Annotated in this window: 52 protein-coding genes, 1 tRNA gene and 2 pseudogenes (1 of these 55 running past the window's edge); 32 read left to right on the top strand and 23 right to left on the bottom strand. The window is 35.5% G+C overall.

Going from position 1 to position 57,671, the window contains the following annotated elements:
- A protein-coding gene (locus AC3WJF_RS06940) for a dynamin family protein (RefSeq protein WP_492450632.1) crosses the window boundary here: on the top strand, positions 1-2,005 show its 3' portion. It extends 737 nt beyond the left edge of the window; the window shows 2,005 of its 2,742 coding nt (coding positions 738-2,742); its start codon lies beyond the left edge, outside the window; the stop codon is at positions 2,003-2,005.
- 567 nt (positions 2,006-2,572) lie between these two features.
- Here the strand turns inward: AC3WJF_RS06940 and AC3WJF_RS06935 are convergent.
- A complete protein-coding gene (locus AC3WJF_RS06935) occupies positions 2,573-3,631 on the bottom strand; it encodes a lactonase family protein (RefSeq protein WP_492450630.1) in 1,059 nt (352 codons plus the stop codon).
- A gap of 198 nt (positions 3,632-3,829) precedes the next feature.
- Between AC3WJF_RS06935 and AC3WJF_RS06930 the strand changes: the two genes are divergently transcribed.
- The 4 genes from AC3WJF_RS06930 (at position 3,830) to AC3WJF_RS06915 (ending at position 8,124) form a co-directional block, all read left to right on the top strand.
- Positions 3,830-4,516: an IspD/TarI family cytidylyltransferase gene (locus tag AC3WJF_RS06930; protein WP_492450628.1), complete on the top strand. Its 687-nt coding sequence runs from the start codon at positions 3,830-3,832 to the stop codon at positions 4,514-4,516.
- A 4-nt stretch (positions 4,517-4,520) separates the two neighbouring features.
- The gene (locus tag AC3WJF_RS06925; RefSeq protein WP_492450627.1) at positions 4,521-5,279 is read left to right on the top strand and encodes an SDR family NAD(P)-dependent oxidoreductase; all 759 of its coding nucleotides are present in this window, start codon (positions 4,521-4,523) and stop codon (positions 5,277-5,279) included.
- 25 nt (positions 5,280-5,304) lie between these two features.
- Complete coding sequence (locus AC3WJF_RS06920; protein WP_492450625.1) at positions 5,305-6,621, top strand: CDP-glycerol glycerophosphotransferase family protein; 1,317 nt, start codon at positions 5,305-5,307, stop codon at positions 6,619-6,621.
- A gap of 285 nt (positions 6,622-6,906) precedes the next feature.
- A complete protein-coding gene (locus AC3WJF_RS06915) occupies positions 6,907-8,124 on the top strand; it encodes a CDP-glycerol glycerophosphotransferase family protein (protein WP_492450623.1) in 1,218 nt (405 codons plus the stop codon).
- A gap of 45 nt (positions 8,125-8,169) precedes the next feature.
- Here AC3WJF_RS06915 and AC3WJF_RS06910 read toward each other — a convergent pair whose 3' ends face one another.
- The 5 genes and pseudogenes from AC3WJF_RS06910 to AC3WJF_RS06890 all read right to left on the bottom strand — a co-directional run bounded on the left by AC3WJF_RS06910 (position 8,170) and on the right by AC3WJF_RS06890 (position 10,625).
- On the bottom strand, positions 8,170-8,937 hold the full coding sequence (locus AC3WJF_RS06910; RefSeq protein WP_492450621.1) for a DUF817 domain-containing protein: 768 nt from the start codon (positions 8,935-8,937) through the stop codon (positions 8,170-8,172).
- Between the two features lie 108 nt (positions 8,938-9,045).
- Positions 9,046-9,231 (bottom strand): aspartyl-phosphate phosphatase Spo0E family protein, encoded by a 186-nt coding sequence (locus tag AC3WJF_RS06905; RefSeq protein WP_492450619.1) that lies wholly within the window; start codon positions 9,229-9,231, stop codon positions 9,046-9,048.
- Positions 9,232-9,573: 342 nt separating this feature from the next.
- Positions 9,574-9,657: pseudogene (locus AC3WJF_RS06900) on the bottom strand (YjcZ family sporulation protein); the annotation flags it as partial.
- 106 nt (positions 9,658-9,763) lie between these two features.
- Positions 9,764-9,853 (bottom strand): YjcZ family sporulation protein, encoded by a 90-nt coding sequence (locus AC3WJF_RS06895; protein WP_083489537.1) that lies wholly within the window; start codon positions 9,851-9,853, stop codon positions 9,764-9,766.
- A gap of 154 nt (positions 9,854-10,007) precedes the next feature.
- Complete coding sequence (locus AC3WJF_RS06890; protein ID WP_492450729.1) at positions 10,008-10,625, bottom strand: nucleotidyltransferase family protein; 618 nt, start codon at positions 10,623-10,625, stop codon at positions 10,008-10,010.
- 449 nt (positions 10,626-11,074) lie between these two features.
- On the opposite strand from AC3WJF_RS06890, the gene pepV reads away from it, so the two are divergent.
- Positions 11,075-12,484, top strand: coding sequence for a dipeptidase PepV (gene pepV / locus AC3WJF_RS06885; protein ID WP_492450617.1), 1,410 nt, complete (start codon positions 11,075-11,077; stop codon positions 12,482-12,484).
- Positions 12,485-12,746: 262 nt separating this feature from the next.
- On the opposite strand, the gene AC3WJF_RS06880 is transcribed toward pepV, so the two are convergent.
- The 5 genes and pseudogenes from AC3WJF_RS06880 to AC3WJF_RS06860 form a co-directional block, all read right to left on the bottom strand.
- The gene (locus AC3WJF_RS06880; RefSeq protein ID WP_492450615.1) at positions 12,747-13,709 is read right to left on the bottom strand and encodes a D-2-hydroxyacid dehydrogenase; all 963 of its coding nucleotides are present in this window, start codon (positions 13,707-13,709) and stop codon (positions 12,747-12,749) included.
- A gap of 120 nt (positions 13,710-13,829) precedes the next feature.
- Positions 13,830-14,381: a 3D domain-containing protein gene (locus tag AC3WJF_RS06875; protein WP_492450613.1), complete on the bottom strand. Its 552-nt coding sequence runs from the start codon at positions 14,379-14,381 to the stop codon at positions 13,830-13,832.
- Between the two features lie 534 nt (positions 14,382-14,915).
- A complete protein-coding gene (locus AC3WJF_RS06870) occupies positions 14,916-15,110 on the bottom strand; it encodes a hypothetical protein (RefSeq protein WP_492450733.1) in 195 nt (64 codons plus the stop codon).
- 37 nt (positions 15,111-15,147) lie between these two features.
- Positions 15,148-15,222: pseudogene (locus tag AC3WJF_RS06865) on the bottom strand (hypothetical protein); the annotation flags it as partial.
- A gap of 305 nt (positions 15,223-15,527) precedes the next feature.
- Entirely contained in the window at positions 15,528-15,728 is a 201-nt protein-coding gene (locus AC3WJF_RS06860) for a cold-shock protein (protein WP_492450611.1), read from the bottom strand.
- Between the two features lie 360 nt (positions 15,729-16,088).
- On the opposite strand from AC3WJF_RS06860, the gene helD reads away from it, so the two are divergent.
- The 6 genes from helD (at position 16,089) to AC3WJF_RS06830 (ending at position 25,889) form a co-directional block, all read left to right on the top strand.
- Positions 16,089-18,389, top strand: a complete 2,301-nt coding sequence (helD, locus tag AC3WJF_RS06855; RefSeq protein ID WP_492450609.1) for an RNA polymerase recycling motor HelD — start codon at positions 16,089-16,091, stop codon at positions 18,387-18,389.
- A 247-nt stretch (positions 18,390-18,636) separates the two neighbouring features.
- Positions 18,637-19,884 (top strand): ATP-binding protein, encoded by a 1,248-nt coding sequence (locus tag AC3WJF_RS06850; RefSeq protein ID WP_492450607.1) that lies wholly within the window; start codon positions 18,637-18,639, stop codon positions 19,882-19,884.
- Between the two features lie 896 nt (positions 19,885-20,780).
- Complete coding sequence (locus AC3WJF_RS06845) at positions 20,781-21,872, top strand: CotH kinase family protein (RefSeq protein ID WP_492450605.1); 1,092 nt, start codon at positions 20,781-20,783, stop codon at positions 21,870-21,872.
- 182 nt (positions 21,873-22,054) lie between these two features.
- Entirely contained in the window at positions 22,055-23,347 is a 1,293-nt protein-coding gene (locus AC3WJF_RS06840) for a hypothetical protein (RefSeq protein ID WP_492450603.1), read from the top strand.
- Positions 23,348-23,598: 251 nt separating this feature from the next.
- Positions 23,599-24,264 (top strand): DUF2642 domain-containing protein, encoded by a 666-nt coding sequence (locus tag AC3WJF_RS06835; RefSeq protein ID WP_492450601.1) that lies wholly within the window; start codon positions 23,599-23,601, stop codon positions 24,262-24,264.
- A 134-nt stretch (positions 24,265-24,398) separates the two neighbouring features.
- Positions 24,399-25,889 (top strand): amidase family protein, encoded by a 1,491-nt coding sequence (locus AC3WJF_RS06830; RefSeq protein ID WP_492450600.1) that lies wholly within the window; start codon positions 24,399-24,401, stop codon positions 25,887-25,889.
- A gap of 359 nt (positions 25,890-26,248) precedes the next feature.
- On the opposite strand, the gene AC3WJF_RS06825 is transcribed toward AC3WJF_RS06830, so the two are convergent.
- Positions 26,249-27,526, bottom strand: coding sequence for an ABC transporter permease (locus tag AC3WJF_RS06825; protein ID WP_492450598.1), 1,278 nt, complete (start codon positions 27,524-27,526; stop codon positions 26,249-26,251).
- 331 nt (positions 27,527-27,857) lie between these two features.
- Here AC3WJF_RS06825 and AC3WJF_RS06820 point away from each other — a divergent pair, with 331 nt between their 5' ends.
- The 4 genes from AC3WJF_RS06820 to AC3WJF_RS06805 all read left to right on the top strand — a co-directional run bounded on the left by AC3WJF_RS06820 (position 27,858) and on the right by AC3WJF_RS06805 (position 31,020).
- Entirely contained in the window at positions 27,858-28,991 is a 1,134-nt protein-coding gene (locus tag AC3WJF_RS06820) for a DEAD/DEAH box helicase (RefSeq protein WP_492450596.1), read from the top strand.
- A 264-nt stretch (positions 28,992-29,255) separates the two neighbouring features.
- Complete coding sequence (locus AC3WJF_RS06815) at positions 29,256-29,585, top strand: PadR family transcriptional regulator (protein WP_492450594.1); 330 nt, start codon at positions 29,256-29,258, stop codon at positions 29,583-29,585.
- Positions 29,572-30,120: an HAAS signaling domain-containing protein gene (locus tag AC3WJF_RS06810; RefSeq protein WP_492450592.1), complete on the top strand. Its 549-nt coding sequence runs from the start codon at positions 29,572-29,574 to the stop codon at positions 30,118-30,120. The genes AC3WJF_RS06815 and AC3WJF_RS06810 overlap by 14 nt, the downstream gene beginning before the upstream one ends.
- Positions 30,121-30,126: 6 nt before the next feature.
- The gene (locus AC3WJF_RS06805; RefSeq protein ID WP_492450590.1) at positions 30,127-31,020 is read left to right on the top strand and encodes a DUF4097 family beta strand repeat-containing protein; all 894 of its coding nucleotides are present in this window, start codon (positions 30,127-30,129) and stop codon (positions 31,018-31,020) included.
- A 221-nt stretch (positions 31,021-31,241) separates the two neighbouring features.
- On the opposite strand, the gene AC3WJF_RS06800 is transcribed toward AC3WJF_RS06805, so the two are convergent.
- From AC3WJF_RS06800 to AC3WJF_RS06790, 3 genes are all read right to left on the bottom strand, one after another.
- Positions 31,242-31,766, bottom strand: coding sequence for a hypothetical protein (locus AC3WJF_RS06800; protein WP_492450588.1), 525 nt, complete (start codon positions 31,764-31,766; stop codon positions 31,242-31,244).
- A 329-nt stretch (positions 31,767-32,095) separates the two neighbouring features.
- Entirely contained in the window at positions 32,096-32,548 is a 453-nt protein-coding gene (locus AC3WJF_RS06795) for a DUF2269 family protein (protein ID WP_492450586.1), read from the bottom strand.
- A 105-nt stretch (positions 32,549-32,653) separates the two neighbouring features.
- Positions 32,654-34,210, bottom strand: coding sequence for an ABC-F family ATP-binding cassette domain-containing protein (locus tag AC3WJF_RS06790; RefSeq protein ID WP_492450585.1), 1,557 nt, complete (start codon positions 34,208-34,210; stop codon positions 32,654-32,656).
- A gap of 44 nt (positions 34,211-34,254) precedes the next feature.
- On the opposite strand from AC3WJF_RS06790, the gene AC3WJF_RS06785 reads away from it, so the two are divergent.
- The 5 genes from AC3WJF_RS06785 (at position 34,255) to abc-f (ending at position 38,624) form a co-directional block, all read left to right on the top strand.
- Positions 34,255-34,386 carry a hypothetical protein gene (locus AC3WJF_RS06785; RefSeq protein WP_492450583.1) on the top strand — a complete coding sequence of 44 codons (132 nt, stop codon included), beginning with the start codon at positions 34,255-34,257 and terminating at the stop codon, positions 34,384-34,386.
- 362 nt (positions 34,387-34,748) lie between these two features.
- Entirely contained in the window at positions 34,749-35,279 is a 531-nt protein-coding gene (locus tag AC3WJF_RS06780) for an RNA polymerase sigma factor (protein ID WP_492450581.1), read from the top strand.
- A gap of 53 nt (positions 35,280-35,332) precedes the next feature.
- Positions 35,333-36,301 (top strand): Gfo/Idh/MocA family protein, encoded by a 969-nt coding sequence (locus AC3WJF_RS06775; RefSeq protein ID WP_492450579.1) that lies wholly within the window; start codon positions 35,333-35,335, stop codon positions 36,299-36,301.
- Positions 36,302-36,370: 69 nt separating this feature from the next.
- Positions 36,371-36,505, top strand: a complete 135-nt coding sequence (locus AC3WJF_RS06770; protein ID WP_492450577.1) for an RAxF-45 family protein — start codon at positions 36,371-36,373, stop codon at positions 36,503-36,505.
- 223 nt (positions 36,506-36,728) lie between these two features.
- Positions 36,729-38,624, top strand: a complete 1,896-nt coding sequence (abc-f, locus tag AC3WJF_RS06765; RefSeq protein ID WP_492450575.1) for a ribosomal protection-like ABC-F family protein — start codon at positions 36,729-36,731, stop codon at positions 38,622-38,624.
- 76 nt (positions 38,625-38,700) lie between these two features.
- Here the strand turns inward: abc-f and AC3WJF_RS06760 are convergent, their stop codons facing one another.
- Positions 38,701-39,138 carry a C40 family peptidase gene (locus AC3WJF_RS06760; protein WP_492450573.1) on the bottom strand — a complete coding sequence of 146 codons (438 nt, stop codon included), beginning with the start codon at positions 39,136-39,138 and terminating at the stop codon, positions 38,701-38,703.
- Positions 39,139-39,445: 307 nt separating this feature from the next.
- Between AC3WJF_RS06760 and map the strand changes: the two genes are divergently transcribed.
- Positions 39,446-40,189, top strand: coding sequence for a type I methionyl aminopeptidase (map, locus tag AC3WJF_RS06755; protein WP_492450571.1), 744 nt, complete (start codon positions 39,446-39,448; stop codon positions 40,187-40,189).
- Positions 40,190-40,254: 65 nt separating this feature from the next.
- Here map and AC3WJF_RS06750 read toward each other — a convergent pair whose 3' ends face one another.
- On the bottom strand, positions 40,255-40,845 hold the full coding sequence (locus AC3WJF_RS06750; RefSeq protein ID WP_492450569.1) for a biotin transporter BioY: 591 nt from the start codon (positions 40,843-40,845) through the stop codon (positions 40,255-40,257).
- 395 nt (positions 40,846-41,240) lie between these two features.
- Here AC3WJF_RS06750 and AC3WJF_RS06745 point away from each other — a divergent pair, with 395 nt between their 5' ends.
- The 7 genes from AC3WJF_RS06745 (at position 41,241) to AC3WJF_RS06715 (ending at position 49,759) form a co-directional block, all read left to right on the top strand.
- Complete coding sequence (locus AC3WJF_RS06745; protein ID WP_492450567.1) at positions 41,241-42,569, top strand: polysaccharide biosynthesis protein; 1,329 nt, start codon at positions 41,241-41,243, stop codon at positions 42,567-42,569.
- 65 nt (positions 42,570-42,634) lie between these two features.
- Positions 42,635-42,928, top strand: coding sequence for a MafI2 family immunity protein (locus tag AC3WJF_RS06740; RefSeq protein WP_492450565.1), 294 nt, complete (start codon positions 42,635-42,637; stop codon positions 42,926-42,928).
- Positions 42,929-43,052: 124 nt separating this feature from the next.
- Complete coding sequence (locus AC3WJF_RS06735) at positions 43,053-44,243, top strand: LL-diaminopimelate aminotransferase (protein WP_492450564.1); 1,191 nt, start codon at positions 43,053-43,055, stop codon at positions 44,241-44,243.
- Positions 44,227-45,891 (top strand): thiamine pyrophosphate-dependent enzyme, encoded by a 1,665-nt coding sequence (locus AC3WJF_RS06730; RefSeq protein WP_492450562.1) that lies wholly within the window; start codon positions 44,227-44,229, stop codon positions 45,889-45,891. Before AC3WJF_RS06735 ends, AC3WJF_RS06730 begins: the two co-directional genes overlap by 17 nt.
- 50 nt (positions 45,892-45,941) lie before the next feature.
- Complete coding sequence (locus AC3WJF_RS06725; RefSeq protein WP_492450560.1) at positions 45,942-47,444, top strand: aldehyde dehydrogenase family protein; 1,503 nt, start codon at positions 45,942-45,944, stop codon at positions 47,442-47,444.
- A gap of 119 nt (positions 47,445-47,563) precedes the next feature.
- Positions 47,564-48,718, top strand: coding sequence for a saccharopine dehydrogenase family protein (locus tag AC3WJF_RS06720; protein WP_492450558.1), 1,155 nt, complete (start codon positions 47,564-47,566; stop codon positions 48,716-48,718).
- A gap of 270 nt (positions 48,719-48,988) precedes the next feature.
- Entirely contained in the window at positions 48,989-49,759 is a 771-nt protein-coding gene (locus tag AC3WJF_RS06715; RefSeq protein WP_492450556.1) for an IclR family transcriptional regulator, read from the top strand.
- A 69-nt stretch (positions 49,760-49,828) separates the two neighbouring features.
- Here AC3WJF_RS06715 and AC3WJF_RS06710 read toward each other — a convergent pair whose 3' ends face one another.
- From AC3WJF_RS06710 to AC3WJF_RS06695, 4 genes are all read right to left on the bottom strand, one after another.
- Positions 49,829-51,154, bottom strand: a complete 1,326-nt coding sequence (locus tag AC3WJF_RS06710; RefSeq protein ID WP_492450554.1) for a bifunctional folylpolyglutamate synthase/dihydrofolate synthase — start codon at positions 51,152-51,154, stop codon at positions 49,829-49,831.
- Positions 51,155-51,156: 2 nt separating this feature from the next.
- On the bottom strand, positions 51,157-52,476 hold the full coding sequence (locus AC3WJF_RS06705) for a bifunctional folylpolyglutamate synthase/dihydrofolate synthase (protein WP_492450552.1): 1,320 nt from the start codon (positions 52,474-52,476) through the stop codon (positions 51,157-51,159).
- A gap of 247 nt (positions 52,477-52,723) precedes the next feature.
- Complete coding sequence (locus tag AC3WJF_RS06700) at positions 52,724-52,879, bottom strand: hypothetical protein (protein ID WP_492450551.1); 156 nt, start codon at positions 52,877-52,879, stop codon at positions 52,724-52,726.
- A gap of 108 nt (positions 52,880-52,987) precedes the next feature.
- Positions 52,988-53,536 (bottom strand): GNAT family N-acetyltransferase, encoded by a 549-nt coding sequence (locus tag AC3WJF_RS06695; protein ID WP_492450549.1) that lies wholly within the window; start codon positions 53,534-53,536, stop codon positions 52,988-52,990.
- 358 nt (positions 53,537-53,894) lie between these two features.
- On the opposite strand from AC3WJF_RS06695, the gene AC3WJF_RS06690 reads away from it, so the two are divergent.
- Positions 53,895-53,967, top strand: a tRNA-Arg gene (locus AC3WJF_RS06690).
- 158 nt (positions 53,968-54,125) lie between these two features.
- Positions 54,126-55,205 (top strand): nitric oxide synthase oxygenase, encoded by a 1,080-nt coding sequence (locus tag AC3WJF_RS06685; protein WP_492450547.1) that lies wholly within the window; start codon positions 54,126-54,128, stop codon positions 55,203-55,205.
- A gap of 205 nt (positions 55,206-55,410) precedes the next feature.
- Here AC3WJF_RS06685 and AC3WJF_RS06680 read toward each other — a convergent pair whose 3' ends face one another.
- Positions 55,411-55,617, bottom strand: coding sequence for a hypothetical protein (locus AC3WJF_RS06680; RefSeq protein ID WP_492450545.1), 207 nt, complete (start codon positions 55,615-55,617; stop codon positions 55,411-55,413).
- 261 nt (positions 55,618-55,878) lie between these two features.
- Between AC3WJF_RS06680 and AC3WJF_RS06675 the strand changes: the two genes are divergently transcribed.
- A complete protein-coding gene (locus AC3WJF_RS06675) occupies positions 55,879-56,709 on the top strand; it encodes a glucosaminidase domain-containing protein (protein ID WP_492450543.1) in 831 nt (276 codons plus the stop codon).
- A 266-nt stretch (positions 56,710-56,975) separates the two neighbouring features.
- Here AC3WJF_RS06675 and AC3WJF_RS06670 read toward each other — a convergent pair whose 3' ends face one another.
- Positions 56,976-57,092: a YjcZ family sporulation protein gene (locus AC3WJF_RS06670; RefSeq protein ID WP_492450728.1), complete on the bottom strand. Its 117-nt coding sequence runs from the start codon at positions 57,090-57,092 to the stop codon at positions 56,976-56,978.
- Positions 57,093-57,671 lie beyond the last annotated feature (579 nt).

Below are 57,671 nucleotides of genomic sequence, written 5' to 3'. Positions count from 1 at the left end.
GTCAGAAATGGAAATCAAAGAAAATGATCGTATCTCTTCTCTATATAAGGAAGCATATTTTGATTTGCTTGAAAGTCACTATTATGTAAAGGATATAGCAACTATCCTTCCTGCACTATTAACGAATTGGATAAAAGTAGCGGGTGTTTCTGATCGCATTTTTGCTGCATCTGCAATATTAGCATGGAATGAAATGTTTCCTTCCAGTTTGGATTTAAGTGTGGTTAATGATGCGGAATACAGTATTTGCCACACAGACAAACTTGATGATGTTTTATCGCATTGTTTAAATCTTTATGAAGTTATTTCTAGGTGGGCGAGTGAACATAAGCTTGGGGTAGGAAAAAGATTGAAATGGATGGTTCAACTATTGATGGATAACGATCTTTACAATCTGATGGTAGCAGGACCAACAGGTAATGGAAAATCATCTTTCATTAATTCTATTCTTGGAGAGAATGTACTAAAAGCCTCTACATCATCTATTGTTGTGTTTAAGGATACCGAAGTGGTAGACATCCATGAGATTACTAATTCTAAGATAAGAGAAGTCGCAGATCTTTCTGATTTCTATACGATTACTGCATCCCAACTTCAAACAAAGGTTATCGATTTCGGATTACCAAGTGACTTCTTAAATAAAAATGGCTTAGCCCTTATCGACTCGCCTAGCTTCCAAGGAAATGCAAAGAGTAGAAATGACTTTTTCCATTATTTGCAGCTAGCAGATAGTCTTGTTTTCGTGTTGAATGCGAACGTACCTTTTACAGATAAAGAATGTGATATCTTATTACAAATACAACGGTTTGCCCCAAGTCTCCCTATTTATTTTGTGTTAAATAAAATTGATACGATTTATAGTGAGCAGGAAGCTTTAACAATAATCGAAGAAACCGAGTCACGTTTATCTGAGTACTTCCCAAGTGCGAAAGTATTCCCATATTCCTCTGTATATGAAAATGGGGATCAGTTAAATCAATTAGCGGAATTTTTCAATGCAACTAATGATAAAGAAATCCTTAAGCAAGGACGTACAGAAAAACTATTATATTTGATTCGCCAATTGATAACAGAACTGTTGGAAAGTCGAGTGAAAATGGAAAATGATATCGTTGAGTCAATTAATTGGAATGAGGATATTGTTGGCAGACTTAACGGCGTCCTCCATCAGCTTCAAGATCTGGAAAGTGAGAAGGTTCGACATATCCAAACAGAGTATCAAATAATGGAAGAAGAAATAAGAAATGAATTAATTAACGCCATTCCATCAATCTTGAAAGGATGCACTGATTTTATTAAAGAGGACAGTGATTTCCGTAAGCTTCATAGTGAACTAAACGATGAAATGAATAATAGAGTACGAGACTATCTTCAAAACGATATTCTCCCTAAATACTACGGCCTTTTGAAAAAATGGATTGCGAGTTCAAACGGGGAATTCAGTCAATGTAAAGAGTATTTAGATGAAATGTGTGAAACCTTAAATCACTTATATGAAGAAGAGCGCCTGAAATTGGAATTTGATTTTCGGATCATTGACGATTGGAGTCGCGATGCCGACAGAATGACAAATGCGGTTAGAATCGAAAAGGTAAATATTTTATCACGACATACTCCGACTCAGCTATTATTAAAGGGAGCTGGAAAACTGTTTGGTGGAATATCACAAAACAAATCTATGCTTTATAACAAGTACAAAAACCTAGTGGAAAATGAAAACTATTATGAAGTTGCAGTCATTATTGCAAATAAATTCTTGCAACAATTTGATTTGTTTGAAAAAGGACTAGATCGGGATATTTCTATGTTCTTCCATTACCCGCTAGTAAGCATGGAGCAATTAATAGAGGAAACGAATGAAAAGATACAAACTAAAAAAGACACTTTACAAACTTTAAGAGCGAATCCTGAAAAATACAAAGATCCAATAACATTATTCGAGGTTCGACTAAGACAATATGAGTGGATTAAGGATGTTGGGAAGGAAATCCAGCCTATTTATTGATTTGACGGGAATATTACTGGAATTGGCGGAATTACGGGTAAGTTCGGCGGGAATATCCCCAAGATTGGCGGGATTACTCCCCGGATCTGCGGGACTATCCCCAAGATCGGCGGAATTACTCCCAGATCGGCGGAATTACTCCCCAGATCGGCGGGAATATCCCCAAGATCAGTGGAATTACTCCCCAGATCGGCAGGATTATCCCCAAGATAAGTAGAATTACTCCCCAGATCGGCAGGATTATCCCCAAGATAGTTGGAATTACTCCCAGATCGGCGGGATATCCTCAAGTTTAAAAGTGGAATTAAATCAAAGTTTCAAGGGGATCACTACTAATTTCAACTAAACTAAGGATGAAATTAGCGGGATATCGGTAAAAAGTGTATAAATTAAAGGCAGCCATTTCAAAGTGGCTGCCTTTTTTGGTTATTGTCTAGCTTCAGCGCATATAGGATAGCGGGTTTCTACGATAAGTCAACATCGACTCGTCCCCTCGCTGTATTCCTTTATCTAAGTCGAAGACTACGAAACCCATACGCCAGGTCTGCTGCGCCTTCGCTTTTATATTTAATAATGTAAAAACTTCACACAAACCGGATAAGGAACAGACACATCCGACTGCAGCAATGTTAATTTCCCAGTTTCTGCATCACGCAAAAAGAGAACAAGATTGCCTGATTCTTGATTAGAAGCAACTAAAAACTTCTCAGATGGATCCAGCATAAAATCTCGTGGCCAAGAGCCTTCCGTTGACGTATGTTCGACAAATGAGAGCTCACCAGACTCTTGATTCACACTAAAAATCGCTATCGAGTCATGCCCACGATTAGCGGCGTAGACAAATCGTCCATCTGAAGAAACATGTATGGCGCTTCCTTGACTATTTTCAGTAAAATCTTCAGGAATAGCAGAAATAGATTGTAGCTCTTTAAAACTTCCATCCTCTACATTGTACTTAAGTGCAATAACCTCTGAACTTAATTCAGTCATCAAATAAGCGAAAGTACCATTTGGATGAAATTCCAGATGTCTCGGACCGCTGCCAGGCTTAACAGATAAGCTGCTAACTTCTGTTAGCGATTCTTCACTCAATTTGTATGTAATCAGTTTATCTATTCCTAAATCAACCACTACCACGTATTTTTCATCAGGTGTAAAACCTGCATAATGTGTATGGGCTTTTTCTTGTCTCGCTTGATTAGGACCGAAACCTTGATGTTCAATTACAGAAAAAGCTGGCTTAATACTACCTTCTTTATTTATTTGATATGCTTCTACAGTTCCTTTATGATAGTTCGCCGATACAACAAAATGGTTCTGACAGTCCACACTAACATGGCATGGAGAGGATCCTGAAAGCAATTCATTATTTTTCCGTTCAATTGTCCCTAATTCATCAAGAATGGTATAAGCAGCGACACCACCATCCTCGCCAGCTTTCACAACAGAATAAAGATACTGATTATCTTTACTAACCGTCAGATATGTAGGATTATCAAGCTCTGCAGCAAGTTTCACATCACTGATTTTTTTACTTTCGATATCCAAGCTGAAAGAATAGATCCCCTTACTTTCACCCTTCGTATAGGTACCAACAAAGCCGGTAAACTTATTTTGACTACTCATTCATATACACTCCTATCGGGTAAAAAATCCACTTATTAAAATATTATAACATAATGATTTTTATATAAATAATGAGAAAAGAGCAAAAACATTTTAATGATTTTATTTACCAAACATTCACTTTGGTAGTATAATATTTTTCATAAGTTATTTGAATTTACGCCATATTAGGAATTTACTGAAGATGAGGTGAAATTCTTGAAAGAGCATAGTTTTATACTTTTGTCAGGCGGCGTTGGAAAAAGGATGCAGCTCGATATACCAAAGCAGTTTCTATTAATCGGCGGAAAGCCTATCCTAGTCCATGCCTTAGAAAAAATTGATGTAATCGAGGAGATAAAAGAAATTATTATCCCATCTCCGAAGGAATTTATCGAGAAAACAGAAGAGATTATTTTTCATTACGGCTTTTCAACACCTATTTATTGTATAGAAGGTGGGGAAACGAGACAGGAATCAGTTTATAAAGGTCTTCTCCAGACAAAATCTGAAAACGTTATTATTCACGAGGCTGTGCGACCATTTGTTACCGTAGAGGAATTCAGGAAATTAATGTATTCTGATGCCGAAAATGCCATCTATGGGCAGGACATTCCATTTACTGTGTTAGAGGGTAAAGAGTATATCGAAAACAATTTACAGAGAGAAAAACTCATCAATGTCCAACTACCACAAAAATTTAATAAGTCTAAATTACTGTATGCACATGAGTGTGCAAAAGAAGAAGGAGCGAGCTTTACGGAGGATGCCAGTCTGTTCTTCCATTATTTCCACGCAAACATCAAAGTCCTTAATGGAAGTGATTATAATATTAAAATTACAAAACCAATCGATCGGAAAATTGCTGAAATTATTTATAGAGAATATATTTTAATGGAGGGCTAATAAAATGACGAAAACATGTGTCATTACTGGTGCTAGCCGTGGAATTGGAAGAGCTATAGCAATAATACTTAGCCAAAGAACAGATATTACAAACATTATTCTCTTTTCAAGGACAAAGGATGGACTAGAAGAAACAGCTAGGAAAATGAACAAAGAAAAGAACATAGAATGCTATGCAATGGACTTAACAAATTTTCAAGAAGTAGAAAAAGTGATTTCATCCGTTGGAAGAAGATTTGGCACCATTGACTATTTGTTAAATGTTGCCGGATACGCTGAGCCTAAATCACTACTGGAAACATCTATTGAAAACTGGGAAACTACTTATAAGGTTAACGTACATTCTATCTTTTATATAACAAAAGAAGTAGTAAAGTTTATGAAAAGAACAGGTGGGAAAATCCTAAACGTTGCTTCTACAGCAGGGAGTTCAGCCCGACCTGGTTGGCTTGCTTATGCATCCTCAAAAGCAGCAATTATTAGTATGTCACAAACCTTATCCGAAGAATTATCAGAGTATGGGATATTAGTATATTGTATTTCACCTGGAAGATGTGCAACCGAGCTTAGAAGAGTATTGGCACCTGATGAGGATCAAAGTACTATTATGCAGCCGGAGCATGTAGGGGAAGTAGTCGATCATTTACTTTCAGAGAACGGAATTTGTTTAGATGGGCAAAATATTGTTGTTCGCAAACAAGTTACGAAACCAATGAGCGAAATCATCCCTGACAAACAGGAACTTTCGGAACATACCATCTAATCATCATCTTAAAGAGGCGGTTACAATGCATTTTAATCAACAATTTTTGAACATCATTCAAATCATATTACTAGTTTTGATATTTTTCTCTATTAATAAAAACTATAGCAAGTTTAAGTTGCTATTAAAACGGACTGTCGTTGTCATGATTTATTACGCATCCAAGTTATTTCCAAGATCATGGAAAATCATTGTTTTTGGTGCGGAAAATGGAATGGGGTATCGAGGGAACCCAAAATATCTTTTTCAAGAAATGACGAAAAATCCCGATTATCAATGTATCTGGATATCAAAAAGCCAAGAGGTAGTAAATAATCTTACAGCTAAAGGGTATACAGCTTATAAGCATAATACGTTAAAAGGAACCTATTATCAGCTAAGAGCAAAACTGGTGATTCATTCCCATTCCATTAATGATGACTTTTATAAAGTCCTTTTAGGCGGTGCCACCTCTTATCTTACATGGCATGGTGTTGGACTAAAGAAAGTATGGGGCGCACATAGCAAAACCTTTTCTTATAAAATTCTTTATAACAGCAATTTTATAAGACGTTTCTTTGGGAAATTCGTATTAAAAACCAATTCTGGAAAAGTGAACTATGTCGTATCGACAAGCCCAAGCGTTACATCCTATTATCCTGAAACGTTTTTAGTGGAAAAGAAGAATGTCATCGAGCTAGGGCAGGTTAGGAATGATATTTTTTTTCAAATGTCAGAAGAGGACAATCAAATTCCTGATTTTATTAAAAAAAATAAAGTAATACTGTATATGCCTACCCATCGAAACTTTGGGAAACTGGATACCCCTATTAATCTTGTTTTTGATTTCGAAAAGCTAGATGAATTTTGTGAAAAGATGGGGTATATCTTTCTCGTCAAGAGACATATGTACAGTAGTGGAAGTATTTCAAAAAAGTATAAGCATATTATCGATGTCAGCAACAAACCGTATGATCCTCAGTTCTTACTAAAATATACGGATCTCTTATTAACAGACTATTCTAGCTGTTATACAGACTATTTATTACTAGACAGACCAGTTGTCTTTTATTGCTATGACTTAGAAATGTATTTGCAAAAATCTAATGAGATGTATTTTGACTATTTCGATGTAACTCCAGGACCGAAACCAATTGAGTTTCATGAGCTCCTTCAGTCATTGCAGGACATGATGGAAAACCCTAATAAATATCGGGATGAAAGAGAACGGGTTTTGAATATTTTTTATTCAAAGGATAATCAAGAAAAGGTATTGGAAAAGCAAGTGAATTATATTAACAACCATATTTTGAGAGTAAGTAAACAAAATACTCATGTCACCGGCGCAGATACTTCTTTCTAGAAAGGCTCTTTACTTAACCTTTGTTGCTTTTTATACAAAAACACTTGGTTACAACCTTATTTGAGTTAAAAATGAATAAACTTTATAAGAAAAGATGCCCCGATGACAAGCTAGCTTAGGATTATAAACAAATTACGAAAAGCACAATTAATACGAAAACGGCGTTCTAGAATAAATATATTGCTATTTTAGTAATCGAGGTCTATAGAAACGGCTAACTTAGTCGATTTCATCTAAATAAATATCTAACCTCTAACTTCTAATCTCTAGAAAGGCTGGTCCCATATGTCATCTTTAAGATTATTGCCTACTATTTTCGTAAAATATACGATGAAATGTGTTTACTTTATTCTTTGTCTATTTTTTAGGGTGAATTCGCGGAAAATTTCGTTTGCATCCTATCGATCAGATCAGCTTAAGGATAATTTATATTTTGTATGGGAGGAATTACAAAAACAGTATCCTGATTATCACTATCACTTTGTATTCAAAAAATTTCATAGTTCATTAAGAGGCAAATTGGATTATTTTTTTCATTTAACAAAGGCCATTTATGAGTTGGCGACCTCTCGGTTTATTATTATTGATGATTATTATTTTCCTGTGTACGTGATTAAGCCAAGAAAAGGTACGGAAGTGATTCAGCTTTGGCATGGTTCTGGTGCTCTAAAAAAGTTCGGCCTGAGTACGATTGGAATGCCTTTTGGTCCAAGTGAAAAATACTTAAAGCATGTAAAAATTCATTCGAATTATGAAAGGGTGTATGTTAGCTCTTCTGAGGTAGTGCCTTATTATAGTGAAGCCTTTGGGATGTCAGCTAGACAAATCTATCCACTGGGGGTGCCTAGAACAGATTACTTTTTCTCTGTTGAAAAAAGGGAACAACTAAAGAAGCAGTTTTATCAAGTTTTTCCTGAATTGATTGGAAAAAAGCTTCTTTTATATGCGCCTACGTATCGTGGGAAAAGTCACTACCAAGAGGCATTTAACTCTCCGCTCAATATTCAGATGATGAAGAAAATGTTGGAGCCCAATTATGTCTTACTCATCCACCTTCATCCATATATGCAGAATGGGGTTACAATTGAGGAATCCGAACAGGACTTTGCCTATCATATTAGGGACACTTTTACCATCCAAGAATTACTGTCACTTTCCGATATCCTTATCACCGATTATTCAACGGTCTTTTTTGATTACAGTTTGCTTAGCCGTCCAATTGCCTTCTTTGCAGATGATTTGGAGCAATATATTAGTGAACGGGATTTTTATTATGATTATTTAGATATAATACCGGGGCCATTCTTTACTAATACAGAGCAACTTAACAGTTGGATTATAGAAGGGGAATTTGATTTAAAAAAGGTTACAGCCTTTCGAAACCGCTTTTTTGACCATATTGATGGGAAGGCGACGAAAAGAATTGTACGGCATATGATGAGCGAAAATGCTATTCAGTCAAAAGGATACCAAAAAGATGATAGGGAAGCGGGAGCAATTTAATATATTTATTAAAAGACCAAATCACAACGATTTGGTCTTTTAGATTCATTTGTTCAATTGAGCCTTCACATGCTTCAGTTGTGCAACTGCGATAAAACTGACAATCACAAGCAGGAGCCACGAACTGATCTTTCCAATGTCAACAAAGTGCCAACCATCTCGCTGATTTGGATATTGCCACGCACCGTAAAAAGTAGTGATGTTTTCCGCAATCCAGATGAAAAAGCCAATCAAAATAAAGGAAAGAACGAGGGGCATTTTAAACGCCTTATTCATTAATGTAAAGGTAACAAAAGATTTAAAAAATATCAGGACAATCAAACCCATCAATATCCAACGGAAATCCATGATGTAATGATCGGTAAAAAAGTTTACATAAATGGATAACCCTAGAATAGACACTAGTGAAAAGGATGGCCAATGATATAACTGTAAGTCGAGTCTGCGCCATGCTTGGCACATATAACTTGCCACACTCGCGTACATGAAACCACTATAAAGAGGAACATCAAAAATTTTCGTCCACGCTTTTTCAGGATATGCCCATGAACCTGTATGTACTTTAAAAAGCTCAAGAAGCAGCCCTATAATATGAAAAACGCAAATGACCTTTAGTTCGTCTATCGTTTCAATTTTTGTAACAAGTAAAAGAATTTGCGTTAAAATACAAATCAATAATATGAAATCATAACGATGGAGAAACGCAATAGGGATTACCTTTGAAATGGCTAGTGTAATAAAAATGATAAGTGGAAAAATACACGATAATGCTTGTTGATATGCGAATGTAAGTAAGGTTTTAAAAAAAATCATAAAAACTCCCATGTAAAAACGAAGTAATATAAATACTAAATTACCATACTAGGTAATTTCTTTCTACATCATTTTTGGGGATTATTCTTCTAATTTCCTTCATTAGTCTTAAAAAGGCTCTCGAAACCGATTCACCAAAGTTTTTTGATAAGTGTAAATAAGCTTGTCTAATTCTTGACTATGGAGAAGGGTTTCAGGGCTCTTAAGTCCATTTTCCTCACCACTTGCCACCATTTGCTTTCGTAATAGATCAATTTGAACCATTAAATCTAGCAGGGTGAAGTAGTTTTTCATTGTACCAACTCCTACTATTTAGAAATTATCGCACCGATTAGAAGGGTATTTATCCGACTAAAATGTCACCTTGATATCTTGAATATTGCTACTTCCATTTTCTATTTAAGGAAGGAACAAAGATAGTGATAGTGCAAAAGTAATAGGTCGTATGAAATATTATGATAGATTATAGTGAAAAATGGAACCCTTTCGACAATGGTTCTATGGTTTTGACAATTTTCGATTACTAGAATTCTAGAAAAAAATAAAATGTAACACAAAGAGGCAAACTAATAAATCATTAGTTTGCCTCTCATGTCTTTGTTAAATGGATCTGATTAGCTTAATAGTGGGATATTGTTAATTCCAGCAAACAGCACCAATAATAATTAGAAGGATAAACAATACGACGAGTAGCGCAAAGCCGCTGCCAAAACCGTATCCTCCATATCCATATCCGCCGCAGCCACCATATCCACCGTAGCCACCGTATCCGTAACCCCCAGGACCAAACATAAAGATTCTCCTTTCAAAAAGGTTTACTTACTGATTAATAAACGTAAGCTGCTCCTACGATAATCAGAAGGATAAATAATACGACGATTAGTGCAAAACCTGCACCGTAACCTGCACCATCCACAATATCACCCCCACGGCTTATTCCTTAATACATTATGTATGGTTCGCGACTATGGTTTGGACTTCTAACATAATTATTTTTTGCAAAAAGCAAATTAGTACTTATAACTAAAAGGAAAAATCTTGGACTGCCAGCGGGGGCTAAACAGATACAATTAAACAACATCACCATCTATTAGTTGTTTATAATCATCCGGTGTATCGATGTCTTTAGGATATACATTTTCACTATTACAGTAATATAGAAAATCTCGATTTTTTTGAATGATGCCTTTCCCACCTATATCACCAGTAATAGCCTTTAATTCACTAAAAAAATGTGAGGTAAAAAGAACTGGATGACCAACAAAACCGTCGCGATATTTCATTTGGATGATGCATTTTTTACAAATATCGATAGAGAAACTCAATTGCTGAAATAATTCACTTATTTTCTGTATATCTTCAGTATTTAATCTTGGTTGATCACCAAGTAAAATGAGGACTGCTCTTGCACGAGAAGGAAGAGAGCGGACCGCCAATGATAAGCTTTGCCCGATTCCTAGCTGCGGGAAACTATTGTAGATTGGGTCAAAAGGATACGCAGAAATAATATTTTGTAATGGCTCACTGCCTTCAGGAATGACGACTTTAACTCCTTCAAATGGAAATGAAGCCGCCTTTGTTAGAATATGTTCTATTAATGTTGCCCCTCGCCAAGGTAATAAAAGCTTTGGTTCTCCCATTCTGGTGGACTGTCCACTTGCTAAGATAATTGCAAACACTCCTGACATTTCGTTCAAATCCAACCCTCCTAAAACAATCATGATTAGTTGAATGAAAAAACTGATTATATAAATATATCCATTAGAGCAGACCTATATCACTTACATATTCTCCTACAAAGTGATTGAATGCCTTTCCTCTGAACATAAAAAAAATTCCTATCCAATGTAGTATTAAATCTCAGTAACAGTATTAAAAAAGTAACTCGATTCCATAGACTATGATAAAATAATCAAGAATATATAAAATTCAGACACTTATAAAGGCTCTATTCTTAAACATTGTTGTTTTTTAATCGAAAATTTAAGGGATTTTTCCTGCAGTGTTAGATTTGGAGTACCTTATAAGTAAAGATGCCCCGAAACTAAACCTTGTTGAGAATATAAACAAAGTACGATAAGAAACATTTAATACGAAAACAGCCTTTATAAGAACATCATTCAAGGAGTGAAACGAAATGGTGAACTGGTTTCAAGAGGTAGAGAGTCGCAAGGATAACTTAATTCACGATTTATTCGGATTGTTACAAATTGAGAGTGTAAAAGATTTAAATTCAAAAACTCCAGAATATCCAATGGGTGAAAAAGTAGGAAAGGCATTGGAGTATATTTTACATTTAACTGAAGAAGCTGGATTCAAAACGAAAAATTTGGAGGGATTTGCTGGTTTTGCGGAGCATGGGGATCTCGAAACCGACGATTATGTAGGGGTTTTATGTCATGTGGATGTAGTGCCTGCTACGGGAGATTGGACGAGTCCACCATTTGAGCCAACCATTCGTAACGGAAAAATATTTGCGCGTGGCTCAATAGATGATAAGGGACCAACTATTGCCGCATTATATGGATTGAAAATAGTGAAAGAACTTGGACTTCCCATGAAACGTAATGTGCGTTTAATAGTTGGCACGGATGAAGAAAGCGGTATGAGCTGTATGCGACATTATCAAAAGGTTGAAAAAATGCCATCCATTGGCTTTGCACCTGATTCTGACTTTCCGATCATCAATGCTGAAAAAGGGCAAATGACTATAAAGCTAGCTTTAAATAAAACAGAAAATGATAGTAAAGGTAAAATAAATCTAATTTCGTTTTCTGCGGGTAGTAGAGTCAATATGGTACCTGAACAGGCAACTGCTGTTTTAAATGGTGAGAATCACGAAGTCATTCAAATGTTTCAGGAATATTGTAAAGATAATCTGTATCATTACAATGTTCAAGTTGAGGAAAATTCGGTGCAGCTTATTCTTTACGGTATATCAGCACATGCAATGGAGCCGTTTGCAGGTAGAAACGCTGCCACAGCTCTTGCTCAATTTTTACATGCTTTCCATTTCCAATCCGCTGCACAAACATTCTTATCATTACTTTCTAATATACATAATGATTATTATGGTGAGAAATTCGGCATTGATTTTTCAGATGAAGTGACAGGTTCTCTTACGGTTAATCCTGGAATTATTCAATATGATGAAGAAGGGGAAGGCTCGATTTATCTGAATCTCCGTTGCCCGGTAGCCTTAGATTATGCGCAAACGAAGGAAAAAACCGTTAAAGTAGTTGAAGAAAAAGGTTTTAAAGTGGATGATTACAGAGAATCACACCCACATTTTGTTGATGCTGAGCATCCTATGATTCAAGCGTTGCAAAAAGTATATCAAGAGGAAACGAATTCAGAACCAACCCTGCTTTCTACAGGCGGCGCAACTTATGCACGCTTCATCGAAAAAGGTGTAGCGTTTGGAGCATGCTTTCCGGGAAAAGAATACAGAGCACATCAACAAGATGAATATATTGAAGTAGAAGATTTGTTAAAAGCAACGGCCATTTATGCAAGGGCGATATATGAATTGGCAAATTTAGATTAATAAATGGAATGGGGCCGACCAGAAAAAACGCAAAAAATAATATGGATATAATCATAAGCGGACACAGAATCCATTATTTTTATAAAATGACCATAATTTTAGAGTTAAAAGGACAGAGAATCCGTTATTAACGAAAAAAGACAAGGAAATCATTGTTTTTTAGTAGAAATAACGGAACCTCTGTCCACGAACATAAGTATTTACCTTATTTTGTCACAATTAGCGGAACTGGTGTCCTCTAAATGACATCTCGATAAAACTTTTAATAACCTTTCTCATAATCAACAACATTAATAGTCGGCATACCTTCGGCTACAAATTTCTTTAAATTTGGAAGAAATATATTTTCTATTACTCTTTTATCATAATTCTCGGTCGATCCCGAGGTATGTGGTGTAATGATAACATTTTCAAACTCCCAAAGCAGGCTGTTCGTAGATAACGGTTCTTTATCAAAAACATCTAATCCTGCACCGGCAATTTTTTTCTCCCTTAAAGCATCTACTAACTCCTGCTCGACCACTGTATCCCCGCGGCCAATATTGATAAAAAAGGAAGAAGGCTTCATCAAAGAGAATTGCTTTTCACCAAACATGTGATATGTTTCCTTTGTGGAGGGCAATGTCACCACAACATAATCACATTGTGGAAGTATATCATTCAACCCGGAAGAGCTATACATTTCATCAACATATTCCTCTGGTCTCCCAGAAAAACGCACGCCAATAACCTTCATTCCAAATGCTTTCGCTAGTTTTGCTGTTTCTTTTCCAATGGCGCCGACACCGATAATTCCTACTGTTTTCTCATGCATTTCAAGACTCATATTTGCATGATGCCAAACTTTTTTCACTTGATTCCTTACATATGTATTTACTTTTCGAGTTAACCCAAGCATCAATGCAAAAATCGTTTCTGAAATTGGGTAAGCATGCACCCCGCTAGCGGAAGTGATAATCATTTGTTTAGCAGCCATTCTTTTTAAAGGAAAGCTATTAACGCCAGCGCTCCAGCTTTGCAACCAACGAAGTCTGGAATCTTTGTCAATACAATACTCATTGATTTCTTTTTTCCAGCCTGCAATAATCTCTGCATCTTGGAGATGGTCTAACCAAATAGAAGAATCCTTCCCGATAATAATGTCCCAATCTGGGATAATCTTCTTGATTTTGTCCAAATACAGCTCGTCAATATTTTGCGTAATAATAAGCTTCCTTTTATCCATTAGAACACCTCTTTTTTGAAATTTAAAATAATTTAGGTTATTGATATTTTATCAAAGAATTAAAGCGAAATAATATTGAATTATATAAGAAAAAACAAAGCAGTCAAGAGACGCTTTGTTTTATTTGATAATCCTTATTTTTACTTTTTTAGTTCCCCATTTATAACATTGTTTAAGTGTTGGATAAAACACGTCAATTTTATTGCCTTTTACAGAGCTTCCTTTATCAGCAGCAATAGCATATCCATAACCTTCTACATAAACTTTTGTTCCAAGTGGGATAACCTTTGGGTCAACGGATATGACTTTTGATTCCGGATGTTTCTTTAAATTGATTCCAGTTGCGGTAAGTCCTTTGCAACCTTTACAGCTAACCGTGTAAGCTGTAGCAGTTACAGTTAGTTCTTTTACTGTAGAGGTTTTTTTATTTCCGGCAACAGATTTTGCTTTTTTGGGTGTTGATATGTTTAATTTTTGATTAATATTTATTGTGTTAGAAGAAAGATGATTCCATTGTTTTAATTGCGCAATGGAAACCTTATATTTTTTGCTTATTTTATATAAACTATCGCCTTTTTTAACTGTATATGTATTGGAGGCAGCAAATGCACCGCTTGATATTCCAAACGTTATGATAAGCAACGTACTAAAAGTAAGTATAAATTTCTTCAAGTTCTTTGCTCCTTTGTTTTTATCTTAAGAAAATAATACCATCCAAATATGACAATTATATTTCAACGGTGTAGTAATTGTGTTACAGGATATTAAAAATTATGGACAAAAAACCCGTCAAGCTAAAGACGGGTTTTTTATCCTATACCGAGAAACTAGGACGTTAGCACACTATTTTATAACGATGCATATAATTTTATAATCATAGTCTCTTGAGTATCATGGAGTTTTGCATAAATTAATTACATTAGGTGCGTGGACCTGAACTACGTCTTGAAGTTCTTCTAGTAGTACGTCTTGAAGTATGCCTAGGGCTGCGTCTTGAACGACGGCTCGAACGTCGACTTGAACTTGAGCTTGAACGACGATTTGAACTTGAGCTTGAACGACGGTGTGAACTTGAACTTGAACGATGATGCGAGCTTGAGCTTGAACGGTGGCGTGAACGATGTCTTGAATGACGACTCCTAGAACGGTGACTTGAACTTTGACTTGAGCGTCGTCTAGACTTACTTCTCAATGATCTAAATACGATCAATAGACGTGAACGATGTCTCGAACGTCTTTGTGAACGACGGCGCGAACGGCTACTTGCGCTACGGCTTGAACTACTGCTTGAACTGCTACTTGAACTGCTACTTGATCTACTGCTTGAACTGCTACTTGATCTACTTCTTGAGCTACTACTTGAGCTATGTCTTGACATACTCCTCGAATGACTTCTTGCACTGCGACTACTGGAGCCTTGAGATCTTGGTTCTTGATACATAAAAAAGCTTAATCCTGATTCTTTCCCTTTTTGGACTGCTTCTTGGAGATCTAATGCTGAGTATCTATTCAAAAAAAATCAACTCCTTATTATTAAATAAATATGAAAGTTTATTAAACTTATCATTTGCTATAGGGTATGTGGGTAGAAGTTATTATGTACAGGACATACGTTGAAGTTTAAAAATTTCACTGTGTTATTTATGCCACCTTTGAAAAAAACTTACAGGGCATTAAAACGACAGTTTGTACTAAATTGAGGATAGAACTTTTCCTGGGGGCTCCTTTTTAGTGTGTAAAAAAACGAGATCATACTCCGTTTCTTATTCCTTTAAAGCAAAAAAGACTCCGAATATGGAGTCTTTTGAGGGGGTGTCATTATTGCTTTTGAATATTTGTCGCTTGCGGTCCACGGGCGCCTTGCTCAATCTCAAATGTGACTGTTTGCCCTTCTTCAAGTGTTTTGAAGCCATCACCTTGAATCGCAGAAAAATGAACAAATACATCGTCCTGTCCTTCGACTTCAATGAAACCAAAGCCTTTTTCTGCATTGAACCACTTAACTTTACCTGTTACCATTTAAATACCTCCAACACGGATATTTCCATTATGTATTTCCATTCAATTTTAGATAGAACTTGTTTTTATACAGCCTTTCTGAAAATTTTTAGAGGAACAATATGGATAATATCCATTTTAAATAAACTTTCACCATTTAATTTTCCCCGAATAATACGAAACTATACAACGATACATAAATTTTTAAAAATAATCCTTCTAATAAAGTGAATTATACAAAATATTAGACTTTTATTTAGGAATATACTATAATAAATTTTACGTTTTTCTAAAGTGCAAAACAAAAATAGTCATGAATTTTCTACTGAATTCATGGCCTTTTTGTGTCTATACCTACCATTAGAGAGGGGGCAATTACCTGTGCCAATTTTGCAGCATCCTGATTACGGAGAAGAGTATGAACGTTTGGAGTTTACGAAAAAATATATGGATATTGTGATCAAAGCATCCGAATCCACGGAAGAAAACTTTAGGGAAAATCTCAAGAGTTCTCTGGAAGGAATAGATTTAAAGGACAGCAGTTTAAGTTATATGAGTATGCTGACTAACTCTAACCTTTTAAGAAGAACGGAAGAGGAAGTGAAACGATTAAAAAAGTTTGAGAGCAAACCTTATTTTGCTAAGATTAATTTCTTACGTGAAGAAACGAAACAAGAAGAAATTCTTTATATTGGAAAGGTTTCTCTATTTGATAAAGAAACGCAAATGCCGATCATTGTAGACTGGCGATCACCAGTTGCTAACCTTTATTATGACGGACGTTTAGGAGATGTTTCGTATGAGGCAGAAGGGGAAGAATATGAGGGATATTTATCACAAAAGCGCCAATTTATCATTGAAAATGGTGAGTTAGAAGACATTCGCGATATTGATTTAACAACAAATGATGAACTCCTACAAATGTCACTTGCTAACAGTTCAAGCAACAGGCTGACAGAAATTGTTTCGACTATCCAAGAAGAGCAAAATAATGTCATTCGCGCTGATCTGAATAAGCCCATCATTGTTCAAGGTGCTGCAGGAAGTGGGAAAACAACTATTGCATTGCATCGATTATCCTATTTTATTTACACATATGCTGAACATTTTACTCCGAATCAATTAATGATATTAGCCCCAAACCGATTATTTATCGATTATATTTCTGAAGTACTTCCAGAGTTGGGAGTCGAAAATATTCATCAAACCACCTTCGTAGATTATGTAATAAAATGCATCGGAAAAAAGATAAAATTAAAACACCCAGATGAAAAACTACTGAAGTTTATGAACCGTGAAATCGAAAATCCTGAATTAATGAGATGGATTTCCGCCTTTAAAGGATCCTTGCAATTCCGGGATATTATCGATCGCTACTTACAGGATATATTAAAAACCTTACTCCCTAAAGAAGACTTTTATGTATCAAAGTTTCGGATTTATAGTGCAAACAAATTGAAAAAGTTAATTGCCTATGAATACGAGTATCTCCCATATTATCAACGAGTGGAGAAAATAAAACGAGTCCTGCAAAACCACGTAAGAACAGAAAAAAAGACAATGATTGAAAAAATCACTAATTTTTACGATGATAAACTAGAAAAAGCCTTGTATAGTAGGACCGATCCTGAAAATAGACGAAGATATGTATCAAAAGCATTAGATAAAAAAGATGAAGCATTAAAAGAAATTAATAAAGAAGTTCGAACCGCAGTTAATTCCTACATAAAACAAATACCTAAACACGACTTATTTCATTATTATAAAGAACTGGTCACCAATCAGGAACTCTTTGCAAAATATGCACACGACTTCCTAACCGAAGAAGAAATTGAGTTCTTTTGCAACTATCAGTTTTCCCTTTATGCAGACAGAAGTTATGAAATAGAAGATTTAGCAGCACTTCTTTATTTACAAGGAAAATTATTTGGAATTGATAAAATGCTACGTGTGAAAAATGTTGTTATTGATGAGGCACAGGATTATAGCTATTTTCAATTATTTGCTTTAAAGAGCGTCCTCGAAACAGATATGTTTACCATAGTAGGGGACCTTGCACAAGGAATTCACTCTTACCGGGGAATCAATGATTGGAGTATCGTGTATAAAGAGATCTTTCCTCGAGCTAGCTATAAAACATTGCAAAAAAGTTATCGAACAACGATCGAAATCATGAATGCTGCAAATGAACTTTTAAAGCTATTGGAACTAGATCTCCCAACTGTAGAGCCGGTTGTTCGCCACAGTCACAAACCAGTATATATAGAAACAACAACGGAAAAAACAACAATCGAAAAGATTTGCAATGAAATTGAAAGAATGTATCATGATGGGATAAAGACAGTAGCGGTTATAGGAAAGACCAATAGTGAGTGTAAGAAATTGGCGAAGCTATTCGGTCAATACTCCACGCTTCCTATTCAGCATTTAAAAGAAAACGAAGAAATTAATAAGGATCAAATAGTGATTGTCAGTTCACATTTGTCAAAAGGGCTAGAATTTGACGCAGTCATAGTATGTACGCTCGATGAAACTTTTGAAGCCAATGAAATTGATATAAAGCTCCTCTATGTTTCGATGACAAGGCCATTACACCGATTATTGTTATTTGGAAAAGACAAATCATGTTTTTTGCTTAATCAAATAGAAGATACATCACTTTTTTGTGAGGGTATCTCGTAAAATATAGAAAAGAAGAGTGAACCTAATATGGACACTCTTTTTCTATGGCGTTTTACTTGAATAAAGCCTAAATGTGCTAAATAACAGCGAATTGAAAGCAGATCTGTGAACATTTACTTATCGGAATGCAAGAGATTGCGGATAATGGTTTTGTTTATATCAGTTCCAATATATTGTAAAGAATGCAGGAGAAAGCACCTGTTTTGTCGTAATTTATCGTAAAGCTATTCACGAGGATGGATAAAATATGATGCTTGAAAAAATAATTTTACATATGTTAATTATCCTAATACCCATCCATATATATACGATGTTGTTTGAAAAAAGAAAAATCGGTAACTCTCCTTATATATTTGGGTTAATAAATGGGGTAACTGCATTTTTAACGATGTCATTTTCTTTTACAGCATTTGATATGCATTGGGATTTAAGGTATGTTCCATTAGTGTTTGCCATTTTATACGAAGGACCAATTTCAGGTCTAATCGTTTTTATTTTCATTTTCATTAAAAGAACATTGATAGGTGGAGACGGGTTAATCATAGCTTATTTATCATTAATCTTTTCTGTAATTCTTCCCTTGTACTTAAACAAAAATTACTGGAATATAACTAAAACTAAAAGAGTGAAGCAAGCAATTATTGCCGGAATATGGATCGCTACTGGTCAATTAATCATAACCTTTGGATATTTTTTACTAAGTGGGTATACGCAGAGGACGATTACTGAATTGTTTCTTTTTGCTGTCATATATGGAGTCGTGCAATTAGTAGGTATCGTTAGTTCATCTATTCTTCATGAAAGAATGATTGAGAAGCAAATGATGCAGGGGGAAATTACGAAGGCTGAGAAATTAAATACGATGGGTGAGCTAGCTGCCTCCATCGCACATGAGATCCGAAACCCTTTAACAGTGGTAAAAGGTTTTTTACAACTTATGAAAAAGGAGGAAAAAGGGACAAATCTTCAATATGTATCATTAGTTTTAAGTGAATTAGATAGAGCTGAATTCATTATTAGTGACTATTTAAATTTTGCGAAGCCTCAATTACATAAAACGGAGAAAATGGAGCTTGGTGATTTTACTTCCGGTATTATCATGTTAATTCAATCTTTAGCTGTTGCAAAAGGTGTCGTCCTAGCCGATCAAGTTGTTGAAAATCCAACCATTGTCACAGATAAAAATCTCCTAAAACAAGCGATGGTCAATTTCATAAAAAATGCAATAGAAGCGACACCTCAAGGCGGAACAGTTACAGTAGCATTGAAGCTTTCCAATAATTATGTTTATATCGAGATATCGGACACAGGTAGAGGGATGTCAAAAGAACAGCTAACTAGAATAGGTACGCTATTCTATACAACTAAAGAAAAGGGCACAGGTTTAGGTACTGCTGTATCTATAAGAATAATAGAAGCAATGAATGGAAAAGTAACATATGAAAGTGAGTTGAATGTAGGAACAAAGGTTACTATTCAATTGCCAATTATTTAACGAGGCTCTTTTCTTAAAATTTGTTGCTTTTGTATACGATAACTAGGGAACAACCTTATTTGAGTAAAAAAATTGAATAAACATAATAAGAAAAGATGCCTCGAAATCCAGCTTGATTAGGGGCTATAACAAATGGCGAAAAGCAATAGGTTAAAATCGGCATTTGGCTTTTAACAAAGAAAAAGAGAGGAATTGCTTGCCTCTCTTTTTTTTGCGTTTTATTCTTTTTTTACTAATGTAAGGGACCACATATTTCCGTCACGGAATACTCTGTTGGTTGTTCTATAACGAGAAGTGCTCCGAGAAGTTCGGCGAGAAGTACGTCGTGAAGTTCGGCGACGTGTCCGACTGGAAGTGCTGCTAGATGTCCAACGCGAACTACTGCTGGAGGTACTCCGTGATGAGCTCCGAGAAGTTCGACGCCTTGATCTTTTATGATGAGATGATCTAGAGCTAATCCATGACTCTGGATCTTGGCGCAAAAAATCACCTAAACCTAAGTCGATGGCGTCTTCAATAGCTTTTATAATATCTTTAGATTTGTAATTACTCATGTGAAACCTCCTTTAACATTGAAAAGATACGAATTCCTTCCTAGTTTGAAAGATTTCTTTAATATCTTTCATTGCTATATGGTACGTGTATCCTAAAAAAATGTATGAGACAAACGTTTATATTTATAAAAAAAAATGATACATGTGTCAGTGCCTGCTTTTTTTTCATACCAATAAATAAAACATCATGTGAGCAAGTATGTAAATGTTAGCGACTTGGCTTTTACTTCGCTATTTTTCGGCACATCTAAAGCTTATAGAAATTTGAGGAGCTAATTTCACTTATTCAAGCAGATCGCCAACAATCTATTTTTCACACAGAAAAAAGGCAGGTGTTTCTCTATGTCAAAAAATGCTTCATTACTTACTTATCAGTTATACATTCATCCTTTAGATTTAAGGGAGTTGAAGAAGGATATTTGGAATGAAGATCCTGTTCCGGGACAATTGACCATTAATCATAAAAAATTTGACGTGGATATTGTTTTTCGTGGCTCTCATATTCGGAAATTCCCGAAAAAATCTTATAATATCACATTTTATAAACCTAGTAACTTTCGAGGGAAAAAGGAAATTCATTTGAATGCAGAGTTTAAAGATCCATCTATGATAAGAAATAAGCTCTCTCTCGATTTCTTTTCTGATATAGGTATTCTTTCTCCAGAGTCACAATTCATATTTCTTCAATTAAATGGTCGTAAGGAAGGTGTTTATCTTGAATTAGAATCCGTAGATGAAAACTTTTTGAAAAGAAGAGGTCTTCCAAATGGCTCGATATTTTATGCGGTGGACGGAGATGCAAACTTTTCGCTGATAAGTGAATTAGATGATGATACAAAGAAGTCGTTATTATTAGGGTATGAAATGAAATATGGTCAGAAAAGTGATGAGATTCAGCTCCAGCAGTTTATTTTTGTCACGAACACATTATTAAAGAACGAGTTTGAAAAAGAAATTGTCCATCATTTGGATGTTGAAAAATATTTAAGATGGTTAGCAGGGGTAGTTCTGACACAAAATTATGACGGCTTTGTTCATAACTATGCATTGTATCGGAATGGGGAAACAGGATTATTTGAAATCATTCCATGGGATTATGATGCAACATGGGGAAGAGATGTAAATGGCAGGTATATGGAGGAAGATTATGTTCGAATCGAAGGGTTTAATACATTATCAGCTCGCCTGCTAGATGTGGATTCCTTTAGAAAGAGATATCAAAGCATCTTGAAGGAAATATTATCGAATCAGTTTACCGTTGATTATATGAAGCCGAAAATTGGGGATTTATTTAGCTTACTTCAACCTTATATTTTATTGGACCCCTATAAAAAGGAACATATAGAAAAATTCTATGAAGAGCCGAATTTGATCCTAGAATTTATTAGCTTAAGAAACAACTATATTACATCAAAAATATCTAAACTTGACTAATCCATTGTCAATCTACACCAACAATCATCATTACACCTTCCAAAATAAAATAATGACTCTGCTACAGTTAGGCAAATGCTGAAATTAGCATAAATAGTTATTTACCCCGTTTCAAGTAATCAATAGACACGTATATATACAATATGTTTAACCCTTATGGATAAATGACAAGGAGGATAAAAATGGAGAGCAGCAGTAATGATTATTCGATTCAGTCTCAACCCACCTTAAAAATTCCCAACTCATTATTAGGAAAAAATATAACCGTATATCGAGGCGGACCCGAGTCTAAAACAGGAAATCTTTTAGATGTGCAATATGATTATCTAGTACTCTATTCCGAAAATAAAGTTATATACTATCAGGCAGAACATATTAAAAGCATAAGTGAGGATTCAAAAAATAATTCAATTCCAATGAATGTTGAAGAGATAGAAGAACCTATATTCCATCAAGAAAATGATTTCATAAGTTTGTTAGAACGTTTTATGAGAAGATCGATTCAAGTCAATCAAGGTGGTCCAGATGCAAAACAAGGTATGCTTTTAGATGTCGGAAGTGATTACTTAGTTCTTAATACGGATGATGATGGTGTCATTTATTATTACTTACCGCACATTAAAAGTATTGTGGAACTCCAAATGAATGGAGAAAACAATGATGAATCGTCTGAATCGATGGAAATGATCAATGATGAAATGATGCCCAATTTCCTTAAGGGGTCAGATTTTAATCAACTTTGCCAGCAAATGTTGCATAAATGGGTGTCCATAAATCGAAATGGTCCAGAAGCTTTAGAGGGGATACTATTTGATAGTTCTGGAGGATTTTATACACTAGCTAATAATCATGAAATATATCGAATTCAACCATTTCATGTAAGAAACATAAGCTTCGGGCCAAAAGGAGCAATGAAACAACAGCAACAAGCAGCTAAAACCAAAGAAACTAAAACCAAAGATACTAAAACCAAAGAAACTAAAGCCAAAGAAACTAAAGCCAAAGAAACTAAAACCTATGAAACTAAAAATGAGAATTTCCTAGACGAATCGAGTAGTTTGTATATTGCTGCGTCGTCAACAACTGGACAGAGAAATACGAGTGGAATAAGGGATAGTAGCGATAATATTGACATAAGTAGAGAAAGGTACACTAGTAGAAGAAGTACAAGTAGCAGACGAACCAGCAGCAGACGGACCAGCAGCAGAAGGACCAGAAGCAGAAGAACAAGTAGCAGACGGACCAGCAGCAGACGAACAAGCAGCAGACGAACCAGCAGCAGACGAACCAGCAGTAGACGGACCAGCAGCAGATGGACCAGTAGCAGAAGAACAAGTAGATATCGAAGTTCTAGTAGCTATTATCATAGTAGAGGACGTAGGAATCGTAGAACAAGCAGTAGTTCATATAGATCTTCAAGAAGAAATCTAGGAAATATCATTAAAGCCATTAATTATGGCTGGAAACCAATGTAATCATTGTGGTTTTTGTTAGAATCAAGTTTTCTATTTAATATAAATTTTGGTGCACAAATATTATTTTCTTAGGTGGGATAAAAACACAGTTAACTCTTGTGGGAGTTGGGGATTCTCTCAGGTGTTCAGTTGAAATATTACCTGCGACAAAAGGAGGATCACCAACTCACATTGTACCACTTATTCTCTTTCCAGTTTTAAAAAAATGCACCCATTTTATATGACCACATGTATTGAAAGGAGGTCTAGTATTGAATGGGATAAAAAGCTTACTTGGACAACAAGTCGAAATTGAAATTTCAGGAAAAAAATTCATTTCAGGGATATTAATTGATGTAGGTTTAGATATTATCGTCATTTATGATGGAAAGAGATTCTTATATATACCTTTAATTCATGTACATTGCATCAAAGAAAAATTAGAAAAAGAAATTACCGAAGATCCTCCAGATACCCAGATGATTTTTAGTGAGTCAGAATCAATTTCATATCGAAAAACGTTAAATCATTCAAAAGGTCAATTTCTTGAGCTTTATATTACAGGGAACAAATCCATCCATGGTTACATTACTAGTGTTCTAAATGACTATATTGTATTTTATTCACCTGTCTACAAAACGGTATTTATTTCCATGCAGCATTTAAAATGGTTCACACCATATTCCCATCAATTAACTCCATATACGTTAGAGAATAAAGATCTGCCTGTAGTTCCTACCAATATTCCTTTAGCACGTTCATTTGAGGAACAGTTAAAAAAATATGAAGACAAATTACTCGTATTCGATTTAGGGGATAATCCAGATAAAGTAGGGTTAGTGAAACAAGTATCCAATAATATAATTGAACTAAGGACTGCAAATGGACAAAAAGTTTTTTGGAAATTCATGCATATAAAAACAGTGCATATACCTTAGTCAATAAAGAAATAAAGGAACCTTAGTTTTTATAAACTAAGGTTATTTTGCTTTTAAAGAGCAATAATAAAAAGGTTTTTTTGCTATTTCTCTAGAATCCTATACAGCAATGAAATTAAAAGGGGACAAAAATAATGGAAAATCCAAAATTAGAAACATTTCAACATGATTGGCTAGTAGAAGCGACATTTGACGAAATGCAGGAAAAAATGCAAAAAGGTGAGCTATCGTCAAAAGAGCTTGTCATAATGTACATGAATCGAATTGCAAATTATGATAAAAATGGTCCGAAAATAAACTCAGTTTTAGAGATCAATCCAGATGCATTGCATATTGCTGCTGCCTTAGATGCAGAGAGAAAGCAAAAAGGTCCTAGAGGCCCACTTCATGGAATTCCAATTCTTATTAAGGATAATATTGATACTCATGATAAAATGCATACAAGTGCAGGGTCTTTAGCGTTAGCTGACTCTGTTGCCAGCCAAGATTCCTTTGTCGCAAAGCAGCTAAGAGATGCTGGTGCGGTTATTCTTGGTAAAACAAATATGACAGAATGGGCCAATTTTATGGCAGATAATATGCCAAGCGGCTACAGTTCTAGAGGTGGACAAGTTTTAAATCCATATGGTCCAGGGATATTTGACGTTGGTGGGTCCAGTTCCGGGTCAGGTGCTGCAATTGCTGCCAATTTTGCCGCTGCAGCTATCGGCACGGAAACATCGGGATCCATTTTGAATCCAGCAACTCAAAACTCCCTAGTTGGGATTAAGCCAACAGTGGGACTTATAAGTAGGAGCGGTATTATTCCTATCGCACATAGTCAGGATACTGCTGGGCCTATGACTCGATCGGTGAAGGATGCTGCTATACTTTTATCTGCTTTAACGAAACAAGATGCAAATGACCCTGCTACTTTCACGAATACAGAATTAACTGATGTTGATTTTACTTCCTTTTTGAAAAAGGATGGTTTGAAGGGTGTTAATCTAGGAATAGCAAGGGAAGGATATTTTGAACTTTTGACTGAGGAAAAGTTAGCCATTATCAACCAATCGATGCAACAATTGGAGGAATGTGGTGCTAGATTATCAGATATATCAATCCCATCAGCCGATACTAAATGGAGCTATGATGTGTTAACCTATGAATTTAAAGCTGATTTAAATGCCTATCTTCGTCAAGTAGATCCAAGTCTGCCAGTTCATTCATTAAAAGAACTTATTGAATTTAATCAAAAGAATCCAGAAAAAATGCTAAAGTATGGCCAAATGGTATTAAAAATGTCTGAGGCAACAAGTGGAACATTAACAGAGTTAGAATACATTCAGGCATTAGAACAGGATATTTATTTATCAACAGAGCAAGGAATTGATTATGTGTTAAGAGAACAAGAAGTGGAAGCCATTATTTTTCCTAGGTTTTTTGGGGCAAGCATCGCTGCAAAAGCGGGTTATCCATCTATAACCGTTCCAGCTGGCTATACAAAAGCTGGTGAGCCTGTAAGCATTACCTTTACAGGAACTGCTTACAGTGAGCCAACACTATTAAAATTAGCATATGCGTTTGAACAAGCAACACAAGTGAGAAGAACACCTGTGTTAAACTCGTTTGCGGGAACAAAATAAAATATTTTGTTTTCACGAGAATGAAAATCCCTCTAATTATGACGGTTAGGAAATTTGCTATAGTTTGTATTAGAGGGTATTTTATTCGATGTATATAAATGGTTCAACTTCCCTTTTTTTGTAGCTTTGAAATAAAGTTGAACTGTTTTGAAAAAGTTTAACACTTGTAAAAAAGATGGACTGAAGTTTCCTATCTCTCTATATATAAAGAAGTGATTTCATGTTATATACTCGGTGGAATTATTCCTGTAATCGCAGGATTAACTAGATATAATATTGCGTACGAAAAATAAGCATTTATATTAATGATTGTTCGTTTGTGAGGTGATTTTAATAAAACTGTGTTACAATGCAACATTTTATGATTCCTCTCTCTTATGGGCAGAAGATTTATGAGGAAATTCATTCCCAACTTCTACTCCCATTTTCTTTCCGCTTTCATCGACTACCGCTACTTCATATTTCCTAGTAAGTTTAATAAAGGTAATTAGAATTGCTAATGTCAAGATAAAATATATGGACAGTGCTCCTAAGGCATCCCCAAGTCCTGCTTCTAATCTTCCGTCATAATAAAGCAATGCCCTAATTCCGTCTACAATATATCTCGTAGGTAAAATAAAACTGAACAATCGATGAACGATCGGTAAAGTTGATAGTGGAAATGCACCACCACTTGAAAAAATCCCCATAAAGTTCACCGGGAACATTACTAACATTCCCCATCCACCTAAAAATACCGCAATCGTTTTAAATAACAAAAACATTGTAGTTATGCTGAAAAAAGTGAATAAAAATATCATTAAAATGCTCGAAGAATGTGCACTCCCAAAAAGTCCAAATACACCAAGTTGCATCACAATAGAGACACAAAAAGTTAAAATCACACCAAAAATAATTTCTAATCGAAGGAATTCAGATTCATTTAATGCAGAGCCCTTTTTCTTCAAGGTTCCATTTCCCCGCAAAAGATAACCGTGTATCATATTCGCACCTAACATCCCTGTGATGGATGATATAAGTGCCATAACAAACGGTGTCATGCCTTTATTAAGATTAACTGGAAGCCCAAGCACATTTTTGGATACTACTTGAACGGGGTTATCTAATAAGGAGGCATTTTCCGGTGCTAATGTGATTCCATTTAGAGATAGTTCTTTTTTAAAATCATTGCTAATTCCTTTAGAAGTGGATAAAGCGACGGTTTGAAGAGTATTGCTCGCAATCATGGAAGCAGTTTGTCCAATCCCTTCATTCAATAAAATTTCTAATTTAGCGGCTTTGCCTTTCCTAATACCAGTGATAAGTGTGTCGTGTACATGGCCAAGACTTTTTGAATAGTTGGGAGGAATAATCAATGCTCCATATGCTTTATTATTTCTTAAATCCGTTAATGCTTGTTTCCTGTTTTTATCGACAACCCATTTGAAGGAATTTCCATTTTTATTTTCGATAAGATTTAATAATATAGTATCGCCAACTTTCCCCTTGTCTTCATTCACGATAATGAGAGGAACATCAGACATATTTAGTTTTGCACCTTTGAAAATAGGGAGGTAAACACATACCATGATTAGCATCAATAATGAAATTAACCAAATAGGAAACCAAGAGGAGCTTAATTTAAACAATTGCTTCACAATCCCATTCCCCTAACACCGGATATTTTTTCATTTTAATTATGTCCATATTAATACCAATTATGAGGTTGAATAAAAGGATAGGAATTGTTAGAGGTTTGTCTTGGATTGGAACATTAGTGTATGATTAAGCATATCAAGTTATTAAGGCTCTTTTCTTATAGTTTGTTCCTGTTGTAAATGAAAGTTTTAAAAACTTCTTTATTCAACTTAAGAATGGGTAGCCCATTTAAGAAAAGATGCCCTGAAACTAAGGCAATTTAGAAGTTAAAATAAATTACGAAAAGTAAATAATTGGTACGATTACCGTATTATGATAAAAGGAGTCGACATGTTGAACGGAAATTCAAGTTTAGAATCATTTCAAGCTTTTATAAAAGAAAATTGGGAAAAGGCAGGGTTTGAAAACCCAACAGCAGTTCAATCAGAAGCCATGCCATTCATTTTAGAAGGCAAGGATATTATTGCTAGCTCTCCAACAGGAACCGGAAAAACGGTTGCTTACTTGCTACCTCTTCTGCAACGAATGAATCAAGAGAACAAAGGGGTACAAGCAGTTATTCTTGCACCTTCAAGAGAATTAGTGATGCAGATCCTCGCGGAAATCCAAAAATGGACGGAAGGGACAGAAATATTAGCAGCTTCCTTTATAGGGGGAGCCAATGTAAAACGGCAGCTGGAGAAGTTAAAAAAACGGCCACAAATCGTTGTTGGTACCCCAGGGCGTATCAATGAACTTATTATGCAGAAAAAGTTAAAAATGCATGAAGTGAAAATGATCGTGTTGGATGAAGGGGACCAATTATTGTTGCCTGAATATAAACAACCAATCTCTAATATTGTGAAATCTACGTTAGGTGATCGCCAGCTCATTCTGTTTTCTGCGACATTAACACCAGAAGCAATTCAGAGAGCAAGTGCAATGATGAAGAACCCTGAACTTATTAATATCACTGTAAAGGAATCTCCTAAAGTGGAATATCAGTATTTTTTATGTGACGCTAGAGAGAAAATGGATGTTCTTCGAAAACTTAGCGCAGCGGGCAAATTTCAAGCACTTGTCTTTGTAAGAGATATTGGAAATCTTTCTGTATTAGCAGAAAAACTTCAGTTTAAAGGAGTATCTGTTGGAGAGCTTCACAGTGATTTGAAAAAAGAAGAGCGTGCAAAGGCAATAAAGTTGTTTGGGCAAGGGGAAACACAGTATCTGTTAGTAACAGAGGTTGCTGCAAGAGGTTTAGACTTATCGGGATTAACTCATGTTATTCACTATGATTTTCCGGAAAGCCTATCGCAATTTATCCATCGTTCAGGAAGAACGGGCAGATTAGGCTCGACATCGGGAACCGTAATATCGATTGTAACAGAACGAGAAGAAAGAAAGCTAAAACAAATTTGCCGAGAGTTAAATGTTGAGCCGCATAAAAAGGATGTAGTGGCGGGGAAAATTGTTGATGGGAAATAAAAATCGGATACAACTGTATCTGATTTTTTTCTTTTGTGGCATAAATAACTCTAGTCGCACTAGTTGTGGGTAGGTGTTTTTTCTGGAGAAGTCTTTTTATGGTTGTAATATAGCGAGGGAAAAGCACCTACCCACACTTTGCAATTAATTTTGTATTATTTTTTATTTAGTACCTTGCATTAATCAGTAGTATCGATTATTATATAGTTACAAATTACTATTGAACATTAATTAATAGTGGATAATGTTCAGGAGGTGGAAAGTTTGAATGTTCAATTTAAAAAAGGCGTACTTGAATTATGTGTATTAATTATAATCTCAAATAAAGACCAATACGGATATGAATTAGCACAAAGTATATCTAATAAGATAGAAGTGGCAGAAGGCACATTATATCCATTACTGCGAAGATTAACGAAAGAGGATTTTTTAACAACCTATCTTTCCGAATCGTCTGAGGGCCCTCCGCGTAAATATTATTCGCTTACAGATAGCGGGAGAGTCTATATGAATGAGCTTATAAGAGAATGGCACCAATTTTCTACAGCGGTTAATCAATTTATTGAAGAGGGGACAAATCATGGGGAAAAATGAATTTTTCAAAAAACTTGATGCTGCTCTAACCAATATTCCGGAACCGGACCGGAAGGATATGATGTATGACTTTGAGGAGCATTTTACTATTGGCCTAGAGAATGGAAAGAGCGAGCAAGAAATTATTGAGGAACTTGGTGATCCTAACGATATTGCGAAAGATTTACTAGCGGATTATAAAATTTCAAAAGCTGATCACACTGGAAAAGCACCTAACATTACTCGTACAATACTTTCCGCTATTGGCATAGGATTTTTTAACCTAGTCTTCATCGTAGGACCTGTAATGGGGATTATTGGAGTATATATTGGGTTATGGGTAATTTCTATTTCCTTTACACTTTCGCCTTTGTTGTTTGTTTACTCAGTACTTATAGGTGAATACGAAGGGATTAGCTTTGAAATCTTTAATACTTTAGTATTATGCGGCATCGGTTTAATACTAGGCGTATGTTCATTTTATATAGGAAAGTTCCTTTACAAGGTTATTTCGAAATATATTCAATTTAATATACGAGTTATAACAGGGAGGTAATCGGGGATGAAAAAAATTATATATAGCGGATGCATACTCATTTTGATTGGCATTGTTGGCTCTATTGTGTCCTTTGTAGTGAAAAATCCATTTCAAACCACAAATATAAATAAAAAAGAAATCGTTAGCGGAAATGGAGTTAATAATATAGAAGTTGTTTCATCTTCAACAGATGTAAAGGTAGAACCATCTCATCAAAAGGATATAACTATTAAACTAGACGGACATGTGAGCAAGAATATGAAAGACCAGTTTCAGCTTAATATTGAAAAGAATGATGGCACAATAAATATTGAAATAAAAAGAAAGCAATATTTTAATATAAGTTTAATGGCGTTTAGTAAAACAAAACTTTTGGTAAGCATACCGGAAAATATTTATCAATCTATATCTATAATGACATCTTCAGGAGATATTGTTGCTAAAGGCTTGCATGTAGAACATCTAAGTGTTAAATCTAGCTCGGGAGATATACAAATAGGCAATGGAATTGTTGAGAATCAAATGACAGTACAATCATCTAGCGGTGACATTAATACGAATGAACAAGATTCTAAAATTGCTAGTGTTTCCAGTTCTTCAGGAGATATAAGGTTAAACCATATATCAGGTATTATCAACGCAAAAGCAGTCTCAGGTGATATAAATATTCATCCAAATGATAAAATGAAAGAAATATCTGTTGAAACCACAAGTGGTGATGTTAAAGTTAAAGTACAAACAGAACAAAGGGAACTTCCATTGGATATTAATTTTAAAGGGAATTCTGGAGATGGAAAAGTGAAGCTAAAGGGTGTGCAGTATTCGGTAAATTCTGACCACATAATTGTTGGGAAAATTTCGACTGGTGCCATTAAGCTAAAGGTAAGAACATCTTCTGGTGATTTTGTATTAGAATAATACTATTTCGTATAAAGTATTAAAATACAAAAGTCGATTTTAACCTGTTGCTTACCTTACTTTGTATAATCCTATTTTAGTTTCTGGGCATCTTTTCTTTAAAAGGATTTCCCATTGTAAAGCAGTAACAAAAAATTATGAGATTAAGATTACAAAATCAAGAAATGTTAAGAAAAGAGCATAAAAAAACAGCAACCAAATGGCTGCTGTTTTTCTATTTATTAAGAATTTACGTCATTATTTAAACTAGCTTTTGCAAGACCAGCGTCTTGTAATAATTTGCCTAGAGCTTCATCAGCAGAATCAAATTTTGCGTTAGCATCATCTAGTGATGGTTGATCTTTTTTCAATTCATCTGCTTTTAATTGATAAGAATCCTCTAAATCTTTAAGAACACCTTCAAGATCTGATTTCTTGTCTTTTAATCCAGCAGGAATCTTCACTTCTTTAATGTTATTTACAACATTTGGAGCTGCCGCAGCTGCCTTATCTTTTAAGTCAGCTAAATCTTTGGCAGGTGGTTGTGGATCCGCAGATAATGCTGATTCATAAGCGTTTAAGTCTTGATCAGCAGAATTAATTTTATCCACAAGATTCATATAAAATTGCATCATATCTGCTTTTACATTTGTTGCTGATTCTGTTTTATTGTTTGAATCTGATTTAGAAGAATCATTGTTAGAACAAGCTGCAGTAAGTACAACCACAAGAGCAAGTCCTAAGGCGATTAACCATTGCTTTTTCATAATATATTAAACCTCCTAATTAATTGTTTGAAAAATATGTCTACCGATAAGTATATTAGCACGCGAAAAATAATAGGTAAAGGAAAATTTCATGAATACGAAAATGTTATAATAGTAGGAATAAATATAAATTTTACATAAATTATAAGTTGATTAAAAGGTGATTAGAAAATGATTAGAAGATAAAAATAGGAGGCAATGTTATAAATCATGAGGATCTGCACTAAACTTTGTATGGCATATTGGCCGACTACTATTGCGGTATTATTATTCTTAAGAGCAAAAAAGAGAGATCAAGCAGAACGGCCAACAATCTTATCCTACAAAAGTTAAAATGGTTTGACAGCCATTAAGATGATTAAAATAATTGCTGCTATATGGATGGTCCAATGATATGGACGAAGACTTTGATTCAGCTCTTGATAGTTATCTGGAATGTCTTCACCGTTATGCTCTTCAAGAATTTGTTCCATTTGTTTTAGTCTTTTTGGAATAATTCCTACAACAATTGGTTGTACAAGAATATAAATCACGATGGCAGCAATATACCAGCCTTGTTTGAAAAGATCGAGGTGGAGAAATCCGAGAATCAGTCCTGTTACCAATAGGCCAATGCTTCCGAATTTTACTAGTTTTTCAATATGCTTATTTAAAAGCAAGGAGAACTTCGCCTGTTCCACTGTTTTTGGGTATTTTATCACCAAAGGCATGGCAAAGCTAGAACCCAATCCTGCTACAGCAGAAATAAGATGAATGAGTAAAACAAATCCATAAAGTGTCATTTTTTCACCTCCTTTTTCCTAATGCCAATTAATTATATAAAGTAATTTGAATAATTAGAATTCTATTCGTAAAAAAATCCCCGTTAATAAAAACGGGAATTTTTCTTAAAATATTTTAGTTGTCCATGACTCACAATTCCAAACATCCGTTACGACATCCTGATAAAATTCAGGTTCGTGGCAAATGAGAAGAATGCTTCCCTTGTATGCCTTTAAGGAGCGTTTTAACTCCTCCTTGGCATCTACATCAAGATGGTTTGTTGGCTCATCCAATACCAAAATGTTCGTTTCTTTATTAATAAGCTTGCAAAGCCTAACTTTCGCTTTCTCCCCACCACTTAACACTTCAACCTTACTTTCAATATGCTTAGTAGTTAAGCCACTCTTTGCTAACGCCGCACGTATTTCGTATTGAGTATAGGACGGGAACTCATTCCAAACGTCTTCAATACAAGTTTGGTAGTTAGCCTGTTTCATTTCTTGTTCAAAATATCCAGTAAATAAATAATCCCCTAGTTGAACAGATCCGGAAATTGGTTTGATTTCTCCTAAAATACTTCTTAATAAAGTTGTTTTACCAATCCCGTTAGCACCAACGAGTGCAATTTTTTGTCCGCGCTCCATCCGTAGATTAAGAGGCTTTGAAAGTGCTTCCTCATATCCAATTACTAGGTCCGAAGTTTCAAAGATTACTTTGCCTGAAGTTCTTGCTTCTTTAAAGTTAAATTCAGGTTTTGGTTTTTCCGCAGCTAGCTCGATTATTTCCATCTTATCTAACTTTTTCTGACGAGACATTGCCATATTTCGCGTCGATACCCTTGCTTTGTTACGCGCAACAAAGTCCTTGAGCTCAGAAATCTCTTGTTGCTGCTTTTTAAAAGCGGATTCAAGTTGCTGTTTCTTCATTTCATATACTTTAAGAAAATCATCATAATCCCCAACATAGCGATTTAATTCTTGATTTTCCATATGGTAAATAAGATTAATGACACTATTCAAAAACGGGATATCGTGGGATATAAGAATAAATGCATTTTCGTATTCTTGCAAATATCGCTTTAACCATTCAATATGCTGCTCATCCAAATAGTTTGTCGGTTCGTCTAACAATAATATATCAGGCTTTTCAAGGAGCAGCTTTGCAAGCAAGATTTTTGTTCTTTGCCCACCGCTTAAATCCTGAACATCACGTTCCAAACCGATATCATCTAATCCAAGACCACGGGCAACCTCTTCCACCTTTGCATCAATAACATAAAAATCATTATTCGTTAAAGTTTCTTGAATATTTCCTACATCTTCAAGTAATGATTCAAGTTCCTCAGGTGTTACATCTGCCATTTTGTTATAAATATCATTCATTTCCGCTTCAAGATCAAAGAGGTATTGAAATGCACCTTTTAAAGCATCCCGAATCGTCATTCCTTTTTGTAGAACTGCATGCTGATCAAGATAACCGACACGGACCTTTTTCGCCCATTCCACCTTGCCTTCATCAGGCTGTAGTTTTCCAGTCACAATATTCATAAACGTTGATTTACCCTCGCCATTTGCACCGATTAATCCGATATGCTCTCCTTTAAGCAAACGGAAGGAAACATCATTAAATATCGCACGGTCACCAAAGCCATGACTCAAGTTCTTTACAGATAAAATACTCATATTTATATACACCTTTTTCTGTTGAATTCTTTTTGAGAATATTGTTGGTTGATCTACTAAAACAAGTGAAATTAGCTCCTCAAATTTCTACAACCTTATTAGGGACGAATAACAGCGCAGTGAAAGTAGATCAAGACAACATTCATATCCTGATTAAAAAGCAATTATTAATGTAAATTTTAGCCGCATAAAAAAATTATATATGAGAGATAACTTGGATTGAAGTAATTTTTTTTTGAAATGGAAGTAAATTTTGGACATGAATGGATAGAGATACCTTTGTAAGTATCTATCTTCTACGTCTTAAGCCTTATGTAAAATTAAACCTGTTACCTCATGATAAAAATATCTAATGTTGATAGATTAATATTTGGTTATAAAACTGTAGGGATTCTTTTTTTTATTACGTTTATATATAAAAGAAAAAACTTAATATTTTCTAAGCAAAAATTAAAGAAAAATTAAGAATCCGTTTTGGTTAATTTAAGTTTGTTTCATTAAAATGTAACTAGAAATTGATGATGTAGGAGAGAACAAAATGATTGTAGATAATCATAAAAACAATAGTGTAGTCGATTTAGAAGAATTCATTCAAATACATGGAAAAGCACTTTTACATTACATATATTCTATTATGAAACATTGGGAGTTAGCTGAGGATATTTATCAAGAAACACTTGTTTCCGCATTTATTCATTATAAATCTTTTGAAAAAAGGGCATCACTTAAAAACTGGATTTTTAAAATTGCCCAAAATAAGTGCAAGGATGAATGGAAGAAGGATAATGTTCGAAATCGTTATTTAAATTATCAAGCATACTGGGAAAATGAAGAGGAGTTGCATGACGAAACGGAAAAAACAGTTATGGAAAAATGCCTTCATGACGAGTTAATGAAAAAGGTTAATGAACTCCCAAATCGATATAAAAACCCTATTTTGCTTTACTATTTTCATGATTTTACGATTATGGATATATCAAAGAATAGTAAGCTGCCAATGTCTACTGTGAAAACTCATTTAAGACGTGGAAAAGAAAAGCTTAAATGTAAAGTTGCGACGATAAATTAATATTTGACGTTTTCAAAAAGTCAGAGAATAATAAAAGCATAGGGGGTGCAAATATGGAAAAAAATCATTTGGTAAAAGTCGGTATTATCGGATTGGGAGCTATTGGTGAAAGGCTATTATGGCAGTTTGTTAAACATCCGAATACGGTAGTCGCTGCAATTTGTGACACTAATACTTTAAGGTTAAATGAGTTACAAGAAAAAATAGATAATGTGAAAATATATACGAATTATAATGAATTAATTGCAGATCCTTCCGTAGATCTTGTCTATGTTGCCGTACCGCCAAAGTTTCATCATCTAATCGTAGTAGAAGCGGCAAAAGCAGGCAAACATATTTTATGCGAAAAGCCATTAGCAAATTCATTAACAGAAGCAGAAAAAATGGCTAGCGCAGTTGAACAAGCACAGATTGTGAATGCGATTAATTTTCCTTTAGCATATAGCAATGCTGTCCACACATTGAAATCTAAAAAGGAATCAGGAGAAATTGGAAAAATAAAAAGAGTTGAGTTAAAAATGCATTTTCCAGAATGGCCGCGCAATTGGCAGCAAAATCCTTGGATCGCAAGTAGGGAACAAGGTGGGTTTATTCGGGAGATTACTCCTCATTATATTCAAGTGATGCAAGAACTTTTTGGGGAAATTACATATGAACAATCTTTTATTGACTATCCGGAAAATCCAGAGCATTGTGAAACAGGTGTTATTGCAAAATTAAAGCTTCATGATGGTACTCCTGTTGTGATTGATGGATTAAGCGGAATTGGAAGAAAAGAAGAGATATCCTTTAAATTGTACGGTGACAGAGGGACATTAGCTCTTAAAAATTGGGCTCAGCTTGAAGGGGAAACAAACGAACAATCTGCATTTCCAATCGAAGCGGTTGAAAATAATGAGCACCAAGATCTTATTTCAGAACTAATTAAGGCAATAGAAGGCGAGCAATCGAGACTTGTTTCCTTTAAAGATGGCTATAATGTACAAAAGGTATTAGAGCAACTTTTGCAGCATAATGGATAATTAAAGCTTGCAATGAATGTTCAAAAAAATTAAAATAAAAATAATCGTAATGAAAGGTGGTGTGTAGAGATGAATCAAGCTGTTTTAGTTCGCGGGCAATGGATGGAATACATGGATATTTGCCGTGCGATTTTTCATGCTGTAGTTGCTAACGGGATAAGTATGCCCATTTTTAGCAACTGCATATGGAAAATAAAACGGTGAGAAAATCTCTATAACCACTTTTCTATAGTTCGGTAAAGGGGAGGGCTTCTTGCTCTCTCCTTTTTATGTCTAGCTACAGCGGCTAACGGATTAGCAAGGCGCTTATGCTTTTCATATATCGATGTGTTAATCTGAAACACATATCATTTGAACTTAAAGTCATGGGATTTAATTTCCTATGGCTTTTTTTGCGTTAAAAAAAACGGAATTGGAGAGAAATAAAATGATTATTTGCAGCATTCAAGATATTAATAAATCATACGGAGGGAATCTCCTATTTGAAAATATAACACTGGAAATTAAAGAAAATGATTATATCGGTCTTGTAGGTAGAAATGGAAGCGGAAAAACTACATTATTAAAAATTATGGCGGGTATGGAAGAACAAGATGGAGGGCAAGTTCATTGGAAAAAAGGGCTTGAAATTGGCTATTTAGCACAGATAGCCGATTATCCAATGGAAATAAAGGTTGAAGGTGTTTTAAAAAGTGCTTTTCAAACCCTGCTCGATAAACAAGAAAAAATGACAGAGCTTGAGGCATTGATGGGAAATGAGCTAGATCCGGACACACTTCAAAAATACATCAATTTGTACGGAGAATTACAGGATTATTTTCTTCAGCATGGCGGGTATGAAATGGATGCGAATATCGACCGAGTGGCAAATGGCTTAAATATCACGAGTCTCTTATCACATTCATTTAATCAATTAAGCGGCGGTGAAAGAACAAAAATTGGCTTAGCATTAATATTATTGAAAAATCCTGACTTACTCTTGCTTGATGAACCGACCAATCATTTGGATTTACAAGCGGTAGAATGGTTAGGCAGCTTTTTGCGAGAATACAATGGCACAGTAGTTGTAATCTCACATGACCGTTATTTCTTAGATGAGGTCGTTAATAAAATTGTCGATATAGAAGACGGAGAAATACACGAATACAATACTGATTTTTCCGGATTTGTAAGAGAGAAAGAAGAAAGATTGCTATTAGAATTCCAGGCCTATCAAGAGCAGCAGAAGAAAATAAAAAAAATGAAGGAAGCAATCAAACGCCTAAAAGAATGGGCAAATCGCGCAAATCCACCAAATGAAGGTTTGCATAAACGTGCTAGAAATATGGAAAGAGCATTAGAAAGAATGGTTAAGCTCGATAGACCAATTTTAAACCGCAGGAAAATTAGTGCAGATTTTAATGATGTAGATAGAAGTGGAAAAGATGTTATTACTATTAAAGAAGTTGGTAAGTCTTATGAGCAAAACCTTCTATTCGAAAATGTTCATATGCATATTCAATATATGGACAAAGTAGCGATAATCGGTGAAAATGGAACGGGAAAATCAACATTAATCAAATTGATGTTGAAGGAGGAACAACCAGATTTTGGGGAGATACGACTTGGTACCAATTTGAAAGTCGGTTACTTATCTCAGCATGTATATGATACTCAAATGAACCATTCTGTAATAGAGGAATTTCGGGAAGAGGTCCATGTAACAGAAGGGGAGGCTCGCCATATTTTGGCTAAATTTCTGTTCTATGGTCACTCTGTATTTCGGAAAGTAAATCAGCTTAGTGGTGGAGAGCGTATGAGGTTGCGCCTGGCACAATTAATGTGCAAGGATATTAATCTTCTAATTCTTGATGAACCAACGAATCATTTAGATATTGATTCATGTGAAGTATTAGAGGAAGCATTGGAAGAATTTAATGGAACGATTATTGCTGTCTCACATGATCGCTATTTCTTAAATCGTTTGTTCAACAGAATATATTGGATTGAGAATCAATCTGTCCATTGTTTCGAAGGGAATTATAAATGGGCAAAAGGGAAAATGGAGGAACTACGGAATAAAAGAGAACTAAAGTTATCTAAAACAAATTCAGTGGAAGTGGCTAAAAAGGAAGATCCAATAAAAGAAGAAAAAATAATGCTTATACTAGAAAAAGAAATAGAACAAATTGAGACTACTATTAGTGTTATTCGTAAACAAATGGAAAAGGAAACAGAAATACAATTATTACAAGAGCTTCATCATGAAGCATACAGATTGGAAATAAAAAGAAATGAGATATATGAAGAGTTAGAAAAAATGGAAGAGGAAGGTGGAAGCTGATAGGGAAACCTATCAGCTTCCATAATTAGAAAGACAAATAAAAAAGTAGCACTCAAGCTACTTTACTTCTAGACTATTAAATTCTTTTTGCCCCAATATATCTTGTTTTCCAATAAGTGCTGGTCAAATAATCAATTTTTACTCCGCCTGTTACGGAGTGAATCACTTTGTTGTTGCCGATGTATATAGCCACGTGGGAGACTTTTTTTGATCCTGTATGAAAAAACACTAAGTCACCAGGCTTTAATTTTGATTTAGGAACAGTTTTTCCTTTATGAAACATTGCTGCTGCTGAATGTGGTAAATTGATTCCTGTTTTCTTGTAAGAATAGGAAACAAAACCAGAACAATCGAACCCCTTTGGTGATATCCCGCCAGTTCTATATGGAGTTCCAATGTATTTTTTTGCAACTTTAATGAGCTTTGTGGAAGAAGCAGCCTCAGCTTCTTTCGCTGGAAGAAAAAATACGATTCCTAATAAAAGTATTAACAGAATAGGGGCAATTCGTTTCATTTAATAGGTTCACCTCGTGAAATTATGTATAGAACTAAAGAATAATGACTATTGTACCTAGCAAAATTCACCAAATAGTAAAATTTACACTTGATATTTTTAATATATCAGAAAATTGTCGAAACTTAGGTTACAGTTATTTTAAAAAGTGTTACAAAAGTATTACGTGGAGTTACAAAAGATATATAAGAGATTTTGAAAATCATTTCTTTTTTCCTATATAATTGATAAGAAATAGTGCTCATCTGTATAAAAGCATTACAAAATGCTACAATACATTCGTTGAAATAAACAGGAGGCTTGTCAAATGATTGTAAAAAATGATCAAGATATAGAAGGATTGAAAAAAATAGGTAAGCTTGTCGCAAATATTCGTGATGAGATGAGAAAGCAGGCAATACCAGGAATTACCACGAAGGAACTCGACGAAATAGCCGGACAGCTTTTTAAAGAAAATGGAGCGATTTCTGGCCCAAAAGGAGAATATGATTTTCCAGGATACACTTGTATAAGCGTTAATGACGAGGTTGCCCATGGGATTCCAAGTGATAGAATCCTGCAAGAGGGGGATCTAATAAATATTGATGTATCTGGCTCCTTAAATGGCTATTATGCGGATACAGGCATTTCCTTTGTAGTAGGTAATGGTGACTCAAAGTTACAAGAACTTTGTGACTGTGCGGAAAGGGCTTTTCAAAAGGGACTAGAAAAAATTAAAGCTGGAACGAAGCAAAACCAAATTGGCAAGGCAGTAATGAATGAAGCGAAAAGAAGTGGCTTTACTGTCATCATGAACTTAACTGGTCATGGGGTAGGAAGGGCACTGCATGAAAAACCGGATTACATTATGAATTATTTTGAACCGTGGGATAATGATTTATTGAAGGATGGAATGGTCATTGCTTTTGAACCGTTTATTTCTACCGGAGCGGAAGAAGTGGAAGAACAAAATGATGGCTGGACATATAAAACACCGGACGGAAGCTTTGTTGCCCAAGTGGAACATACAGTTATTGTAACAAAGGATAAGTCGATTATTTTAACTTTATAAACTTAAGCGGACGCATGCCTGATATTTTGACAAATAACGGGCATATGTCCACCAAACTCAGTAATCTATAAATTAACTGAGTTTGATTTTTTCAGTTTTACTGTTTTATGAAGTCGGTGTGCCATTACACCTGCAAAGATAGAAAGAATAATATCTTTTGGCATTGGTGCGAGCATCCATACCCATGCCATTTTATAAGTGAACCCATCAGGAGCTCCCGCCCAGAATTTATAAGCAAAATACATCCAATTTGTCCCGAAAAGATAATTTATTGCCATTCCGATAAGTGCGGCAATGATGTAACTAGATAATTTATTGGATTTTTCTACAACTTTACCTGTTATAAAAGCTAAAAGAATAAAGGAAAGAATAAAGCCAAAAGTGGGGTCTAAGATTATGCCTGGCCCACCACTAAATCGAGAAAATATTGGAGCGCCTACTAATCCTACGACTGCATAAACAATCATGGAAATTGCCCCAATCCTACTTCCTAATAATACTCCAGCCAATATTGCAAAGAAGGTTTGTAATGTAATCGGAACCTCACCAATTACCATAAATGGAACGAATGATGTAATATTTGCACCTATCATCATTAATGCGGTAAACATACCAGCATAACAAATATCAAGTGCACGTAATTTTTGCTTTCTCATGAAGAAATTCTCCTTTATTATGTAGTAAGCTCTTTTCTTAAACATTGTTGTTTTTGTAATCGTAAGTCTTACAATTTTCCATTTTCAACCTTTGATTGGACAATCCTATTAAGAAAAGATGCCCCGAAGCTAATTCTTATTAGAAATTTAAATAAAGTACGAAAAGCAACAGTTCATTCGAAAACAGCAGTTAGTAATAACAGAATAATAGATTGTTTTTAATATTGTCAACTTATTTTTAAAAAAGGTTAACAATAAATCGAGCACATAAGAATTCTAATCTTTAGTACCTAATAAGGTTTTAGGGTTTTGAAGAAATAAAAATCTATACATATATTCTGAGGACTTGTCTCATATCCTTTACTATTGGACATCGTAATAAAAGGAGAGACAGTATGAGTTCTTTTTTCAGAGGTATATTTTTATTAGCGGTCGTTGCTTGCTTAGGAGAATGTATAGAGTTCCTAGTCAATATGGTGCTTGCGAAGCAGCTTGGTGGAGTTGGTATGGGTTTATACATGTCCATTTTACCATTAGTCTTTTTTGTTGTTGTATTAGCTAGCATGGAACTCCAGGTTTCTATTTCAAAATATATTGCAGAGAAAGATGAAAAGTACCATGCAAGTATGCTTCGTCACGGAATTCGATTTGCTACATTTTTTACCATTGTCTTAACAATCACAACCATTTGTGTATTGCCGATTATTCCAGTTTTCAATCATTATCATCCTTACATACGCTTGCTCGTCATTATTCTAATTCCAATTACTTCCTTCTCGTCGATAGCACGCGGCTATTTCATGGGTGTTCAGCAAATGGGAAAAATCGCAATTGCTAACTTTACAAGAAAAGTTGCCCAGTTAATTTTACTTGTGTTTATTTATCATTTATTTCAATTTAAGCTTGAAATCGCTATTCTAATTGCTCTATGTGCACTAGTAGGAAGTGAGCTCATTGTTCTTATTTATCTTTTACAACAATTTTATGTACAAATGAAACAAATGAAAAATAGCGGGAATGTGCTATTAAGTGGAAAAAATGTTCGTAAGAGTCTATTATCTGTTTCATTACCAACAACAGGCATGAGAATTTCTCATTCCATTGCTCATGCTATTCAACCATTTTTAATTAAAGCTTCTTTAATGAAAGCTGGATTGACCGGTACGGTTGCACTTGAACATTTCGGGATCGTAACGGGCGTTGCCTTTAGTATTGGTTTTTTTCCGGCATTTGTTGCTCATTCCTTTTCTACGGTACTTATTCCGACCGTTTCAGAAGCCTATGCAAAAAAGGAATATGTAAAACTGCAAAAAATATTGCAACAAGTGATGTTTATGACATTTCTTTATGGGATTCCAGCTATCCTCATTTTTCATTTTTTTGCTGAGCCGTTAACCCATTTATTTTTTAAATCTGCACTTGCACCTCTTTATTTGCAACTATTATGGCCGTATTTCCTATTTCATTATTTTGTCATTCCATTGCAGGCTTTTTTAATAGGAATAGGGTTGATAACAGATTCTCTTCTTCACTATGTTTGGGCTACCTTTATCTTGTTTGTTATGATGTATATTTTAGGATCAAATCCGCATTATCAAATGGTAGGAATTATCCTTGCTATGAACACAAGCGCCTTATTGTTAATGCTTCTGCATTATGTAACAATCTGCAAAAAAATTGGTGTCAGTTTAATTTTACGAAAGCCGTTTAAACAATCCTATTAGCCTAGAGGAATTTTGGAATTTATCCAGAACTATTTAAGAAAATTCATATAGTACAGGTGATGAATATGTCAATTGATAAAGATGATTTACTTTTATCCTCGCAAACAGTATTAATCGGTGCGATACCAAAAAAGCTGAGAGGACTAACCGTAAGAAACGACTACAATTCCCTGCTTTGGATGGCATATTTTGATGATCAACCAAGTGAAAAAGAAAAAGACGTTTTAAGTAGGGCATTTCGAGAGATTGCATCAAAATATCCGGGAATACATAATATCCGGGAGGAATTTGTCTTCATTCCAACATCCTTTCGAATCGACATCCTAGATTATTGGGTTTTTCTTAGATGGGAAGAATAAAACAGAGGGACGGTTCTCTTGTTTCTTAAGAAACAAGAGAACCGTCCCTCTGTTTTCGTCATATTTGAAACTCAGTTTCATATAATGAAATGACAGTTAAAGGATTGGAGAGGGGGAATGTAATTTGTCTTTTGTTTCAAAACGTGTTCAAGGACTGCCACCGTATTTATTTTCGATCATTGATGAGAAAAAGAAACGGCTACAGGAAAAAGGAATGGATATCATTGATTTAGGAATTGGGGCGCCTGATTTACCGACACCTAGTTTTATTGTAGAAAGACTCAAAAAAGAACTGGGAAATCCACTTAATTTTAAGTATTCAGGTTATGCTGGTTGTCAGGAGTTTCGCCAATCTGTCGCATCATTTTATAAAAATCATTATCAAGTAGAATTGGATCCGGATACAGAAGTGTTAACACTCGTTGGCTCAAAAGAAGGGATTGCACATATAGTTCCGGCGATGATTGATCCTGGTGATGTTGTGTTAATTCCTGATCCAGGTTACCCCGTTTATCGAACGGCCGCCTACCTCTCAGGTGGAGAGTGTGTAGACCTTCCGCTCATACCGAACCAACATTACCGCCCGGATTATACAAAAGTGTCTAATAAACATAAAAAACAAGCAAGACTCATGTTTTTGAATTACCCTGGTAATCCCACTGCAGCAACAGTAGAACTGGATGTCTTGGAAGAAGCTGTTCATTTCGCAAAAGAAAATCAAATAGGAATCGTCCATGATTCGGCATACAATTTAGTCACCTTTGACGGATATAAGGCACCAAGCATCCTTCAGGTTCCCGGTGCAAAAGAAGTTGCTGTTGAATTTGGTTCATTGTCAAAAAGCTTTAACATGACAGGATGGCGGATTGGATATGTCGTTGGAAACCGTGATATTATCCAAGCCTTATCCATTGTTAAAAGCAATACGGACACAAGTCAGTTCCTCCCGATTCAAAAAGCAGCAGCTGAAGCGTTGTATAGTGACTATGCAACAGTAGAAGAAAACAACAGCATATACAACGAGCGTCTTGAAAAAATGGTAGAAGCATTACAAAACATTGGCATCCAAGTAGAAAAGCCTAAAGGGTCCTTTTTTATTTGGGCACCAGTTCCGAATGGGTATTCTTCTCAAGAGTTTGCAGAAATGGTACTTGAAGAAGCAGGCGTAATTATCACACCTGGTAATGCATTTGGGCCATCAGGGGAAGGGTATTTTCGTATCTCCTTAACCGTACCAACCGCAAGGCTATTTGAGGCAGTAGATAGAATGAAAAGCCTAAATTTTGAGGTGAATGTAAATGTCTCAGATACATGAAAAAAGAGAAATGAACGGAGCGGGGGCAATTGTGGAATGCATGAAACTGGAAGATGTCGTAAAAGTGTTTTGTGTCCCTGGTGAAAGTTATCTTCCATTACTTGATGCCATTTACGAAGAGCCAACCATTGAGTTGATCACAGCAAGGCACGAAGGCGGGGCATCTTTTATGGCAGAAGGATATGCAAAAGCCTCGAAAAAGCCTGGTGTTGTCATGGCAACACGCGGGGTTGGTGGTGCGAATTTAGCAATTGGCGTACATACGGCATACCAAGATTCCACGCCAATGGTTGTTTTTTTGGGTCAGGTTCATAGTAAATTTCGCGGAAGAGAAGGGTTTCAAGAAGTTGACCTAGATCAATTCTTTGGACATATCGCTAAATGGACCGTTGAAATTAAAGATGTTGACCGAGTTCCAGAGCTTGTTCAAAGGGCTTTTCGGATTGCCCAAACTGGAAGACCTGGTCCTGTAGTCATTTCTTTACCAGAGGATTTGCTTAAGGAAACAAGTATGATGACCTTTCACCCAAAGGTAAGGAAGCCAAGACCAGTTCCTAATGAAACTGAAATTCATGAAATACAAACGATATTAAATATAGCGAAACGCCCATTAATTATCGCTGGCGGAGGGGTCATTTCTTCTGAAGGAGAAGAAGAACTCCTTGATGTTGCTGAAATGCTTCACCTTCCAGTTATAGCAGCATTTCGCAGGCATGATGTTTTTCCGAATCATCATGCATTATACGCTGGCCATTTAGGCTTAGGAACTCCGAAAGACATTTTAGCAACCACGAAAGAAGCCGATGTCATTATTGCTATAGGTACTAGACTTTCAGAAGTAACCACTCAAGATTATTCTTTAATTAGACGAGATCAAATACTTATTCATATTGATATCGATGAACTAACCTTAGGCCGAGTGTACGAGCCTAATTTAGGGGTCATATCAGATGCGAAGGAAGCTTTAACCAAGATGTTATCCATAAGGGTCGAGACAGATTGGAAAGACTGGACTGCAAAATGTAATCAAAGGTATCGCGATTCTTCCATCATAAGGGAGAAGGAAGGTACGCAACAGCTTTCGAATGAAGACGTAATTAAAGAACTGCAAAAACTGCTTCCAGATGATGCAATTATCACAAATGATGCTGGAAATTTCGCAGGTTGGCTTCATTTATATTATCGATTTAAACAAAAGAAGACCTATATTGGTCCGACCTCGGGAGCGATGGGGTACGGTCTTCCAGCAGCAATCGGAGCGGCCATTGCTTTTCCAAATAAGGTGGTAGTGTCATTGTCGGGGGATGGTGGAATGATGATGACCGTCCAAGAGTTGGAAACAGCTGCCCGCTACAACATTCCTGTCATTAGCATTGTGTTTAATAATTCTATGTATGGAACGATACGAATGCATCAGGAAATTCATTATCCTGAAAAGGTAATCGGCACTGATTTAGGAAATATTGATTTTGTTGCGCTAGCCAAATCCTTAAATGCAAATGGAGTAAAGGCACTTACTGTTACAGAATTCCAAGAGGCAATACGTTGTGCTTTGAAATCGAATTTGCCAACGGTGATAGAAATTGAAATGGATCCGGAAAAAATTTCTGTCACAAAAACAATTCGACAAATTCGCAGGAAAATTTAGATTTTTCTAGAAATATTTATAAGTAGAGAATTAGAAAGGGGATGGAAAAGATGGCTAGGAAAATAGTTGATGGTTTAACAGTTGATAATTTTATAGACGGTGAGTGGGTAATCTCGGAAAAAGAGCAATATGCACCTATTAAAAACCCGGCTACTGGAGAAACAATTGGGGAGGTTCTTTTATCCTCAACGGAAGATGTGGATAAAGCAGTAGCTGCAGCGAAAATGGCCCAAAAGCAATGGGCGCTTGTTCCTGCACCACAGCGTGCTGAAGTTTTGTATCAGGTCGGTCTGCTTTTAAAAGAAAAAAAAGAAAAGCTGGCTCGAATTTTGACAATGGAAATGGGCAAAGTGATTGAAGAAGCCCGAGGCGAGGTACAAGAAGGGATTGACATGGCATTCTATATGGCAGGTGAGGGTAGGCGCCTGTTCGGAAATACGACTCCTTCTGAATTAAAAGATAAGTTTGCCATGAGTATCCGTGTACCAGTGGGTATTGTAGGAATCATTACACCATGGAATTTTCCTATTGCCATTGCAACGTGGAAGTCGTTTCCTGCCATTGTTGCCGGTAATGCGGTTGTTTGGAAGCCTGCAACGGAAACTCCGCTAATGGCGAGAGAATTAATTAATATCTTTGCGGAAGCTGGTTTGCCAAAAGGGGTCATTAATCTTGTTTGTGGCTCAGGTTCGAAAGTTGGAACGGCAATAGTAGAGCACCCTGATATAGATGTAATTTCTTTTACTGGCTCCAATGAAGTTGGACGTACCATTGCGGAAAAATGCGGAAAAATGTTAAAGAGAGTGTCACTCGAAATGGGTGGGAAAAATGCCATCATTGTCATGGACGATGCAGATTTAGATTTAGCGGTTGAAGGAATTCTCTGGAGTGCTTTTGGAACGAGTGGGCAACGCTGTACTGCTTGTAGTAGAGTAATCGTCCATGAAAATGTCAAAGCAGAGCTCGAAGAAATGCTATTAGATCGAATGAGAAATTTGAAAATCGGTGATGGTCTGGATGAAGAGGTAAAAATAGGACCAGTAATTAATGGAAATGCACTGCAAAAAATCCATGAATATGTCCAAATTGGGAGAGGAGAAGGGGCTCTTCTACTTGCTGGAGGCTATATTATTAATGATGAAGAATATGCGGAAGGTTATTATTATGCACCAAGTGTCTTTACGAATGTAGAGCGAGATATGAGAATTGCCCAAGAGGAAATTTTCGGTCCGGTGGTGTCGATTATTCCGGTAAAAAGCTTTGAGGAAGCGATAGATGTTAATAATAGTGTTACATTCGGACTGTCCAGCTCTATTTTTACAAGGGATATAAATAAGGTTTTCGCAGCACAGCGTGACCTTGATACAGGGATTGTTTATGTGAATGCAGGTACGACAGGTGCTGAGATTCATTTGCCATTTGGAGGAACAAAAGGTACTGGAAATGGCCATCGAGATTCCGGTGTGGCTGCATTAGATGTGTTTACAGAATGGAAGAGTGTTTATATTGATTTCAGCGGCAGACTGCAAAGAGCGCAAATAGATAATAACTAAAACAAATGCGCAGTTGTAATATACGCGGGTGGTTTGTCTTACATTAGCAAAAATCACCCGCAAATAAACCACAAAGATAAATTAAAACAATGGTCTTATACGAAGAAAGGGGAATAACAATGAAAATAGCGGTTTTAGGCGCAGGTTTAATGGGAAAAGAAGCAGCACGGGATCTAGTTAATAGTGAGGGGGTCAAAACTGTCACATTAGCGGATGTGGATATTAATAGAGCAGAAGCGGTTTGCAGACAATTAGATTCATCCAAATTATCAGCTGCATATTTAGACGCATCAGATTATGAACAATTGAAAGACTTTATTCAAAGCTATGATGTTATTATTAATGCACTCTTTTATTCATTTAATGTTAGTGTGGCAAAAGCGGCAATCGAAGCACGTGTTCATTCTGTTGATTTAGGTGGTCATATCGGTCATGCGACAGATCATGTATTAGAAATGCATGAAAAAGCAGAGGCGGCAGGTGTTACACTAATTCCTGACTTAGGCGTTGCGCCGGGTATGATTAATATTCTTGCAGGATATGGTGCAAGTAAACTGGACGATGTTAAGTCTATCAAACTATATGTAGGTGGGATTCCTGTTCGTCCCGAACCTCCACTCGAATATAATCATGTTTTCTCGATGGAAGGGGTTTGCGACCATTATACGGACCCATCATTAATCATTCGCGGTGGTATTATGCAAGAAATACCATCCTTATCAGAAATCGAAACGGTTTATTTTGAAAAATTTGGTCCACTTGAAGCATTTCATACAGCAGGTGGAACATCCACGTTATCCCATTCTTACCCACATCTAGAGACGCTGGAATATAAAACAATCCGTTATCCAGGGCATGCCGAAAAATTCAAGTTATTAGTAGATTTAAATTTAACTAGAAATGATTATACAGTTGAGGTAAAAGGACAAGAAATTAAACCTCGCGATGTTTTATTAAAAGTTCTCGAGCCATTTGTAGAATTAGGGGAGAAAGATGATGCTGTTCTTTTACGAGTCATTGTAGAGGGTACTGAAAATGGTCATAATGCAAAATATGAATATGAACTAGCGACTTACAAAGATAGAGTCCATCAAGTTACTGCAATGGCACGTGCAACAGCTAATACCATATCTGTCGTAGCACAAATGATTGGCAGCGGGCTTATTACGCAAAGAGGTGTATATGCTCCAGAGAAAATTGTTCCTGGTGAAGCTTACATTATAGAAATGGCGAAAAGGGACGTTGACATAAAAGAATTAGAATCCTTAAGATAATAGAATTTATTACTATAGATAACCATTTATAAAAGTTGTCTACGTCTAGCTACAGCACCTATCGGCAAGCGGATTTCTACGTCTCCTCCCTACGATAAGTCAACATCAGGTGAAATTGGGAGTGCAAATTTCACTCGGTGAAAATGGTAGTTCAATTCTCAATAGCTCGTGAACTACCTCAGCACGGTTTCCTTTATCTCGGTCGAAGACTACGAAATCCGTACGCTAGAGCTGCGGTGCTTTCGCATTTGATTTAAGGGGACGGTAGCAATGAATCAAAGTATTATCAAGGCATTGAATTTGCTAGATTTATTTATTGATGGCAGGCAAGAGTGGAGCCTAAAGGAAATCACAGCGGAGATCGGGTTGCCAAAGCCAACCGTATATCGTTTGTTAGCATCACTGGAATACGGTGGATTTATTATTAAAACAAAAGAATCAGAGAATGATATCCGATATAAATTAGGTTTAAAATTGATGGAGCTCGGGTTTCTTGTAGCAGATCAGCTTGAAGTAAGAAAGATATCATTGCCACATATGAAGAATCTTGCCGGACAAATAAATGAGGTTGTTCACTTAGTTATTTCCCAGCAGAATGAAGCCGTCTATGTAGAGAAAGTGGAGAGTACAAGGGCATTAAGGCTGTACACAAGAATCGGAAAAAGGTCGCCGCTCTATCTAGGATCTGGTCCTAAACTATTGTTAGCTTATATGTCTGATGAGAAGAAAAAGATAGTCATTGAGGAAATGAACCAATATAGAAAAGTAAATAAGCATACTTTTTTAGATGAATTGCAGCAAATAAAACAAAAGGGATACGCGATTAGCAACGGTGAACAGGATGTCGGCACGATTGGGATATCCTTCCCAATCTTTGATTATCGAAGAAGTGTGGTCGCCTCCCTGGCTGTAAGTGGACCAACAAGTAGATTTGAAGGTCCGAATTTTGACAAGATTAAAGAAAAGACTGAGATCGCTGCAATTCATATTTCTCAAGAACTTGGGTTTAAGGATGACAAAAACAGGAACATTCCACTCTAAGGAATGGTTCCTGTTTTTGTCTAGCGCAAGCAGCCGTACAATAAAGTTGCGGCGCTTGCGCTTTTCTTTTTACGGTGTAAATATTCTTTTCACATTGCCAATGAAAGTTTGGGTTCCGATAATTAATAGAATATCAAAATCATCTTTTTTAACAAGTTCTACCGCATCTGCTAACCACTCAGTTTCCGCGACATTTCCGTGGATCATTTTTGCGAAAGATAAAGCATCAGTTGGAAATATAAGATGACTAATATCAGGCTTTGAGATGATCACCTTTTTTGAAAAACCCGCAATAGTTTCGATAACACCTTTATAATCCTTGTCTTGTGGGACTCCGACAATTGAAATCACCCTTTTATCTCCAAACGAATGAATAACTTGCTTTACATATTGTGCTGATTCTCTGTTAATGGCCCCATCCACAATAACAGTTGGGTTTTGCGAAACAATCTCACATCTTCCTGGCCACTCTAAATGCTTGAAACAATTTCTAATAATATTTTCTTGTAATGGCTGATGAAGAATTGCTTCACATGCTTTTATGGCAGTTGCAGCATTATAGGCTTGGAATGTACCTAGTAATGGCAGAAGTAAGGTTTCATAATTTTCATGATTAGAAATAATGCTAAACGATGTTCCACCTTTATCTACTTTAATCTGTTCAGCGTAAAAATCGTTCTCGTAAAGATAAAAATCAGTAGGAAAAAGATGTATTTGTTGTAACATCCATTCTTTGATAAAAGGTTCTTGTTTACTTACGATGACAGACGCCGTTCCTTCTTTAATAATCCCTAACTTGTGTTGTGCAATGTCATAAACAGATGGCCCTAATTGCTGAATATGCTCTTCCATAATAGGGGTCAGAACCGCACACTCGTTATGTAAAACATTAGTATCATCATATTTCCCCCCGCGGCCACATTCAATAATATTGATGTCTGTGTCTTGTTCTTTAAAATACATAACAGCAATAGCAAGTGTGAGACCGACTGGCCCTTGGTATTCGCTTTGGGATAATTCTTTTTCGATTTTTGTAAAGGCAGGGTGCATCTTGGTGCATAGCCTAATAAAATCCTCATCGGTAATCGATTTACCGTTTAACCGGATCCGTTCATTAAAATGAATCAAATGTGGAGAGGTAAACAACCCCACCTTTAATCCGTGATATTGCAGCAAGGAAGCAAGCATCATAGCTGTGGAGCCTTTTCCTTTACTGCCGGTAACTAACACAATCCTTTGTCTTTTGTCTGGAGAACCAAGCAAATCAAGTAATTTTCGAGTAAGTTCCGGTTTTCGAACCTCTTCGTCCTTAGTCTTAAGGATATGTGGATGTGCCCGTAAATAAGATTGATAAATAATATTTTCAGCATCATTCATCGTTGTTAAAGTTGACATTTTTATCCCTCATTAAGCACATAATCCTTGACATAACCAACTAAATACAATGACCCGGTAACTAAGATAACATGATTTTTTTGATACTGTTGGAATGCTTGGTTTAATGCATCTTTCATTTCCTCAAAATAATAGTGTTGTGAATTCTTCAATGACTTTAAGGAATTTTCAATTTGCTCCTTGGAAATATTTCGTTCCTTAAATGGATGTGGAGTGATGATATAAGAAGCATTTTCAAAATGAATGCATTTTATCATTCTTTCCACCTCTTTATTAGAAGAAATCGATAACAATACACTTGAAACTTTCATATCAAGTGATTCGATGCTTTTCTTCAACGTTTGTAGTTCCAATGTATTGTGAGCTCCGTCAAATAAAAAGGTAACCCCATTATTCTCGATTATTTCCATGCGACATGGCATTGCTGCTTGATAAATTGCTTCGGAGATTAAATCCGTTTGAAATGAATAGCCGCATTCAATTAATGCTTCTATCACTGAAATGGCATTACTTGCATTCTGTACTTGATGCTCACCGAGAAATCTTGTTCGCATGTTTTTCAAAGAATAATGCTGACCTTGATAATTAAAAATGCTGCCATTCGTATCACTAAAATTCGTAATGAAACCATAATCTCGATAAATGAATCGAAAAGCAGTTTCACAATGATGTTCAATGTTTAATAGATAATTACGTGCTTGAACATTATTCATCCCGCAAATCGCAAATCTCGTAGTTGGTTTAATAATACAAGATTTATCGATAATAATATCCAGGGTAGTGGATCCTAGCAAATGTGAGTGATCCAAAGTGATTTCGGTGAAAACAGCAATCATCGGGTCAAAGATGTTAGATGGATCCGTTTTTCCGCCAACCCCATTTTCAAACACCACGAGTTTAATCCCATGTTTATGAAAAAAGCTAAGAGCAATCATGATCATGATATGCATATGTCCGACATCTTCTTTTTGAAGATAATTCTCTAGTTTTTTCTGAATCTCTAGGACAATGGAGGAAAATTCTTCTCGATTAATGATGGAACCGTTAACAGCAAATCTTTCCTCATAATCATTCAAATGGGGACCGGTAAATAGTCCGTGATTAATAGAATGATGTGATAGTATAGATGAAATAAATTGAGCGGTACTGCCTTTCCCGCATGATCCAGTTATTTGAATAAAAGTAAATTCAGCAACATCGATTTCAATTAATTGAAGCAAATCTACCATGATTTTATGATGGTACCCATTTTCTCGTGGAGTTGTCCGGCCATTGAAAGTGGAGAGAAATGCGAGTGTCTGATCATATTGAGTATTTGTCATTCAAGTATGCTCCCTATAAACATCGATAAAATAGACGATTTTTTATAATAAAATATTATCATATGTAAAAGTGATTTTTGAAATAAAACTAGTTGGAACAGTATGTAAATGTTTGTCTACCTACTTTCTTTGCGAAGTTAATCCTTATGTCACAAAGACTTGTCGAAATTTGGAGGGCTAACTTCACTTGTTCACGGAGGCTGACAACAATATATTTTGATAGTAAAAAAGACACCATAATATGGTGTCATGTATAAAATGATTCGGTATGTGCCGGTACTGGGTCTATTGTTTTAGCATCTTCAGATATGAGTACTAATTTCAAAGCAAAGATAAACAACCATCCTGCAAATCCAACTACACAAACTAGAAAACCAATGGTAACGATCCATGCGTCAACCATATTTTTCATCCCCTTTTCATGTGTAAAAAAGAACACTCTAGATAATAAAAAATATGCTGAAAAGATGAAAAGCTTTCCATTAAATTTGCTAGAAATATTATTTATCTTTTATAAATTTTTTTCCCACTCTTTCTTAAGCAATCCGAATAAAAGCATATCGTAGGTTTCTCCATTACGTTCGAGAAATTCTCTATATGTTCCTTCATGAGTAAAACCTAATTTTGTATAAAGCTGTATTGCGGGCTGATTATAGCTGAAGACAGTAAGCTGCACTCTCCTGAGATTTAGTTCATGGAAAGCAAATTGTAAGGCCAATTCGAAAGCTTCTTTCCCGTAACCCATGCCACGATACTTTTCATCTCCGATCGCGATAGAAGCCCAAGCAATACGCTGATTCCAAAGAATTCCGTCCAATTCTAAAAATCCAATTAATTGGTTACTTTCAATCGTTCTAATAGAAAAAACAAATTGGTTAGTAGAGTTGGAAAGTCCTTCAAACCAAGTGCGAAGCGAAGCGATGCTACGCGGATGGGCAGGAGTAGCATCAAATAATCGTAAAAAGACAGGGTCTTGATACCAATCGCTAATCGTATTTAAGTCGTCTTCTGTTACTGTGGTTAATTTCACTTTTTCACCACTTAAAATGGAAAAATTCATAAACATACCCCTTATTCTAGTTTGAAATGTGTGGAAACATATGTATAAAATTAGTTTCTCTAAAAATTCAAAAAAACCTAATCAAAATTATAGATAGTCGTTAATGAATCTGATAATATTTGATTATTGATATGAGGAGGATTATTCACCCATGAAAAAATTCTTACTAGGTGCCTTTATAACAATCATCGTACTAATGGTTATCTTTATTATTGTGATGGAAGTATATCCTTTTTAGTGTGCTAAACTTAAATCAACTATTTACATATTGCTCCTGCCTACTAAGTTCGACATTAATTTGATTTATCCTTTTCAAAAATGGCAGAATGCTATATAATATTTATTGCACATTTAATTTGGCTCCGTAGCTCAGCGGATAGAGCGTTGGTTTCCTAAACCATGCGTCGGAGGTTCGAGTCCTCTCGGGGCCGTCATACTAAAAAGAGTAAAACCCCTTGTCACACAAGGGGTTTTACTCTTTTCCTAATGAAAACAATAATTGATTTAATCATAAAATTTTGCCCAATAAGTATGATTTCACAAGGATATAATTATAGGATAAAAGCTATATTTATTAGGAGGACTCATTTTGATTTGCAGTGTACTTCAAGAAGCTGAAGAATTTATAAATTCTTGTTATAAGGAATTAAATAAAACTCAACATGATATAGATGAAAGGTTAACAGAGATTAAAGGACAAATACAAAATAAAGGATCTTACGAGCATACTGCTGAGGAACTAGTTTATGGAGCAAAGGTAGCATGGAGAAATAGTAATCATTGTATAGGTCGATTATTTTGGGATACCTTACATGTAATAGACAAAAGATATATAAACTCTGAAGATGAGATTATTGAGGCGCTATTTGAACATATAGAATACGCTACTAATAATGGTCGAATTCGGCCTACAATTACAGTCTTTCCTCAGCAAAGCCAAAACCAAACTGTGCGTATATGGAATCATCAATTGATACGCTATGCAGGCTATAAGACCAAACATGGTATATTAGGGGATCCTGATTCTATTGCATTTACAGAGCGCTGTATAAATCTTGGTTGGGAGCCGAAATATGGAAACTTCGATATTCTACCTATAGTTATTCAAATCGATAATAGGAGTCCAAAATTTTATGAAATTCCCGAAAAACTTATTTTAGAAATACCTTTGCGGCATCCACAATATGAGTGGTTTGAGGATTTGCAGCTTAAGTGGTATGCAGTACCTATTATTTCTAGTATGAAACTTGAAGTAGGGGGAATTACATATACAGCTGCTCCATTTAATGGTTGGTATATGGGGACTGAAATAGGAGCTCGAAATCTTGCGGATGAATCCCGTTATAATTTGTTGCCTAAGATTGGATCATTAATGAAGCTTGATACAAAAAGTAATCTCACGTTGTGGAAGGATAGAGCGCTCCTGGAATTAAATACTGCTGTATTACATTCTTATAAAGAATGTAGTGTCAGTATAGTTGATCATCATACTGCGGCAGTACAATTTAAAAAATTTGAAGAAAAAGAAAAAGAAATGGAAAGACAAGTAACAGGTAATTGGGTTTGGCTAATTCCACCGTTGGCTCCTTCTACAACCCATATATTTCATAAACCATATAAAAATATTATTAAAAAGCCAAATTATTTTTACCAGGAATCACCATATTAATCACTGTGAAAAGCCAGCAATTTTGTTGGCTTTTCAACATTTTTAAAGATATTAAATAACACTACTGCTAAGCGAATATATTTTATGTTTTCATAGCCTTAACTTTAACTGCATGGGAACTAGACTCAAATTACAAAGATAGTCACCCTCATTTGTCTTTCTACAGGATCAATGATAGTAAGGAATAGTTAATAAAAACTCTCTATTAATAAAAACCACCTCTAGGGAATCCTCGATCTACAACCACATTTCTAGTTATAGGTTGATAAATATTCCGTGGAACATTAACTATATTTTGGCGATTTATGTGCACTATTGGATGAATAACAGGGACTATCCTCGGAGTATAAAAATCTCGCACAACATATTGCGGACGACAAACAATTGGTCTAACTGGTCTACATTGATACATATGATCACCTCCAATATTAAATATAAAATATAAGATGCAATACATATTAGAAGTGAAACGGACAAATACAATAGCATTTATAAAATTGGACTAGACTTAAATACTAGAATAATAAGGAAATTTCTAATAAATATTATGAAAATACAAAAATGGTAATTATTAAGCTTGTTTACTACAAAAAATATACTTTTTTCCTAGCAAAAAAGCCTGTACCATCTTCCCTTTACTTACATCTACTATATAAAAAGGAGAGGATGTAAAATGGGCTTTATAGAGGATATCGCGCCTTATGCTCAAAAGATACAAAATGAATTTCATATCTTGGCGTCATTAATCATTGCTCAGGCGATAATAGAAAGCAACTGGGGTAAAAGTGGACTTGCGGTCAAGGGAAATAACCTATTTGGAATTAAAGGAGCATATAATAGCCAATCTATCACAATGCAAACTACTGAATATAAGATTTTAAATGGAAAAAATGTTCCTTATCAAGTAAATACCGCTTTTCGAAAATATCCGTCATGGTATGAATCCCTATGTGATCTTGCCAATCTGTATGAAAACGGGGTGAGCTGGGATCGAAATAAATATACGAATATTATCGGTGAAACGGATTATAAGCAAGCGGCTAAAGAACTTCAGGCAGATGGATATGCTACAGATCCTAATTATGCGGCAAAGGTAATCAATATCATCGAATCGAATAATTTAACGAAATATGATGAAAAGAATGAACCAAAGCCAAACGGAGATCAAAAGTATACAGTCGTAACGTCCGTGAATGCCTATCTTACTGCTGCAGATGCTAAAGTAGGTAAAAATATTAAAGGAGCCGTTAAAGCTGGCACTTATTTCGTATTTAGCCAATCAGACGGCATGATTAATGTTACAACGAAAGCTGGTGCTCCCGGCAGTTGGATTAATCCTAATGAAAATAAAGCTGCTGCACCTGTTTATCACACGGTAGTAAAGGGGGATACAGTGTCAGAGCTAGCGGTGAAATATGGTTCTTCCCAAGCTGATATCAAAAAATGGAATAAACTTAATGATAACTACTTGATTAAAATAGGGCAGAGACTCCGGGTTAAGTAGGGAAGCTTACCAAAGCAACATGCAAGGATTTCGTTGATAGAAATTCTTGGTTTTTAATTCTTAAAACTCGACTTTCCGTTAAGTGGCGTTTTGATTTGTCTGTAATTAGGAGAAAAGGTAAACCAACTGTAACTATAAGGAAAGCTTCAGAAATTAATAGTAATTTTTACTAGTAGTATTATTGATCATTTTTTTGTTAGATTCATTTCATCAATAGAAAAGATCGGCCACTCTTTTATGGCCGATTGATAAAAAGCTATTAAGTCTTAATAAACGTATGCAGCACCGAAAATAATTAATAGAATGAAAAGAACAATGATTAAAGCAAAACCTTCTCCATATCCGTAACCACCAGCAGCTTCACTCTTATCACCTCCTTTTATGCAGTTAGAAAAGGAAAAGTGGTAGAGGTGCTATTTAATGACATACATCATGACCATTGAAAGTGGGTGACTACATTTTATATGAATTGTATAAACGTAGAATCCAAGTTTTTTAGGAAGACGGAGTTTAAATTAAAAACATAAAAAATCGATAGGAAATAATTAAACGTTTTTATTCTCGGTTTAATAATTAGAGAATGTAAAATACACCACTATTTTAAGCACTACCTGTATGAATTAACAATTGGAACAATTAATAGAAAAAGGGACCTCGACGAAATCCAAAACGTGGACCAAAGCGCGGACCAAAACGCGGACCAAAGCCGAAACGTGGACCGAATCCAAAGCGCGGACCAAAACGCGGACCATATCCGTAACCTCCATATAATGGCATAAATATTCCCCTCCTTTTTATTGAGCGATAATACAGGTTATGCAATTAAGTTTGCTTGTGAGAGGGCAAGCATGGAAAAAATATAAAAAATAAAAAAAGCATTTCGATAAGGCTCTTTTCTTAAACTTTGTTGCTATTTATATATGAGTAAAAATCGGCAGTAGGATTTTTACGGTAATTTTCTG

The sequence above is a fragment of the Heyndrickxia sp. FW510-T9 genome (assembly GCF_058781025.1).
This window is presented reverse-complemented; position numbering and strand designations above follow the sequence as displayed.

What these genes read in the sequence shown, in the direction of transcription:
- AC3WJF_RS06795 (WP_492450586.1), bottom strand. Translation starts at nt 32,548, where the DNA reads ATGACACTTTATGGATTTGTTTTACTCATTCATCTTATTTCTGCTGTA.
- AC3WJF_RS06850 (WP_492450607.1), top strand. Translation starts at nt 18,637, where the DNA reads ATGATGCTTGAAAAAATAATTTTACATATGTTAATTATCCTAATACCC.
- AC3WJF_RS06770 (WP_492450577.1), top strand. Translation starts at nt 36,371, where the DNA reads ATGAATCAAGCTGTTTTAGTTCGCGGGCAATGGATGGAATACATGGAT.
- AC3WJF_RS06720 (WP_492450558.1), top strand. Translation starts at nt 47,564, where the DNA reads ATGAAAATAGCGGTTTTAGGCGCAGGTTTAATGGGAAAAGAAGCAGCA.
- AC3WJF_RS06925 (WP_492450627.1), top strand. Translation starts at nt 4,521, where the DNA reads ATGACGAAAACATGTGTCATTACTGGTGCTAGCCGTGGAATTGGAAGA.
- AC3WJF_RS06905 (WP_492450619.1), bottom strand. Translation starts at nt 9,231, where the DNA reads ATGAAAAACTACTTCACCCTGCTAGATTTAATGGTTCAAATTGATCTA.
- pepV (WP_492450617.1), top strand. Translation starts at nt 11,075, where the DNA reads ATGGTGAACTGGTTTCAAGAGGTAGAGAGTCGCAAGGATAACTTAATT.
- map (WP_492450571.1), top strand. Translation starts at nt 39,446, where the DNA reads ATGATTGTAAAAAATGATCAAGATATAGAAGGATTGAAAAAAATAGGT.
- abc-f (WP_492450575.1), top strand. Translation starts at nt 36,729, where the DNA reads ATGATTATTTGCAGCATTCAAGATATTAATAAATCATACGGAGGGAAT.
- AC3WJF_RS06935 (WP_492450630.1), bottom strand. Translation starts at nt 3,631, where the DNA reads ATGAGTAGTCAAAATAAGTTTACCGGCTTTGTTGGTACCTATACGAAG.
- AC3WJF_RS06915 (WP_492450623.1), top strand. Translation starts at nt 6,907, where the DNA reads ATGTCATCTTTAAGATTATTGCCTACTATTTTCGTAAAATATACGATG.
- AC3WJF_RS06695 (WP_492450549.1), bottom strand. Translation starts at nt 53,536, where the DNA reads ATGAATTTTTCCATTTTAAGTGGTGAAAAAGTGAAATTAACCACAGTA.
- AC3WJF_RS06740 (WP_492450565.1), top strand. Translation starts at nt 42,635, where the DNA reads ATGTCAATTGATAAAGATGATTTACTTTTATCCTCGCAAACAGTATTA.
- AC3WJF_RS06715 (WP_492450556.1), top strand. Translation starts at nt 48,989, where the DNA reads ATGAATCAAAGTATTATCAAGGCATTGAATTTGCTAGATTTATTTATT.
- AC3WJF_RS06880 (WP_492450615.1), bottom strand. Translation starts at nt 13,709, where the DNA reads ATGGATAAAAGGAAGCTTATTATTACGCAAAATATTGACGAGCTGTAT.
- AC3WJF_RS06760 (WP_492450573.1), bottom strand. Translation starts at nt 39,138, where the DNA reads ATGAAACGAATTGCCCCTATTCTGTTAATACTTTTATTAGGAATCGTA.
- AC3WJF_RS06920 (WP_492450625.1), top strand. Translation starts at nt 5,305, where the DNA reads ATGCATTTTAATCAACAATTTTTGAACATCATTCAAATCATATTACTA.
- AC3WJF_RS06800 (WP_492450588.1), bottom strand. Translation starts at nt 31,766, where the DNA reads ATGAAAAAGCAATGGTTAATCGCCTTAGGACTTGCTCTTGTGGTTGTA.
- AC3WJF_RS06805 (WP_492450590.1), top strand. Translation starts at nt 30,127, where the DNA reads ATGAAAAAAATTATATATAGCGGATGCATACTCATTTTGATTGGCATT.
- AC3WJF_RS06810 (WP_492450592.1), top strand. Translation starts at nt 29,572, where the DNA reads ATGGGGAAAAATGAATTTTTCAAAAAACTTGATGCTGCTCTAACCAAT.
- AC3WJF_RS06890 (WP_492450729.1), bottom strand. Translation starts at nt 10,625, where the DNA reads ATGTCAGGAGTGTTTGCAATTATCTTAGCAAGTGGACAGTCCACCAGA.
- AC3WJF_RS06780 (WP_492450581.1), top strand. Translation starts at nt 34,749, where the DNA reads ATGATTGTAGATAATCATAAAAACAATAGTGTAGTCGATTTAGAAGAA.
- AC3WJF_RS06830 (WP_492450600.1), top strand. Translation starts at nt 24,399, where the DNA reads ATGGAAAATCCAAAATTAGAAACATTTCAACATGATTGGCTAGTAGAA.
- AC3WJF_RS06820 (WP_492450596.1), top strand. Translation starts at nt 27,858, where the DNA reads ATGTTGAACGGAAATTCAAGTTTAGAATCATTTCAAGCTTTTATAAAA.
- AC3WJF_RS06845 (WP_492450605.1), top strand. Translation starts at nt 20,781, where the DNA reads ATGTCAAAAAATGCTTCATTACTTACTTATCAGTTATACATTCATCCT.
- AC3WJF_RS06705 (WP_492450552.1), bottom strand. Translation starts at nt 52,476, where the DNA reads ATGACAAATACTCAATATGATCAGACACTCGCATTTCTCTCCACTTTC.
- AC3WJF_RS06725 (WP_492450560.1), top strand. Translation starts at nt 45,942, where the DNA reads ATGGCTAGGAAAATAGTTGATGGTTTAACAGTTGATAATTTTATAGAC.
- AC3WJF_RS06700 (WP_492450551.1), bottom strand. Translation starts at nt 52,879, where the DNA reads ATGGTTGACGCATGGATCGTTACCATTGGTTTTCTAGTTTGTGTAGTT.
- AC3WJF_RS06730 (WP_492450562.1), top strand. Translation starts at nt 44,227, where the DNA reads ATGTCTCAGATACATGAAAAAAGAGAAATGAACGGAGCGGGGGCAATT.
- AC3WJF_RS06750 (WP_492450569.1), bottom strand. Translation starts at nt 40,845, where the DNA reads ATGAGAAAGCAAAAATTACGTGCACTTGATATTTGTTATGCTGGTATG.
- AC3WJF_RS06675 (WP_492450543.1), top strand. Translation starts at nt 55,879, where the DNA reads ATGGGCTTTATAGAGGATATCGCGCCTTATGCTCAAAAGATACAAAAT.
- AC3WJF_RS06860 (WP_492450611.1), bottom strand. Translation starts at nt 15,728, where the DNA reads ATGGTAACAGGTAAAGTTAAGTGGTTCAATGCAGAAAAAGGCTTTGGT.
- AC3WJF_RS06680 (WP_492450545.1), bottom strand. Translation starts at nt 55,617, where the DNA reads ATGTATCAATGTAGACCAGTTAGACCAATTGTTTGTCGTCCGCAATAT.
- AC3WJF_RS06775 (WP_492450579.1), top strand. Translation starts at nt 35,333, where the DNA reads ATGGAAAAAAATCATTTGGTAAAAGTCGGTATTATCGGATTGGGAGCT.
- AC3WJF_RS06910 (WP_492450621.1), bottom strand. Translation starts at nt 8,937, where the DNA reads ATGATTTTTTTTAAAACCTTACTTACATTCGCATATCAACAAGCATTA.
- AC3WJF_RS06745 (WP_492450567.1), top strand. Translation starts at nt 41,241, where the DNA reads ATGAGTTCTTTTTTCAGAGGTATATTTTTATTAGCGGTCGTTGCTTGC.
- AC3WJF_RS06840 (WP_492450603.1), top strand. Translation starts at nt 22,055, where the DNA reads ATGGAGAGCAGCAGTAATGATTATTCGATTCAGTCTCAACCCACCTTA.
- AC3WJF_RS06710 (WP_492450554.1), bottom strand. Translation starts at nt 51,154, where the DNA reads ATGTCAACTTTAACAACGATGAATGATGCTGAAAATATTATTTATCAA.
- AC3WJF_RS06790 (WP_492450585.1), bottom strand. Translation starts at nt 34,210, where the DNA reads ATGAGTATTTTATCTGTAAAGAACTTGAGTCATGGCTTTGGTGACCGT.